Genomic DNA, 54,243 nt, shown 5'->3' on the forward strand with positions numbered 1-54,243 from the left:
CCTCCACACCTACAACCACCACCGCTGCCACACCGCACTGGGCGGACACCCGCCCATCAGCCGCGTGAACAACGCTGCGGGTCAATACACCTAGGTCGACGGCTGCGTCAGGTGCTTGAAGGCGTCCAGGTTGTAGGTCGGTTCGCCGCGCGAGACGCGCCATTCGTACTCGCGGCGGATCGCGCTCGCGAAGCCCAGCTCCAGCAGGGTGTTGAAGGCTCCGTCCGCCGCCTCCAGGACCGTGCCGAGCAGCCGGTCCAGGTCCTGCGGGGTGACCACGGACAGCGGGAGCCGGGCCGTCAGGTAGACGTCGCCGAGGCCGTCGACCGCGTAGGCCATCCCGTACAGCTTGAGGTTGCGCTCCAGCAGCCAGCGGTGGACGCCCGCCTCGTTCTCGTCGGGGTGCCGGATGACGAAGGCGTTCACCGACAGGGAGTGCCGGCCGACCCGGACCGAGCACGTGGTGCTCAGCTTGCGGGTGCCGGGGAGCTGGACCACGTAGGAGCCGGGCTCCGGGCTCTCCCACGCGAGTCCCGCCTCGGCGAGGGTGCTCTCGATGATCGCGGTGGTGTCGGCGGTGTCAGCGTCAGCCATGGTGGGAGCGTACGCGACGGCGGTGATCATGCATGGCTGCGGTGTACACGTCCGCCGTGCCGCTCGCCGCCGTGTCCCAGCCGAAGAACTGCGCGTGCCGCGCGGCCTCGGCGCCCATCCGGCCGGCGAGCCCCGGGTCGTCGACGAAGCGCCGCAGCTCCCGCGCGTAGTCCACCGGGTCGTGCCCGGCTACGAGGATCCCCGTCACCCCGTCGTTGACGGCGACCGGCAGCCCGCCGACCTCGGCGGCCAGCACCGGCGTGCCGGTCGCCTGGGCCTCGATCGCGACGAGTCCGAAGGACTCGCTGTACGAGGGCATGACCAGCACGGACGCCGCCCGGAACCAGTCGGCGAGCGCGTCCTGACGGACCGGCGGGTGGAAGTGGACGAGGTCGGCGATGCCGAGCTTCGCCGCGAGCTTCTGCAGCCCCTCCGGCTTGGAGAGGCCGCTGCCGCTGGGGCCGCCGACGACGGGGACGAAGAGGCGGTTGCGCAGCGAGGGGTCCCGGTCGACGAGCTCGGCGACCGCGCGGAGCAGGATGTCGGGGGCCTTGAGCGGCTGGATCCGGCCGGCGAAGAGCGGGATGACGGCGTCCTGCGGCAGGCCGAGGCGGGCGCGTGCGGCGGCCCGGCCGTCGGCGACGGTGAAGCGGTCGAGGTTCACGCCGGGGTGGACGACGGCGACCTTGCCCGGGTCGGCCTCGTAGTGCCGGACCAGCTCGTCGGCCTCTTCGGTGGTGTTCGCGATGAGCCGGTCCGCGGCGGCGACGATCTGCGTCTCGCCGATGACGCGGGCGGCGGGCTCGGGCGTGTCGCCCTCGGCCAGCGCGGCGTTCTTGACCTTGGCCATGGTGTGCATGGCGTGGACGAGGGGGACGCCCCAGCGCTCGGCGGCGAGCCAGCCCACGTGGCCGGAGAGCCAGTAATGGGAGTGGACGAGGTCGTAGTAGCCGGGCCGGTGGCCGGCCCAGGCCTGCATGACGCCGTGGGTGAAGGCGCACAGCTGGGCCGGGAGCTCCTCCTTGGCGAGGCCTTCGTACGGGCCCGCGTCCACGTGCCGTACGAGTACCCCGGGGGCCAGCTCGACCATGGGCGGGAGCCCGCCCTCGGTGGCGCGGGTGAAGATCTCGACCTCGATGTTGATCGCGGCGAGGCGCTTGGCCAGCTCCACGATGTACACGTTCATACCACCGGCGTCGCCGGTGCCGGGCTGGTGCAGCGGTGAGGTGTGCACGCTGAGCATGGCGACGCGGCGCGGCTTGCGGTGGTGGCCGACGGCCGGCAGGCGCAGGCGGGGCGGGTCGTGGCGGGTGCCGCGGGCGGCGGCGATCCTGCCGCCGAGGCGGGACACGTACTGGCTCAAGAGAGCAGTTCCTCTCGCTCGGACGGCGGCGTGCTGGACGGGACGGGCAGGGGCAGGGCACGGCTGACGGAGCGCGCGGGACGCCCTCCAAGGAGTGCAACCCGGACGGCCGTGTCCCGCATTCCGGGAGCCGCTGTTTTTTCCTCGGTGTTTGCCGCGCGGTCTGCCCTCTTTTCATCCGGCGGGTCCCCTCCGCTTACGCTCGGCGCATGTCCTCCCGCCCCGCCCCGCCCCCGCGCCGCCCTGTGGGCACGGTGACCCGCGGGACGACGAACCCGAACCGGCTGCGCCGGATGGACCGCTGGATCGCGGCCACGCACGGGGCGGTGCTGCGGCGCTCGCAGGCGCCGGTCGCGGTGGACCTCGGCTACGGGGCCGCGCCGTGGACGGCGTTGGAGCTGCTGGCCCGGCTGCGGGAGGCGGCGCCGCGGGTGCGGGTGGTCGGCATCGAGATCGAGCCGGCGCGGGTCGCGGCGGCGAAGCCGTACGAGTGCGAGGGGCTCAGTTTCCGGCACGGCGGGTTCGAGGTGCCGCTGGAGGGCGGGGCCCGGCCGGCGCTGATCCGCGCGGCGAACGTCCTGCGCCAGTACGACGAGGAGCAGGTGGCGGCGGTGTGGGAGCGGCTGTGCGCGCGCCTGGCCCCGGACGGGCTGCTCGTCGAGGGGACCTGTGACGAGATCGGGCGGCGCCATGTGTGGGTCGCACTGGGGCCCGAGGGGGCGCGCACGGTGACGTTCGCGACCCGGCTGGGCTCTCTCGAGCGCCCTTCGGACCTGGCGGAGCGGCTGCCGAAGGCACTCATCCACCGCAACGTGCCGGGCGAGCCGGTGCATGCGTTCCTGCGCGACTTCGACCGGGCGTGGGCGGCGGCGGCCCCGTACGCCTCGTACGGGGCGCGGCAGCGCTGGATCCGGACGGCGCGGGCACTGGCCGTCGACTGGCCGCTGGCGGACGGGCCGGGGCGGTGGCGGCAGGGGGAACTGACGGTGCGCTGGGAGGCGTTGCGCCCGGCGGGGTGAATGTGGCGCTGCGGGGGAACCGGTTGCCGGGGTGGCCCGTTGAGCCGTCGGGATGCGTGTGGGGGACTGGGGAAGATCGGGACGACACCTGTGAGGGTGTTGGAATTCACCGACTCGTGGCACCATCCCGAAGGCAGCGCAAAGTTACTGATGAATAGTCAGATGTGATGTCGGATCCGGTGCCGGTCGGCGTCGGGTCGGACTCGGGGCACCTTGGGGGGATCCATGGGGACCGTGGAGCGTAGGCGGCGCGGCGGTGCGTCCGCTCTCACGCTGCTGTGTGCGACGGCGCTGCTCGCCGTGGCGGGCATGAGCGGTGTGGCGCAGGCGGCGCCGCTGCCGGAGCCGGGCGCCAAGTCCCTCGAGCAGGTGCGCAAGGAGATCGACGAGCTGTACCGCCAGGCGGGCACGGCGACCGACGCCTACAACCTCGCCGACAGCGAGGCCAAGGCGCAGTCCGCCAAGATCGTCGAGATCGCGAAGCAGGTGGTGGCGGGGCAGGACCGGATCACGGCCCTGAAGAACCGCGCGGGAGCCGCCGCGCGCGCCCAGTACCGCTCGGGCGGGATGCCGGCCGGCGCGCAGCTGGCTCTGAGCAGCACCCCGAGCCAGTTCCTCGACGGGGCGGACCGGATCCGCCGGGGCGAGAAGGCCGCCACGGACCTGATGTCCGAAATGAACCGCACGCAGAGCGACTTGCAGCAGTATGCGAAGGACGCGAGCGCGCAGTGGGAGAAGCTCGAAGCCAACCGGATCAAGCAGGAGACCTCGAAGAAGCAGATCGAGGAGAAGATCAAGGCGGCGGAGGCGCTGGAGAGCAAGCTCCAGGCCGAGGAGAAGGCCCGGCTGATCCAGCTCGAGCAGGAGGCGCAGTACAAGGCGCAGTCGGCGTGGCTGTCGACGGGTGTGCTGAAGGAGATCAACAGCTCGGCGTCGGAGTCGGGGAAGAAGGCGATCCAGTACGCCACGGCGCAGATGGGCAAGCCGTACGTGTGGGGCGCCGTGGGCCCGGACTCGTTCGACTGCTCCGGCCTCACCTCGCAGGCCTGGCGGGCGGCGGGCAAGGGCATCCCGCGCACCTCGCAGGAGCAGCTGCGGCTGCTGCCGAAGGTCGCGATCAAGGACATGCGGCCGGGTGACCTGATCATCTACTTCGACGACGCCAGCCATGTGGGGATGTACGTGGGCGACGGCGCGATCGTCCACGCCCCCCGCCCGGGCCGCAACGTCACCCTGACGGGCGCGGGCTCGATGCCGATCAAGGCAGTGGTCCGCCCGGACGCGTAACCGCAGCCGGGCTGCGGCTGCGGCTGCGGCTGCGACCGCCGGCCTGCGGCCGAAGGGGATCCGCGGGGTGGGAAGGGCCGCGGCGGAGGGAACCCGCGGGGGGTTCCGGGCGTCTCGTCAGTCGGGACGGCGACGGCCTCCGTCGTGACGTTGGTCATTCAGTGGTCTTTCAGTGAGGCGGATTCCCCCGCGATAACGGCATATGCCTGCGGCCCTGGCCCGGAACACCATTCCGTTCTGCGGCCGCCGACCGCTAGGGTCGGCCGGACGCACCCTCGGGGGGAGGGAAGGAACCGGAGACGATGGCCGTACCCGTACCGCGGCAGAGGGAGACCCCCGCCACGGAGAGCGCCCAGGCCGCTCAGCTGCCCGCAGCCCCGCACGTGCCCGCAGCCCCGCACGCCACCGCACCCCAGACGTCGCTGACCCTGCTGGTGATCGAGGACGACCCCGCAGGCGGGCTCACCGTGCCCGAGATCCTCGACGCCGACCGGCACCGCATCCGGCTCCGCACCGCCCGCAACCTCACCGAGGCCGCGCGCCTGCTCACCCAGGACGTGCACTGCATCCTGCTGGACCTCTCCCTCTCCGGGCCGGGTTCCACCGCCGCCGGCGGCTCGCGCACCGCGGTCGTCGACCAGCTGGACACCCTGCGCGAGGTGCTCCGGATCGCGCCCCGCCACGCCGTCCTCGTCCTCACCGCCGAGGCCGACGCCGAGCGCGCCGCCGAGGCCGTCCGGGTCGGCGCGCAGGACTTCCTCTTCCGGGACGAGCTGGACGGCCGCCTCCTGAGCCGGGCGATCCGCTACGCCGTGGAGAGAAAGCGGGCGGACATCGCCCAGTACAAGCTCGCAGAATCGAAACTTCGGGCCCAGGAGAACGCCCGCCTCGAGCGCGGCCTGCTCCCCAACCCCCTCCTCGAGGGCTCAGACCTCCGCTTCGCCGCCCGCTACCGCCCCGGCCGCAGCCGCGCCCTCCTCGGCGGGGACTTCTACGACACCGTCCGCACCCCCGACGGCACCGTCCACGCGATGATCGGCGACGTCTGCGGCCACGGCCCCGACGAGGCCGCCCTCGGCGTCGAGCTCCGCATCGCCTGGCGCGCCCTGACCCTGGCCGGCCTGTGCGGCGACGACCTGCTGGCCACCCTCCAGGAGGTCCTGGAGGTGGAGCGCCCCTGCGAGGAGATCTTCGCGACCCTGTGCACGGTGGACATCTCCCCCGACGGCCGCCGCGCGGGCCTGTGCCTGGCCGGCCATCCGGCGCCGCTGATATCCCGGCCGGGCCGCCGCGCGCAGCTGCTCCCGTACGAGAACAGCGGGCCGGCGCTCGGACTGCTGCCCAAGGCCCGCTGGCCCCGCCGCCAGGTCGAGCTGGGCGGCACCTGGAGCCTGATGCTCTACACCGACGGCCTGATCGAGGGCCGCATCGGCGAGGGCAAGGAGCGGCTCGGGCAGGACGGCATGGTCGAGATGATCAACCGCCATCTCGGCGACGGCCTGAGCGGCGAGAGCCTGCTGGAGGCCTCCGTCACCGAGGCCCGGCGCCTCAACGGCGGCGAGCTCACCGACGACGTGGCCGTGGTCCTGCTCTCCCGCTCGGAGGGTTAGGGGTCAGCGCCCGCCGTTGTACGGGCCGTACGGGCCGTCGCTGCTGCTGCCGCCCTTGCGCCGGCCGCCACCGCCGCCGCCCGAGACCTGCTTGAGGGCGGGGCGTACGTCGACGAGGAACACGATGGTGGCCACGAGGCCGGCGATCTGCAGGAACAGCATCCCCAGGAAGAAGTCCACCAGCACGGTGACCCCGAGGATGACCAGCCAGAACGTCTTGGTCTGCTTGTCGGCGGCGCGGTAGGCGTCCTCGCGCGCCAGCACCGCGAAGACGAGGGCCACGACGGCGAGTGCCAGCATGGCGAACCCGAGCAGCGGGAGCACGCCGTTATCGAACCCGTTCATCAACATCGCCTCGACCGCCTTCTCACGCTTCGCACGCCGGATGCCGCCTGCCTCCACGCTACCGGCACAGCGGCCCTCGCAGACGACAACGGGCCGGACACCCCGCTGGTGCCCGGCCCGCCGTCACGGAAACCGCTCGCGGTCCGCGATTCAGCTCTCGTCGCCCGCCAGTACGGCGGCCTTCTTCGTGTTGTTCCTGCGCACCGCGGCCTTGCGGCCTGCGGGCTTCTCCTCGTTGGAGCCCGCGGCCTCGGCCGAGGCGTCGGCGGCGGGTGCGTGCGCCGGCTCCTGCTTCGGCTCGACGGCGACCGCGATGTCGACGATCTCCTCGGAGACCTCGCCCCGCCAGGTCCGCACGGCCTGCTCGCCGTGCTCGGCGACCTTGTCGTACGTCTCCTTGGCGCGCACGGCGTACTCGGCGGCCACTCCGACCCCGCGCAGCGCCAGGTCCTGCGCGGTCTCCCCGAGCTTCTTCGGGTCGATCGCGGTGAGCACCTCGGCGAACTTGGCGGTGACCGCCTCCTGCGCCTCGCGGGCCTTCTCCTGCACGATCTTCGGGTCGGTGTTCTTCACGGCCTCGATGCGCGCGGGTGCCTCGGCACGCAGCTGCTCGATGAGCCCGGGCACCTTCTTCGCCTGCTGCACCGCGAGGTCGGCGGTGCCGGCGGCGAAGTAGAGCGGAGTCGGGTCGGTGAGGGTCTTCTTCAGGTCATCGGCGATGGCCATGTGGCTGGTCCTCCCGGATCAACAGTTCAGTTCGTAGGGTGCATGTCGGTGTCGTCGTCCGCGCCGGCCGGGGCTGCCTCGGTCGCGTTCTCCTTGCGGAACGAGTCGTAGATCTGGAGCAGCACCTGCTTCTGCCGCTCGTTGATGGACGGGTCGCCGAGTATCGCGGCCCGCGTCTCCACCTCATCGCGATCCCGCTCGTCGAGGATCCCGGCCTGCACGTACAGCGTCTCCGCGGAGATCCGCAGCGCCTTGGCGAGCTGCTGCAGGATGTCCGCGCTCGGCTTGCGCAGCCCGCGCTCGATCTGGCTCAGGTACGGATTCGACACCCCCGCCGCGTCGGCCAGCTGCCGCAGCGAGAGCTGGGCCTGCCGCCGCTGCTCGCGGAGGTACTCGCCGAGATTTCCGACGTTGAGCGATGCCATGCCTCGATCCTGCCGGACTCTGCTAACTATTGCAAGCACCTGCTTGCAAAATCACCCACCGGCGCGCGGCTGGTTGAAGCGCAGCATGTTGCCGGCCGGGTCGCGGAAGGCGCAGTCGCGGACCCCGTACGGCTGGTCGATCGGCTCCTGGAGCACCTCGCCGCCCGCGGCCCGGATGCGCTCGAAGGCGGCATCGACGTCGTCCGTTGAGAAGATCACGCCGCGCAGCATGCCCTTGGCGAGCAGCTCGGCCATCGCCTGCCGGTCGGCCGGCGAGGCGTTCGGGTTCGCGGCCGGCGGTTCCAGGACGATCTCCACGTCCGGCTGCGCGGGTGAGCCGATGGTCACCCAGCGCATCCCCTCGAACGCCACGTCGTTGCGGACCTCCATGCCGAGGGCGTCGCGGTAGAAGGCGAGCGCCCTGTCGTGGTCGTCGACGGCGATGAAGCACTGGGACAGCTTGATCTCCATGCCATCGACGCTACGGGCGGGCGCCGGTTTCCGCTTCTCCGCCCGCGAGCGTTCCCTTTCTGACCGGCCGGGTGTGGATCTTGGCGATGCACGCCGGGATGGCCGCGCCGGGGTCGTGGGCGCGGGCCCGGTAGGCGCTCGGGCTCTCGCCCACCAGCTCGCTGAAGCGCGAGCTGAACGACCCCAGCGAGGTACAGCCGACCGCGAAGCAGACCTCCGTCACGCTGAGGTCGCCCCGCCGCAGCAGCGCCTTGGCCCGCTCGACGCGGCGGGTCATCAGGTAGCTGTACGGGGTCTCCCCGAAGGCGGCGCGGAAGCTGCGGGAGAAGTGCCCGGGCGACATGAGGGCCACGCGCGCCAGCGCCGGGACGTCGAGGGGCTGCGCGTAGTCCCGGTCCATCGCGTCCCGGGCCCGGCGCAGCCGTACGAGGTCCTCGAGGTTCACGCTGCCAGCCTAAGGCGGCGTACGAGGGGTGGCCTGCCGCCCTTTCGGCTGGGTCGTCTCTTTCGGATCTTGCCGGACGACGCGGGTCAGGCAAGATCCGGAAGAGACGGCCTAGGCCGCGCGGGTGCCGATCACCACCGTGGCGTACAGCTCCTCCGAGGTCGATGCGCGGACGGCCAGGCCCGCCGCCGACAGGGCCGAGGCCGTCTGCGGGGACTGGCGGGCGCTCGTCTCGATCAGCAGCCGGCCCCCCGGCGCCAGCCAGGGCAGCGCCCCCGCCGCGACCCGGCGGTGGATGTCCAGGCCGTCCGCTCCGCCGTCCAGGGAGGTCAGCGGCTCGTGGTCGCGGGCCTCCGAGGGGAGCAGCCCGATCTCCTCCGTCGGCACGTACGGGGCGTTGACCACCAGCAGGTCCACCCGGCCGCGCAGCGAGTCGGGGAGCGCCGCGTACAGGTCGCCCTCGTGGACCCGCCCGCTGTACGGGGCCACGTTGAGCCGCGCGTACGCCAGCGCCGCCGGGTCGATGTCCGCCGCGTGCAGCTCCACCCGGGATCCCAGCTGCGCCGCCACCGCCGCACCCAGCGCGCCGACCCCGCAGCACAGGTCCAGCACCACCGCGTCCGGCCGGGCCAGGGCCACCGCCTCCTGCACCAGGAACTCGGTGCGCCGGCGCGGTACGAAGGCCCCCTCGCCCACGCGCATGCGCAGTCCGCAGAACTCGGCCCAGCCGACGACGTGTTCCAGCGGTTCGCCGCCGGCCCGGCGGGCCACCAGGTCCGCCAGGTGGCCGTCGTCCTCGGCGGCAGCCGTCAGCAGCTCCGCCTCCTCCTCCGCGAAGACGCATCCCGCCGCGCGCAGGGTTTCCACAATCGAAGCCACGTAGTTCAGCTCACTTCTCGGTCGTGCATCAACCATCCCATGCCGTGTCATGCCGTCTCGGGCCCGCGGGATCAGAACATCGTCGGGCACCACGGGCGGCGGGCCGTGCGGAACACCGCGTCCGCGAGCGCCAGCGCCCCCGGCCGCTCCTCCGCGATCCGCCCCAGCGCCCCGAGCCGCACCGCCGACTCGTCGCCGAGGTACATCGAGCCCAGCTCCGACACGTCGAGGCGCAGGTCCGCCGGCTCCTCGGTGACCGTGCACTCCCCCGTGCCCGCGTCGAGCCGGTAGCGGCCGGCGGCCGGCCCCGCCGCGTCCGTCACCTCGAGCACGAGCACCCCGGGCACGGCGTACGTCCGCGCGCTCAGGGCCCGTACGACGTCGATCACCCGCACCCACAGGAAGTCCGAGGCGGTCACGATCGTGGCCGCGCGCGGGTCGGGCAGCAGGTGCGGGACGAGGTCGTCGGGGGCGCGGTAGCCGGTGCGGACCTTCAGCACCCAGTCGATGGAGCACAGGAAGTGCCACAGGGCGCGCTCCGCGTCCGGCGTGACCGCGATCAGCTCCGTGACCTGCACGGTGTTGAGCGGGACCTTCCCGTCCGTCCAGTGGTCGTCGGACGTGTACACGGCGATGCCGGCCGGCTCGCCGTCCGCGGTCCGGTACACGGCGTGGAACTTGTCCTTGTACGGGCGCAGCGACATCTCCTCCAGCCCGCAGGCCAGCCGCCACCAGCGTTCGTCCCGGCTGACCGTGCCGGGCGAGACCGCCCGCAGCCGCTCGTGCAGCCCGGGGCCGAGCGCGTGCGCCTCGGTCACGTCCACCAGCTCGATGCGCCCGCCGTCCGCGGGCCCGGACCAGCGCGGGTCGAGCCCGGTGCGGCTCACGTCGATCGACCACTCGGCGATCGAGGCCGCGGACCCGTAGCCGTAGCGCCCGTAGATCGGGTACTCGGCGGAGATCAGCGTGGACACCACGTCGCCGCGTGCCTGCGCGGCCGCCAGCTCGGTGGCCATCATCCGGGTCAGCAGGCCTTGGCGGCGGTGCGTGGGCAGCACGGCGACGTTGGTGACGGCGCTCGCGGGCACGGTCCCGCCGCCGGGGACGGTCAGCTCCTGGGCGAAGGAGCGCAAGGTGGCCACGCAGTGGCCCGTGCCCGCGTCGAAGGCACCCAGCGTGCGGTCCAGATCGGTGTACTTGGCCCGCTGGGCGAGGTCGGACTCGGTGACGCGTTCGGGGCGCAGGAAGCCGGTGTTCACGGCCCGGAGCCACTCGGGGAGTTCGGATGCGGCGATCGGCCGGACGTCAGCACTCATAACCGGCCACGCTAACCGCAGCCCCCGGCCGAGTCGCCTGAATTTCCCTGCCCCCGCGTTGGCTAGGCCAGCAGGTCGTCCACCTGTGCCTCGCCCTCCCGGTAGCGCCGGGTGATCTCCGCGCTGCAGTCGTCCGCCGTGCGCTGGAGCTGCTGCCGGCGCCGCGAGACCTGCTGCTCGTAGCGCACCAACCGGCCCATCGCCTCGTGCAGTTCGCCGTCGGTACGGGCGTCCAGGTCCGACAGCTCCACGTCGGACAGCATCTCCGCGGCCAGCAGCCGGAACTCCTCGCTGTGCGGGGTGCCGAGCGTGACGTGCCGGGCGGAGGCGCTGCGGCTGGAGGGCGCGTCGGCGAGGATCTCCGAGAGCCGGTCGACCACCGGCGGTTCCGGGGTCACCGGCGCCTCCGGGTCGGTGCGCCGGGCCAGTTCGGCGCGCAGGATGTCGATCCGGCCCTGGAGGAGCCTGCGTACGTAGCTCAGATCGGCTTCGTCGCGCTGCGCGTCGCGGCGCAGGGCGCGCAGTTCCGGCAGCCCGAGCGCGGTGGCGGGCGTGGTCGGCGCCTGCCCCTCGCCCGTGCGCTGCGCGGGTGGCCGGACCGCGCCCGCCGCAGTGGCCGCGGGTGATGCCGGTACGGGTGTTGCAGGTACGGAGGTACCAGAAGTATTCATGTGAACGTGTCCGTCCCCTCGACCGGTGCATGGGGTCTCCCCGGCCCGTGGGACCGGAGGGAAGCACCGCCTGCGTGCATCGTGCCACTCTCCGTGGTGCCGGTGCAGTCCCACGCCACCCGATCGGCCCCTGATGGGTGCACGCCTGATACACAGGTGGTATGCGAGCAGTGGTGCAGAGGGTGGACGGCGCGAGCGTCGTCGTGGCCGGTGAGACCGTGGGCGAGATCGTCGGCGAGGGGCTGTGCGTGCTGGTGGGGGTGACCCACGACGACACCCCGGAGAAGGCGGCGCAGCTGGCGCGCAAGCTGTGGTCCGTACGGATCCTCGAGGCGGAGAAGTCCTGCAGTGACATCGGGGCGCCGCTGCTGGTGATCTCGCAGTTCACGCTCTACGGGGACGCCCGCAAGGGCCGCCGCCCCACGTGGAACGCGGCGGCGCCCGGCGAGGTCGCGGAGCCGCTGGTCGACGAGGTCGTCGCGCAGCTGCGCGCGCTGGGGGCGACGGTGGAGACGGGCCGGTTCGGCGCGGACATGCGTGTCTCGCTGACCAACCACGGCCCGTTCACCATCGTCATCGACGTCTGATCGACGTCCGGGGGACGGTCACGGCGCTACGACGACCTCCTGCGCGGCGGCCGTGTTCCCGGCGAGCAGCGGGGCGTCGACCGGCACGTTCCGCTTGACCAGGGCAAGGGCGATCGGGCCGAGCTCGTGGTGGCGGACCGCGGTGGTCACGAAGCCCAGCTGGCGGCCCTCCTCCCCGTCGGCGGCGAGCCGGATCGGCGTGCCGTGCGCCGGGAGGAGCACCTCGGAGCCGTCCAGGTGCAGGAAGACCAGGCGGCGCGGGGGCTTGCCGAGGTTGTGGACGCGGGCCACCGTCTCCTGGCCGCGGTAGCAGCCCTTCTGGAGGTGCACGGCGGTGCCGATCCAGCCCAGCTCGTGCGGGATGGTGCGGTGGTCGGTCTCCAGGCCGAGCCGCGGCCGGTGCGCCTCCACGCGCAGGGCCTCGTACGCGAGGAGCCCGGCGGCGGGGCCGTGCGCGGCGGCGAAGGCCTCCAGCTCGGCGCGGGGCACGAAGACGTCGCGGCCGTGCGCGGTCTCCCGTACGGCGTACTCCTTGGCGACCTCGGCGATGGAGCCGGCCGGCAGGTGCACGACCGCGAAGTCGGCGGTGCGGTCGGCGACTTCGACGCGGTAGAAGAACTTCATCGACTCCAGGTAGGCGATCAGCGCCTCCTGCGTGCCGGGCTCCACGTGCGCCCACACGGTCTCGCCGTCGTCGACGAGGTAGAGGGCGTGCTCGATGTGGCCGTTGGCGGAGAGGATCAGCGCCTCGGTGGCCTGTCCGGGCGGGAGTTCGGTGAGGTGCTGGGTGAGCAGCAGGTGCAGCCAGCTCAGCCGCTCCGGTCCGGTGACGGTGACGACTCCGCGGTGCGAGAGGTCGACGAAACCGCGGCCGTCCGCGAGCGCGCGTTGTTCGCCGTACAGCTCTCCGTAGTGGGCGGCGACGCCCTCGTCGCGGCCTTCGGCCGGTACGGCGCCGGGGAGATGGAGCAAGGGGCTGCTGGTCATGCCACCAAGCCTACGACCCGGCCCGGCCCGCTCCTATGCCGGAGCGGCGTGCTGCTTGGCGGCGCACTTCTTGCAGAGTCCGAAGATCGCGAAGTGCTTCATGTCGGTCTCGAAGCCGAAGGTGGCGCGCAGCTTCGCGGTGAACTCGGCGGCGATGTCCACGTCCGCCTCGATCACCTCGGTGCACTCGCGGCAGACCAGGTGGATGTGGTGGTGCCGGTCGGCGAGGTGGTACGTGGGGGCCCCGTGCCCGAGGTGGGCGTGCGAGACGAGCTTCAGCTCCTCCAGGAGCTCCAGCGTCCGGTAGACGGTGGAGATGTTGACTCCGGAGGCAGTCTGGCGCACGTGCGCGAGGATCTCGTCCGGGGTCGCGTGCTCCAGCGTGTCGACCGCTTCCAGCACGAGCTGGCGCTGCGGGGTCAGCCGGTATCCGCGCTGCCGCAGGTCGGTCTTCCAGTCAGCACTGTCGGTGTCTCCGATGGTCCCCACCCGGCCAGTGTAAGCGCGCGAAGGGGACCACGGGCCGGCCCGTGGTCCCCTTCTTCCACAGTCTGTGGAGAACCGTTCGACGCTCGCCGGCTCAGCGGAAGAAGGCGATGCCGTCGTCCGGCATGTCCGGGAGGTTGCGCGCCATCTCGGCGACCTCCTCGGGCGTGACGACCTTCTTGAGCTGGGCCGACATGTACGGGCGCAGCTCGACGTCCGGCGTGGCCTTCTCGCCGACCCACATCAGGTCGCTCTTCACGTAGCCGTAGAGCCGCTTTCCGCCGCTGTACGGACCGGAGGCCGCGGTGCGGGCGACGGCGTCCGTCACCAGGTCGATCTGGGGCTTCTGGTCGGCGAGCTCGCCGTACCAGACCTCGACGACGCCCTGGTCGCGGACCATGACGATCTCGACCTTGCGGTCCTTGTCGATGCGCCAGTAGCCGGACTCGGACTCCAGCGGCCGCACCTTGTTGCCCTCGGCGTCGAGGACCCAGCTGTGGGAGGTGTACTCCAGGAAGTCCCGGCCGTCGTGGCTGAAGACGACTTCCTGGCCGAAGTTGCACTTCTCCTCGCCGGGGAAGTCGAAGACGCCCGCGCCCTCCCAGGTGCCGAGGAGGAAGGCGAGGGGGACGAGGCCCGGGTTCAGGTCGGACGGGATCTGGATCATGTGTGGCTGCTCAGGCGATCTGTGGGGAGGGGTTCCGGGTCCGGGAGGGCGGCCGATCGGAGATCAGCGCTGGCCCTGGTACAGCTTCTTCACTGCGAGGCCGGTGAAGGCGAGCACGCCGACGCAGACCAGAACCAGCAGGGAGGTGAAGAATGCCTCAAGCACGGGGTGCTCCTCGGAGTGATGTGGGCGTGTACGGGGCCGGTCCCCAAGCCTACTGGCCCGGGGACCGGCGCACTCCGTGAGGTAGGCCGCAGCCGCGTCCTGCGGGCGGTCAGCCCAGCAGCTGGCTCTGCAGGACCACCGTCTGGTGGAAGGGAACGGCGGCCACCTCGCCCTTGCGGGTCTGGACGATCACGGCCTGGACGTCACCCGCCTGGAGGCATCCGAGCTTGGTCTGCTCGTCCCCGTCCGCGGGCTTGGGCTCCTGGTACAGGCTGGTGCCGCCGCTCTTGAGCGTGTGGCTGACGGCCTGCCCGTCCATGCTGGGCTGGGTGCTCTTGACCTTGTTCCAGGCCAGGTCCATCTCCAGGACCGGGGCACCGGCCAGCCGTGTGTTGACGTCGCAGCCGCGGAAGGCGTTCACGAAGCCCGAGGAGTGGAAGCGCAGCAGGTAGACGTGGGTGCGCGTGCCGTCGGGGGTGGTCCAGCCGCGGGCGACGATCTGGCGCAGCCCCTCGTACTCCAGCCCCTCCTTCAGCTTCGCCCGGCTGTCGGGGGCGTACTCCTCCAGGAAGGCGTCGGTGGAGACCAGCTGGCCCTTGTCCGTCTTGAGCCCGGCATCCGGCTCGGCACCCTCGGGGGCCGGCAGCAGCAGGCCGGTGAGCGGCGCGTAGTGCGTGTCGTCCCTGTTGTCCTTGCCCGCGGGCAGCGGGGCGCCCGCGGGCAGTGCGGGCTTGGACAGGGCCGGGTAGGCCCAGCGGCCGTCGCCCTTGGTGGACAGGCCGGGGAGGTCGGTGCGTTCGGCCCGGCCGATCCCGTACGCGACCCCGCTGCCGACGGCGGCGAAGACGACGACGGCGGCCGTCCAGCGCAGTGCGGCGAACAGCTTCCGGCGGTCCTTGGGAGCGGCCGGTACGACGGTTTCCGCGTCGGGCGCGGGGGGTGCGTCCGCCACGGGGGCGGTGTTCTGCTCGGTCACACGGACTCCCCGGGGGACTTCAGGTGGTTCAGCTGCTGCTTGAACAGGTCTGCGGCGTCGTTCGCGGAGAGGGGCTTGGGCCCGTACATCCGGAAGCTGACCAGCACATCGCCCTGGAGGGCCTCGCAGTCGATGGTGTCGATCTTGTTCTGGTCCTCCTGCTTCTCCTTGCCGAGGACCGACACCGAGCACTTGGCGTCGGGGAAGCCCTCGATCTTCGGCGCGTCGCGGCCGCGGCCGGTCAGTTCGAGGAGCCTCTTGCTGAACTCGGAGAGCTTCGCGAGGGCCTGGGGGTCGGCCTGGGTCAGCTGGATCTCCATCACCTGCTGGTCGCGGGACCGGTGGTAGCTGCGTCCGGCCACGCCCTTGAGCTTCAGGCCGGCCAGCGCCTTGTCCCGTTCCGCCCGCTCGTCGCCGGAGAGCCCGGTGCGCGCGTCCTTGACGGCCTGGAGCGCCCGCTCGCCCGACACGTAGAAGTCGTTGCCCTCGCCGTCGAGGTCGGGGCCGAGCTCGAAATCGGTCGTGACCGGCAGCAGCTTGCCCGTCAGCTCGTTCGGCGGCACGGTCGCGACCGGTTCCGGCGTCCGTGTGGGCTCCGCGCCCGCCGCGACCCAGTACCGGGTCGGCGCGGTGCGGTCGGCGTCGGCGATCCGCCCGGCGGCCCAGAGGGCGCCGCCCGCGAGGACGGCGATGCCGAGCCCGCCCGCGATCAGCGCCACGGTCCGGCGGCTGCGCGCCCGCGGCGCGGCGGCCTGCGCCGCCTCGGGAGCGGTCGCCTCGGCCGCTGCGGCCGGCACGGCCGGTTCGGTCGCCCGGGCCTGCCCGGTCACCTCAGCGGCCCCGGTCGCCTCGGCCGGCCCGCTCGCCTCGGCCGGCCCGCTCGCCTCGGCCGTCACGTCCTTGCTGTCCTGCGGGTCGCTCACAGCCGCTCCCACTGTCGCTTGGCGATCTCGACGACGTCCTTCTCGTCGAGGACACCGCGGTTGTTCATGTAACTGATCTCCATGACGATGTCGCCGCGCCGGGCGAGCACCCGGGCCGACTTCGTCGGCAGGTAGCCCGCCTTCTCCCGCTGCGCCGAGTCCACCCACAGGTGGCCGAATTCGGCGGGCACGCCGGGCAGGTCCTTGCCCGAGTTGCCCGTGTACCTCGCCTCCGCCAGGTAGTCGTGGGCGTGCTGGTACCAGTCGGCACCGGAGCGGTCCCGGTACTGGAAGAGCCGGACGGTGACGAAGTTCCGGTCGTCCTGCGCCCACTCCAGCTCGGCGATCCGCCGTACGTCGTGCCGGAGCTGGCTGCTGAGGCCGCCGCCCGGCTTCTCGTAGTAGTCCGCCGAGAACTCGTCCGGGGACACCGTCCCCGAGGAACGGACCTCCACCCCGGCCGGGGCCTCGATCAGCAGCTTGACCAGATCGTCGTCCGTCTTGTGCCAGCGGTTGGCGTTGAGGGCGCGGGCGCTCGTCGACTCGTTCGGGGCCTGCGGCTTCGGCTGGTCGATCTTCTGCTGCGCGAGCGGCGGCAGCGGGGTGGGCTCGCGGTCGTACTGGACGGCGTAGCCGGTGACCGTGCCCGCGAGCACGCCGAGCACGGCGGCACCGGCGATCAGGAGGACCGTGCGGCGGCGGCCGCGGGGGCGGCGGGCGGCGGTCTCCTCCCCTTCCGGCTGCTCGGGAAGGGTCTGTTCGTGTTCCAAGGAAGTCCCCCCACAGGACGTGAGGCACTGGGTGGTTACCCGTGCGTACCCATGACCCGTCCGCGAGGGGAGCAGTTGTACGAATGCTTGTTACGTTTTGATCTCTCGGGGTTTCAATCCTCGTGCCGCCGCTTTCCGTCCAGTTCGTCCCACCACTCGTCGGACTTCGGGTCGCCCGAGGGGTCGTCCCACCAGCGGTCGTCCGGCCCGCGCCGGTTCGCGATCATCGCGGCGACCGGCGGGATGACCATGGCGACCACGCACAGGGCCACGGCCGCCTCCACCGAGAACAGCCGCACGAAGGACCAGGCGGAGACGAACAGGAAGATGCATCCGCCCATGAGGAGGAAGTAGACGCGGCGTCGCCGGGCGTACATGCCTCAAGGGTAGGGCCGGAGGCGGACGATGCGCAGGGCCGGGACGGCGCGAAGGGCCGCACCCCGTTCCAGTGGCGTCCAACCCCCTGGGGTGCGGCCCTCCGGCCGGTTCGGCTACCGCTGCGTGTGCAGCGTGGTCGTCAGACCGCGATCGCCACGTCCGTCACGCCGCCGGCCTCGGCCACGACCACGGCGCGGTCCGCCTGGGCGCCGGGGACCAGCGCGCGCAGGGTCCACGAGCCGGTCGCCGCGTAGAAGCGGAACTGGCCGGTCGCCGAGGTCGGGACCTCGGCCGTGAACTCGCCGGTCGAGTCGAGCAGGCGCACGTACCCGCTGATGGGCTCGCCGTCCTTGGTCACCTGACCCTGGATGGCGGTCTCACCGGGCTTGAGCGTCGCGAGGTCGGGCCCGCCGATCTGTGCTCCACACATGTTCTCTGTCCTGTCCTAGAGAGGTCTACGGTCTACGGGGCGTCGCGTGCCCGGGAACTACTTGTTCGCGCCGAGCTCGATCGGCACGCCGACCAGGGAGCCGTACTCGGTCCAGGAGCCGTCGTAGTTCTTGACGTTCTCCTGGCCCAGGAGCTCGTGCAGCACGAACCAGGTCAGCGCGGAGCGCTCACCGATGCGGCAGTACGCGATGGTGTCCTTCGACAGGTCGACCTGCTCGGCCTCGTAGAGGGCGGTGAGCTCCTCGTCGGACTTGAAGGTGCCGTCGTCGTTGGCGTTCTTCGACCACGGGATGTTGCGGGCGCTCGGCACGTGGCCGGGGCGCTGCGACTGCTCCTGCGGGAGGTGCGCCGGGGCGAGCAGCTTGCCGGAGAACTCGTCGGGCGAGCGGACGTCGACCAGGTTCTGGGCGCCGATCGCGGCCACGACGTCGTCGCGGAACGCGCGGATCGAGGCGTCCTGCGGCTGGGCCTTGTACTGGGTGGCCGGGCGGTTGGGGACCTCGGTGCCGTCGACCAGGTCGCGGGAGTCGAGCTCCCACTTCTTGCGGCCGCCGTCGAGGAGGCGGACGTCCTGGTGGCCGTACAGCTTGAAGTACCAGTAGGCGTAGGACGCGAACCAGTTGTTGTTGCCGCCGTAGAGGACGACGGTGTCGTCGTTGGAGATGCCCTTGGCGGAGAGGAGCTTCTCGAAGCCCTCCTGGTCCACGAAGTCGCGGCGGACCGGGTCCTGGAGGTCCTGCTTCCAGTCGATCCGGACGGCGTTGGTGATGTGGTTCTTGTCGTAGGCGGACGTGTCCTCGTCCACCTCGACGATGACGACGTCGGCGTCGTTCAGGTGGGCCTCGACCCAGTCGGCGTCTACGAGGACGTCGCTGCGGCTCATGGTGTTCTCCTCCGGGGCAGTGTGCGGCGGGGCGTGCTGTGCAGGTGCAGGTGCTGCTGAGCGGTCTGCGGGTGCTGCTGGTGCGTGCCGTTGCGGGCGGCGGCCCCTCGGACGCCGCGCGGGGAGGCGTCAGCGGGTAGGAGGGGGCGGCTGCGGTGCGGTCACGCGGGAAGGGACGGTCGTCCGGCTGATGGAGCGGAAGCGCTCACAGGTCACATGGATCGACAGAGCATGGCGGCGACGCGACACAGGTCTACTGCCCGTCGCTTCGTGAGGTCCGCCTGCTGATGCTTCATAGCCATGGATCGTAGGGACGAATCGGCCGCCCTGTCACCGGCGTGTCATATTCCGAGACAGGATCGTCCGAATACTGGGATGCACACGCCCCCGGGCGACTGCCGCACCGCCTCCGGGGGCCTTCGCACGGCCCGTCCTTCTACGGATCGGACCGTACCGTCTCACGATCCGGCCAGCACCAGGTCCGAGCCGCTCAGCGTGAGGTGCACGCCCGCTTCGTCCGAGGTCAGCGTGGTCAGCTTGAGCCCGGACGGCAGTCCGCCGTCGAGCCGGCGGTCGAAGTCGGTCTTCTTGCGGACCGCGCCCTCGATCCCGGGCAGGCCCTCGCCGGGCACGTCGTCGGCCCGGACCCGGACCATCTTGCCGCCGCCCGGGGCGTCCACGAGCGTGACGGTCGACACCACGCTGGGGGAGAGCCTGCGGCCGAGGACCTCCACGGCCGCCGTGACCTTCACCTTGCCCGGCGCCCCGCCGTAGGTGACCGTCACACCGTTCTGGGAGGCCTCGGTCAGGTCCTGGTACGTGACGAGGGCCGTGCCCTCGGCCCGCTCGGCGGTGCCCCCGCTGTAGTCCCCGTTCAGCTTCACGCTGCGGAAACTGGCGTCGAGCTGCGAGAGCCGGGTCTTGCGGCCGTCCGAGACGGCTTCGACGCCCTTCAGCTTCACGTCGACGCGGTCGAGGTCGTGGCTGAGCGCCTGGGTCAGGAACGGGAACCCGTGGATGTCCACCTCCGTGCTCCCCGCCAGCCCCTGGCGGGCCTGGATGCGCTCGGCCAGCCGGTTCTCGGCATAGTTGACCGCCCAGCGGTCGGCGCCCGCGAACAGGGCGCCCAGCACCACTCCGATGATCACAACAACACGCAGGAACCGCACGTGCCCCTCCCCCTGTAGATCGGTACGTGCGTTCTAGTGGACCATGATCGGCCGTACGGAGGCCGTCAGCGGCGGTGTGACGCCCGCCGCGGCCTCCCGTACGGAAGATCCGGCGTCAGCCGACCACCCGTCCGATCAGGTAGACGGCGGGAGCGGCGGCCGCCAGCGGCAGCGCGACACCGGCCGTCATGTGGACGAACTTGGACGGGTAGTCGTACGCGGCCACGCGCAGCCCGATCAGTGCGCACACCCCGGCGGCCAGGCCGACCAGGGCCCCGCCCGCTCCGACGGAGGTCAGTCCGCCGACCGCGATGCCCGCTCCGGTGGCCGCGGCCAGCGAGACGCCGACGGAGGCCGGCGTCGGCAGCGGGAGCGCGCGGGTGAACACGGCGACCGCGACGGCGGCGGCGCCGACGCCGACGGCGGCGGAGTCGGCGGCCAGGTAGCCGGCGCAGACGATGGCGAGCGCGGCGGAGGCCACGGAGGCCATCAGCCCGTACATCCGCTCGTCGGGGTCGGCGTGGCTGCGCAGCTGGAGGACCAGCGTGAGCAGCACCCAGGCCCCGAGGGTGCCGATGATCGCGCCAGGGCCGTACGCGTCGTCCACGGCGAGCACGGCGCCGTCGGCGACGAGCGCCCCGAGGAAGGCGAGGGCGATGCCCTGCCGGGCGGGCCACATGCCGTTGAGCCGGAACCAGCCGGCCGCGGTGAGCCCCTGGAGGGCGACCAGCGGGACGAGCAGCGCGAGCTCCCCGACGGCGGCGGCGCCGGCCAGCAGCAGCCCGAGGGCGGCGGTCAGTATGGCCGGCTGCGGGCCGGGGTCGATGATCGGCGACCGGCCCTCGGCGCGCGCCTGGGCGGGGTCGACGGCGCGCAGGGTGTTGCCGGCGAGGGTGGGCGGGGAGTACGCGGGCTCCTCGCCCGGGACCTCGGAGCCGAGGGGTGCGGCGGCGCCGGCCGGGGCGGCGGGCTGCGCCGCGGGAGCGGCCTCGGCCGCCGCAGTGGGCTCGGCCGCGCCGGCCGGCTCCTCGGGGCCGGGGCCGGGGTACGGCGGCAGGAAGGCGGTCTGCTCGGCCGCGTCGCCCGCGGGGGCGGCGGCCGCCTGGGGCGGCAGGTAGGCCGTCTGCTCGGCGGCGGAACCCTCGCCCCAGGCCGCGCCGGAGCTCCCGCCCGGCGCCCAGTCGGCCGCAGGGGCCGGGGCCTGGGCAGCGGGCGCCTCGTCGCGGAACCAGCCCTCGGGCGCCACGGGCTGCGCCTGCGGCTGCGGGTCGGCGGCATGGGGGCCGGGATAGGGCGGCAGGTACGCGGTCTGCTCGGCCGCCGATGCCTCGGGGCCGGGGTACGGCGGCAGGTAGGCGGTCTGCTCGGCGGCGGCGGCCGCCTGGGGCGGCAGGTAGGCCGTCTGCTCGGCGGCGGAACCCTCGCCCCAGGCCGCACCGGAGCCCCCGCCCGGCGCCCAGTCGGCCGCAGGGGCCGGGGCCTGGGCGGCGGGCGCCTCGTCGCGGAACCAACCGTCGGGGGCGATCGGCTGCGGCTGCGGGTCGGCTGCCGCCGGGCCCGGGTAGGGCGGCAGGTACGCCGCCTGCTCGGCCACGGCCCCGGACCCGTCCGGCCACGGCGCACCGGCGCCGGCCTGGGACCAGGCCTCGGGGGCGTGGGCCGCGGCGGCCGGCGCCTCGTCGCGGAACCAGCCCTCGGGCGCCACGGGCTGGCCGGGCAGCGCGCCCAGCGGCGGCTGGACCTGCTGGACCTCCTGGACCGGCTGGACCGGCTGGTAGCCGGTGTCCCAGGTGTCCGACTGCCAGGTCTGGGTCCCGTACGGGTCCTGCTGGCGCTGCTGGTGCTGCTGGTGCTGTTGTTCCTCGGGGGTGCTCATCGGTTTCCGCTCACCCGCCCGCGAACGGCGGGAGCACCTCGACGGTGCCCCCCTCGGTCAGCGGAACGGCATCGTGCGGGCGCTTGCCCACGGGCTCTTCGTTCACGAGGAAGGAGCAGCGCTGCAGGACCCGGGTCAGCTCCCCGGGGTGGCGTTCCCGCACGGCGTCGAGCGCCTCGGCCAGTGTCTGCGCCGAGTACGGCTCCTCCGCCGTCTTGGCCGCGGCCTTGGCCGCCGCCCAGTAGCGGATGGTTCCGGTTGCCACTGCAGCTCCTATCGTCGGCTCTCTACCGTCGGCCTCCATGATGAACCCTCCGGCCCGCTGATCCGGTGTGCCTCCGCGCGCCCCGTGTGCGCCCGGGCGGACCGCCGTACGTCCATCGATCCGGTGAAAGCGGGGCATAAGCTGAGCGTAAGGGTGGCAGGAACCACAGAAGAGGCAGAGGCCGAAGCCTCGGCCCCGCACCGGCGGGTGGGCTATTCTGCTGGCGAGAGGATCCGGGCAACGTTGCCCCCGGGTCCTTTTGTGCTTTCAGCACGTTGAACGGACCGAGAACAGTGGTGTCCGCCGGGCCTCAGGGCGCGGGGACGGCGAGGCGCCACACGCACCACGTACGAAGCAGTACCGCGAAAGTCCTCGACGGGACCGAGGAGGAACCGACGTGATGGACCAGCGAACCGTGCACAACCGCCCGACCCGGGCAGGTGGTCGGGCATGAGCTCTCTCCTGCTGCTGACCAATGCCCTGCAGCCGTCCACCGAGGTGCTGCCCGCCCTCGGCCTGCTGCTGCACAACGTCCGAGTGGCCCCCGCCGAGGGCCCCGCGCTCGTGGACACCCCCGGCGCGGACGTCATCCTCGTCGACGGCCGCCGCGATCTGCCGCAGGTGCGCTCGCTGTGCCAGCTGCTCCGCTCCACCGGCCCCGGCTGCCCGCTCATCCTCGTCGTCACGGAGGGCGGCCTCGCCGCCGTCACCGCCGACTGGGGCATCGACGACGTCCTCCTCGACACCGCGGGCCCGGCCGAGGTCGAGGCGCGGCTGCGCCTCGCCACCGGCCGCCAGCAGCTGGGCTCCGACGACTCCCCGATGGAGATCCGCAACGGCGACCTGTCGGTCGACGAGGCGACGTACTCGGCGAAGCTGAAGGGCCGGGTCCTCGACCTCACCTTCAAGGAGTTCGAGCTCCTCAAGTACCTCGCGCAGCACCCGGGCCGGGTCTTCACCCGGGCCCAGCTGCTCCAGGAGGTCTGGGGGTACGACTACTTCGGCGGCACCCGGACGGTGGACGTCCACGTACGGCGGCTGCGCGCGAAGCTCGGCCCCGAGCACGAGTCGCTGATCGGTACGGTCCGCAACGTCGGCTACCGCTTCGTCACGCCGGAGAAGGTGGAGCGGGCGGCGGCGGAGGCGGCGGCCAAGGCCGCTGCGCAGGCTTCGGCCCAGGCGCCGGCCGCCGTCCCCCGTATGGAGGAACCTCCTGTGATCGTCCAGTCGGCAGGACGGCCTGCCCAGAGGTAGGTCACCCCGCGTAGACTCCCGAGCGTGGCCAAGGTGACGCGGGATGACGTTGCACGACTTGCGGGTACGTCTACCGCCGTCGTGAGCTACGTCATCAACAACGGACCCCGGCCGGTCGCCCCGGCCACGCGCGAGCGTGTACTCGCCGCGATCAAGGAGCTGGGCTACCGCCCGGACCGGGTCGCCCAGGCGATGGCGTCGCGGCGCACCGACCTCATAGGCATGATCGTCCCGGATGCGCGCCAGCCGTTCTTCGCGGAGATGGCGCACGCGGTCGAGCAGGCCGCCGCCGAGCGCGGAAAGATGGTCCTGGTCGGGAACTCCGACTACCGGGACGAGCGCGAGGTGCACTACCTGCGGGCCTTCCTCGGGATGCGGGTCTCCGGGCTCATCCTGGTCAGCCAGGGCATGAGCGAGCGGGCCGCCACGGAGATCGAGGCGTGGGACGCGCGTGTGGTGCTGCTGCACGAGCGGCCGGAGGCGATCGACGACGTCGCCGTCGTCACGGACGACATCGGCGGCGCCCAGCTCGCCACCCGCCACCTGCTCGAACACGGGCACGAGTACGTCGCCTGCATCGGCGGGGTGGAGAACACCCCGTCGGTCGGCGACCCGGTCGCCGACCACGTGGAGGGCTGGCGCCGGGCGATGCAGGAGTCGGGCCGCTCGACGGAAGGCCGGCTGTTCGAGGCCCCGTACAACCGGTACGACGCGTACCGCGTCGCGCTGGAGGTCCTCTCCGGCCCGGACCGGCCGCCGGCCATCTTCTGCGCGACGGACGACCAGGCGATCGGCGTGCTGCGTGCTGCCCGGGAGCTGCGCATCGACGTGCCGGGGGAGCTGGCGGTGGCCGGCTTCGACGACGTCAAGGAAGCGGCCCTGACGGACCCGCCGCTGACGACGATCGCCTCGGACCGTCCGGCGATGGCCCGGGCCGCGGTGGACCTCGTCCTGGACGACGGCCTCCGGGTGGCCGGCTCCCGCCGGGAGCGTCTGAAGCAGTTCCCGTCGGCCCTGGTGGTCCGCCGCTCCTGCGGCTGCCACTGACCCCTTTTCGACGCGACCCTCGCAACCGCTCGGCGCCAGGGCGCCTCCCGGGCTTCGGCTCGCTGCGCCGGACTCCGTCCGTCGGCTCCTGGCCGGGGTACTCCACCCCGCTGTGCCGGCTCCACCGGTGGCCCGGGGTAGGCGGGCTTATGTCGGGCTTACGCAGTTCTGTCGCGGATCTCAGCGGGGACTCAGGAAGCTCTCATGATCCGCGGACAGAGTTGTGGTCATGACCGAGAGCTTCCGCCGCGAAGGCGAGTACCCGCAGGAGAACGGCCCGACCCAGAGCGCGCCCCTCGGCGGGGCCTACCCGCCGCCGCCCGCCTACCCGCCCCCGGCGGCACCCGGCTGGCACGAGGCGCACCAGCCCCCGGCAGCCCCCGCAGCTCCCGCAGCCCCGGAGGGCACCCTGCACCAGCCCCCGGAGGGCCCCGCGCACGCCGCGCGGGCCCGGCGGCCCGTCGCGCTGCTCGTCGCCGTGGCGCTGGCCGCCGCCGTCGTCGGGGGCGGCACCGCCGCCGCCGTGCAGCAAGTGCTCGGCAGCCGGGGCGGCAGCGGTGGCGGCGTCACCGGCACCAACGTCTCCCAGTCCAGCAGCGGCACCGTCTCCGGAGTGGCCGAGCAGGTCAGCCCCTCCGTCGTCCGGATCGACACCCGCACCGGCTCCGGCCAGGGCACCGGCTCCGGCATCGTGGTCACCGCCGACGGCGAGATCGTCACCAACAACCACGTGATCGACGGCGCCACCGAGATCCAGGTGACGATGAGCGACGGCAAGAAGTACACCGCCAAGACCGTCGGCACCGACCCCGGCAAGGACCTCGCCCTCATCAAGCTCCAGGGCGCGAGCGGGCTCAAGCCGGCCAGGCTCGGCGACTCCGACAACCTCAAGGTCGGCGACCAGGTCGTCGCCATCGGCTCCCCCGACCGCCTGACCGGCACGGTCACGAGCGGCATCGTCTCCGCCCTGAACCGCGAGGTGAACGTGCCCAAGTCCGAGCAGCAGGCTCCCCAGCGCCAGCGCGGCGGCGGCAGCTGGCCGTTCTCGTACGACGGTCAGCAGTTCAACGGGAACACCGGAGCGGACACCACCTCGTACAAGGCCATCCAGACGGACGCCTCCCTCAACCCGGGCAACTCCGGCGGCGCCCTCGTCAACATGAACGGCGAGATCGTGGGCATGCCCTCCGCGATCTACTCCCCCTCGAGCGACAGCTCCACCGCCGGCAGCGTCGGCCTCGGCTTCGCCATCCCGGTGAACACGATCAAGGCCGATCTCGCCTCCCTCCGCAAGGGCGGCACCGGCAACAGCGGCGGCAGCGGCGGCGTCGCCGACGGCTTCGGGACCTCGTACTAGGCCTCCCGTGCGAGCCTGGTACGACCGACCACGACCACCCCTGGGGGACCGCAGATGAATCCGGCCGAAGGCGACCCGCACCGCATCCTCGTCGTCGACGACGAGCCCGCCGTGCGGGAGGCGCTGCGCCGCAGCCTCGCCTTCGAGGGGTACGCCGTGCAGACCGCCGTCGACGGGCTCGACGCCCTCGACAAGGCGGCCTCGTACGACCCCGGACTGATCGTCCTCGACATCCAGATGCCCCGCATGGACGGCCTGACGGCGGCCCGCCGGCTGCGTGCCTCCGGCAGCACCACCCCGATCCTGATGCTGACCGCCCGCGACACCGTCGGCGACCGCGTCACCGGCCTCGACGCGGGCGCCGACGACTACCTCGTGAAGCCGTTCGAGCTCGACGAGCTCTTCGCCCGCGTCCGCGCCCTGCTGCGCCGCAGCGCGTACGCCGCCCCGCGGCCCGGCGGCCTCGAAGCCGAGGAGACGGACACCCTGGCCTTCGGCGACCTGCGCATGGACCTCGCCACCCGCGAGGTCACCCGGTCCGGGCGCCGGGTGGAGCTGACCCGCACCGAGTTCACGCTGCTGGAGATGTTCCTGGCGCACCCGCGCCAGGTGCTGACCCGCGAGCAGATCCTCAAGACCGTCTGGGGCTTCGACTTCGAGCCCAGTTCCAACTCCCTGGACGTGTACGTCATGTACCTGCGCCGCAAGACCGAGGCCGGCGGCGAGCCCCGCCTGGTCCACACCGTGCGCGGGGTGGGCTACGTCCTGCGCACCGCCGCGGCCGGCGACTCCGGAGGGCCCGAGTGAGCCCGGTCGCCCGATTCCGTGCGCTGCCCCTGCGCTCGCGGCTCGCGCTGCTGGTGACGGTCGCGGTGGCGGTCGCCGTCGCGGCCGTCGCCGTCGTCAGCTGGTTCATGGTCCGTACGCAGCTGAAGGGTCAGCTGGACAGCTCGCTGCGCTCCACCAACGCGAGCGCGCAGGCCAACCAGACGCTGCCCCAGCTCGGCTGCCGGGAGCAGGTGCCCGGCGCCATCGTGAACAACCTGAGCGCGCAGGTGCAGATCGTGCTGCCCACGGGCGGGCGCTGCTGGGTGGACGGCAAGAACACCCTCCCGGTGACGGGCTACGACCTCGAGGTCGCCCGGGGCGAGCGCGGCCCGGTGCTGTACGACGGCCGCACCACGGACGGCACGCCCGTACGGGTCTACACCCAGCCGGTGAACGTCACCGGCCCGGTGGGCGGCAGTGTCGCCATCTCCGTCGCCAAGCCGCTCGCCGACATCGAGAAGCCGCTGTCCACCCTGGCCTGGGTGCTGCTCTTCGTCTGCGGGGTCGGTGTCGTCGGCGCGGGCGCGGCCGGCCTGTGGGTGGCGCGTACGGGTCTGCGGCCGGTCGACGAACTCACGGGCGCCGTCGAGCACATCGCCCGGACCGAGGACCTCACCGTGCAGATCCCGCACGACGGCGACGACGAGATCGCCCGCCTGTCGCGGTCCTTCAACTCCATGACGGCGGCGCTCGCCTCCTCCCAGGAGCGGCAGGCCCAGCTGATCGCGGACGCCGGACACGAGCTGCGCACGCCGCTGACCTCGCTGCGGACCAACATCGAGCTGCTGGCGCGCAGTGAGGAGACCGGCCGGGCCATCCCGCCCGAGGACCGCAAGGAGCTGCTGGCCTCGGTCAAGGCGCAGATGACGGAGCTGGCCGCGCTGATCGGGGACCTCCAGGAGCTGTCCCGCCCGGACGCGGCCCCGCCGGCCAGGCTGGAGGTGGTGGCGCTGCAGGAGATCGTGCAGAGCGCGCTGTCCCGGGCCCGGCTGCGCGGCCCGGAGCTGGACTTCGCCTCCGATCTGGAGCCCTGGTACGTGCGGGGCGAGGCGGCGGCGCTGGAGCGAGCGGTGGTCAACGTCCTCGACAACGCGGTGAAGTTCAGCCCGCCGGGCGGCTCGGTGGAGGTCTCGCTGCGGGCGGGCGAGCTGGCCGTGCGCGACCACGGTCCCGGTGTCCCGGCCGAGGACCTCCCGTACGTGTTCGAGCGGTTCTGGCGGTCCCCGTCGGCCCGGGCCCTGCCGGGCAGCGGGCTCGGGCTGTCGATCGTGGCCCGTACGGCACAGCGCGCGGGCGGCAGCGCCGAGCTGCGGGCCCCGGCGGACGGCGGCCCGGGGACGGAGGCCCTCCTGCGCATCCCGGGCGCCCCCACCCCGCCGCCGGCCGACCGGCCGGACCCTGCCGCCTAGGGAGTTTCGTCAGTTGTGCCGGATCAGGGAGGCGACCAGGCCGGAGCGGGTGTTCGGGAAGTCCATCGGGACGATGCCCAGCCCGGTCCGGCCGGCCAGCTCCCCGCCGTCGACGAAGGCGTGCACCTGCGGGTTCAGCCGGTCGGAGTTCCAGCGCGGCGGCATGTACGCCGAGGTGCTGGTGTAGTTCACGAAGAGCTTGCCGGGCTGCTGGACGGCCCGGCGGAACTGGTTCTCGATCTTGCCGCGCTTGGCGAAGGGCTCGGCGTTCCAGTCGTCCTGGATGTCGAAGACGTTGCCGTCGCCGTAGCGCAGGCCGGGCAGGCCGCCGTTGTCGGCGAGCAGGACCACCTTGCCGCGGGCCTGGCCGAGGGCGGGCAGGGTGTCGGCGATCCGGAACAGCGGGCGCCAGCCCCGATGGTCGAGGTAGTCGTCGAAGACGGCGCGGAACGTGGCGTCGCTGTCCTCGGAGTACTCCTGCTTGAGCCGCATCAGCACGGTCTCGGAGGGGTACGCGGCGAGGAAGTTCGCGCAGGCGACGAGGACGTCCCCGAACATGAGGTCCTGGAAGAAGGCCGCGTGGTGGATGGCGAACGAGCCGCCCGTGACGCGGCAGCGGACGTCGAGGAAGCGGATCCCGGAGTCGAGCTGCTGGGCGATCGAGGTGTTCTGGCAGGCGACGTAGAGCCCGCCCTTGGTGGCGCCCGAGTCGTGCGTGCCGGGGATGGTCATGCGCTGCAGGGCCGTGGAGTCGCCGAGTCCGGCCATCCAGTCCTGCGTGCCGAGGGCGCCGCGGGTGCCGAAAGTGCGCGCGGAGGCCGGGGCCGCCGCTGCGAGGTTCACGGCAGCGCCCGCGCCCGCCGCCACCGTCCCGACCAGAAATGCCCGACGATCCAGTGCCATGTCCGCCCCTTTGCCGACCCGGTGATGGATTCCCAGCCACGGCTGGGTGGTGCCCCCGGATTCTGGCGTGCGGGACCGGCCTTTACTACCCTCCGGTAGCACTCATCTTTCGAGCAACTCGGCCATGGCGCGCAGCCCTTGGGCGAGCTCGCGCCCCTTTGGCGCCTGCTCCGGATCCGTCAGGGTCTGCACCATCACCCCGGTCAGCAGTGCGATGTGCACCGACCCGAGGGCCCGTACGTCCTCTTCGGTGACCGCGTCCTCGGGGACCCCGCGCAGCTGGGCGGCCACCATGCGGCGGGAGCGGCGCTGGCCCTCGGCGAGGGCCGCGAGCAGCTCGGGCGAGGACTGTGCGTGGACGAAGGCCTCGACGTTGGCGATCCACAGCCAGCGCATGTCGGCGAAGTCCTGGATCTTGCGGTCCCAGGTGTCGGCGTAACGCTCCTCGGTGGTGTCGCCCTGGCCGGTCAGCCGGCCGGAGCCGGCGGCCCACTCGTCCATGGCGGCGAACAGGGCGAGGTTGAGCAGGGCCTCGCGCGAGCCGAAGTGGTAGCCGATCGCGGCCATGCTCACCTTCGACGCCGAGGCGATGTCGCGCACGGTCGTGCGCAGGTACCCCTTCTCCTCCAGGCAGCGGCGCGCTCCGGCCAGCAGGTCCTCGCGATTTCCCATGCCGGGATCGTAGCCGCGCACCCACTCGGGGCTGCACACCCTCTTGGGCAAGTGCCCAATACAAACGTATTGCGCGCTTGCCCAAATCCTGGCAGGCTCGGGTACGCCACCGTCACCGCAGGACACACAGGGGAGAGCGGAACCATGCGCCACACGCTGACGATCGACGGCCGCACGTTGTCGTACCGGGACTTCGGCGGCCCGGGCCGCCCGCTGCTGGCCCTGCACGGGGGTCTGTCCGAAGGCCTCGCCTTCGCCGGCCTCGCCGACGCCCTGGACGACGAGTGGCGGGTCATCGCCCCCGACCAGCGCGGCCACGGCGACTCCGACCGGGCCGCCGACTACGGCCGCGCCGGATACGTCTCCGACGCCGTCGCGCTGCTCGACCACCTCGGCCTCGACGCCCCCGTCGCCCTCCTCGGCTACTCCCTCGGCGGGCTGAACGCCGTCCACCTGGCCGCCGCCCACCCCGACCGGATCTCGGCGCTCGTCAATGTGGACGCCACCGTCGAGGTCCGCCCCGTCCCGCAGGGAGCGGTCTTCGACTTCCTGCGGGACATGCGGTACACCGCTCCCACCCGCGAGGAGCTCCTCGCCGCGGCCGGGCCGGTGGGCTCCCGGTTCGTCGAACGGGTGCTGCGCCCGCTCCCCGCCGGCCAGGGCTGGCGGCTGCCGTTCCACCCGCAGGACATGCTCGACTCCATCGAGGCCTGCCGTGGCGAGCACTGGGACGCCTGGCTCGCGAGCACCTGCCCGGCCGTGCTGATCCACGGCACCGACAGCCGGCCGCTCAGCCGGGCCACGGCCGACGCGATGGTCGCCCGGCGGCCCGGGACCTCGTACACGCCCCTGGAGGGGGACCACTTCGTGCCGTTCACGGACCCGGCCGGCTTCCACGAGGCCGTGGGGAAGTTCCTCGCGACGCTCTGACGGCCACGACCGCCCCGTCACGGGGGTGCGGGGCGAACACCGAAGGGGCGGCGGGCCGCAGGGCCCGCCGCCCCTTCGGGCGTGCCAGGTGTCAGTTCGAAACCGTGCAGGTGCTACTTGATGACCGTGATGCGGTCCGCCGCCGGCGGGGCGATCGGAGCAGCCTGGGTCGACTTCCCCAGGTAGGCGTTGAACGCCTCCAGGTCGGGCACGCCGACCAGCTTGTTCTTGTGGTCCTTCAGGACGGTGAAGCCGTCACCGCCGCCCGCGAGGAACTCGTTCATCGCGACCCGGTAGGTCTTGGCGGGGTCGATCGCCGCGCCGTTCAGCTTCACCGAGTCCACGACGATGCGGTCCGCGCCCGTCTTCGTCATGTCCAGGGTGTAGGTGAAGCCCTTCGAGACCTGGAGGATCTTCGGGTTCGGGCCGTTGACCGTGCCGCTGACCTGCTGCTGGAGCGCGGTGATCAGCTGCGCGCCCGTCAGGTCGACGATGTTCATCAGGTTGTTGAACGGCTGGACCGTGTACGACTCGCCGTACGTCACGACGCCGTCGCCCTCGGTGCCCGCGGCCTTGTAGGCCAGGTCGGCACGGATGCCGCCCGGGTTCATGATGGCCAGCTGCGCGCCGCCCTTGGCCGCCGGGGCCGTGGCCTCCAGCTGCGCGTCGGCGATCAGGTCGCCGAGCGGCTTCTCGGGGGCCTCGGAGCCGCGGCCCGCGATGTCCGCCGAGATGTAGCCCATCGGACGGCTGGCGACCGGGGCGGCCAGCGCGTTCCAGCGGGTGATCAGCTCGGTCATGTCCGGGGCCTTGGGCACGTCCCGCGTGACGGCCTTGGTGACCGGCTTGGGCGCGAAGGCCGCGGTGCGGACGATGTCCTTGGTCTGGCGGTCGTACGTCAGCGTGGTGTCCGTGAACGCGCGGCCGTAGGAGGCGGCCGAGGTCACCATGCGCGGGTTGCCCGCCGGGTCCGGGATGTTGCAGGCGTACGCCTGGTGCGTGTGGCCGGTCACCAGCGCGTCGACCTTCGGGTCGATGTTCTTCGCGATGTCCACGATGGCGCCCGAGACGCCGGCGCCGGCACCCGGGACGTTGCAGTCGTAGTTGTACGCGCCGCTGGCGGGCAGGCCGCCCTCGTGGATCAGCGCGACGATCGACTTCACGCCCTGCTTGTCCAGCTCGGCGGCGTACTTGTTGATCGTCTCGACCTCGTCGCCGAACTTCAGGCCCTTGACCCCGTCGGCGGTCACGACGTCCGGCGTGCCCTCCAGGGTGACGCCGATGAAGCCGATCTTCACGTCCCCCTTCTTCCAGATGAAGGTCGGGTTCAGCAGCGGACGCTTGGTCTTCTCGTCCGTGACGTTCGCCGCGAGGTACTTGTACTCGGTGCCCGTGTACTCCTTGCCGAACTCGAAGCAGCCGTCGACCGGGTGGCAGCCGCCGTACGCCATGCGGCGCAGCTCGGTCTTGCCCTCGTCGAACTCGTGGTTGCCGACGCTGCTGACGTCCAGCTTCAGCTTGTTCAGCGCCTCGACGGTGGGCTCGTCGTGGAAGAGACCGGACAGCATCGGGCTGCCGCCGATCATGTCACCGGCCGCGGCCGTGACGGAGTACTCGTGGCCCTTGCGGGCCTCGCGCAGGCTGGTCGCCAGGTACTCGACACCACCGGCGGGTATCGCCTTGGTGGTGCCGTCCGCCTGACGCTCGCTCACGGTGCCGGAAGAGCCCTGCGGGGGCTCCAGGGTGCCGTGGAAGTCGTTGAACGACAGCATCTGCACGTCGACGGTGCGGCTCTTGCCGGCACCGCCACCACTCGCGGCACCGGCCGGCAGTGCGGCCGCGACCATCGCTCCGGCCCCGGCCGTGACGGCGAGAGCGGCGAAGGTCAACCGGCGGGCTCGGCGGTGCCGTTGTGGCGTCGCTGACATTTAGTCCCCTTTTGGACAGCGGTAAAACTCGGGAGGTCGGCGGCAGCCTATGGTCAACGCGCGTAGCACGACAGGGGGTACGGGTGTCGGCCTGGTTACACGTAGGAGACGGCTCACCGTCGGCCCGCTGCACGCACACCACCGCGGGCGCCTCCCACGGCCGTACGCTCGACGTATGACTGACGACGCAGCAGCGGCCCTGGAGCCGGGACGCCAGATTGAGACCCTCGACGAGCTGACGGAGGAACAGGCCGAGGCCGTGCTCGCCCTCATCGAGGACGCGGCGCGCACGGACGGCACGACCGCCGTGTCCGAGCAGGGCCGCCTCCAGCTGCGCGGCGGGCGCCGCGAGGGCATCCGGCACTTCCTGCTCACCGAGAAGGGGCGGCTCGCCGGATACGGACAACTGGAGGACACCGACCCGGTGGAGGCCCCCGCCGCCGAGCTCGTCGTCCACCCCGCGCTGCGCGGGCGCGGGCACGGACGGGCGCTGGGCTCGGCCCTGCTGGCCGCCTCCGGCAAGCGGATCCGGGTGTGGGCGCACGGCGGCAAGTCGGCCGCCCGCCACCTCGCCCAGGTCCTCGGCCTGACCCTGTTCCGCGAGCTGCGCCAGCTGCGCCGCCCCCTCGGCCCGGACGGGCCCCCGCTGCCCGAGGTGGTACTGCCGGCCGGGGTGACCGTACGCACCTTCGTGCCCGGCGAGGACGACGCGGCCTGGCTCGCGGTCAACGCGGCCGCCTTCGCCCACCACCCCGAACAGGGCGCGCTGACCCAGCGGGACCTGAACGACCGCATCGCACAGCCCTGGTTCGACCCCAAGGGCTTCTTCCTCGCCGAGCGGGACGGGGAGCTCGTCGGCTTCCACTGGACCAAGGTCCACGCCGGGGAGCGGCTCGGGGAGGTCTACGTGCTCGGCGTCCGCCCCGGCGCCCAGGGCGGCGGCCTCGGCAAGGCCCTCACCGCGATCGGCCTGCACCACCTCGCCGGGGCCGGCCTGCCCACCGCGATGCTGTACGTGGACGCCGACAATCCGGCGGCCCTCGCCGTCTACGAGGGCCTCGGCTTCAGCACCCACGAGGTCGACCTGATGTACCGCACCGAGAGCTGATCCGCAGCCCCGGGGGAAGCCCGTACGGGTGCGCCGGGAGCGCGCGGGGCCCGTACGGGTGTATTCCGGGCGCGGAAAAGACGTACTCGTGCACCACCCGGAGCCTGGAAGCCATGCGCCATTCACCGGACCTTAAGACGCGCTTGCGACTCTCCCGGCATGCAGCCCCGACTCCGACCGACGGCGACCCCTTCCGACGCGCCTGTCCTGCCGCTTGCGCGGAACAATGGAGTCATGAGCCACCAGCCCAGCGCAGGCCCCACCGAGGTCCCCGCCCAGCACCCGTCTCACACGTCCCCCGCCGCCTCCCCCGGCCCGGCGGCGAAGCCTGCGCGGATCGGCTCCATAGCCGCGCACCGCCCGCATTCCGGCCTCGAACCCGGGCTCGCCCCCGATCTCGACGCCGACCTGGACGCCTACGACGACAAAGAGGGCGGCGAGCTCCCCCCGGGGCGGTTCCTCGACCGCGAGCGCAGCTGGCTGGCCTTCAACGAGCGGGTCCTGGAGCTGGCCGAGGACCCGGCAACCCCGCTCCTGGAGCGCGCCAACTTCCTGGCGATCTTCGCGAGCAACCTCGACGAGTTCTTCATGGTCCGCGTCGCCGGCCTCAAGCGCCGCATCGCGACCGGCGTCGCCACCCGTTCGGCCTCCGGTCTGCAGCCCCGCGAGGTGCTCGACCTGATCTGGACGCGCTCGCGCGAGCTCATGGCCCGGCACGCCGCCTGCTTCCAGCAGGACATCTCCCCGCAGCTCGCCGAAGAGGGCATCCACCTCATCCGCTGGCCGGACCTCACCGAGAAGGAGCAGGCCCGCCTCTTCACGCTGTTCCGGAACCAGATCTTCCCGGTGCTCACCCCGCTGGCCGTGGACCCCGCGCACCCGTTCCCGTACATCTCCGGGCTCTCCCTGAACCTGGCCGTCGTCGTCCGCAACCCCGTCAGCGGCCACCGCCACTTCGCCCGCGTCAAGGTCCCGCCGCTGCTCTCCCGCTTCCTGGAGGCCTCCCCGCAGCGCTACGTCCCCCTCGAGGACGTCATCGCCGCGCACCTGGAGGAGCTCTTCCCCGGCATGGAGGTGCTCGCGCACCACATGTTCCGGGTGACCCGCAACGAGGACCTCGAGGTCGAGGAGGACGACGCCGAGAACCTGCTCCAGGCCCTGGAGAAGGAGCTCATGCGGCGCCGCTTCGGCCCGCCGGTGCGCCTGGAGGTCGAGGAGTCCATCGACCCCGGCATCCTGGACCTCCTCGTGCAGGAGCTGAACGTCTCCGCCGCCGAGGTCTACCCGCTGCCCGGCCCGCTGGACCTGACCGGCCTCTTCGGCATCGCCTCGCTGGACCGGCCCGAGCTGAAGTACCCCAAGTTCGTCGCCGGCACCCACCGCGACCTCGCCGAGGTCGAGTCCGCGTCCGCGCCCGACATCTTCGCCGCGCTGCGCGAGCGGGACGTGCTGCTGCACCACCCGTACGACTCCTTCTCCACCTCGGTGCAGGCCTTCCTGGAGCAGGCCGCCGCCGACCCGGACGTCCTCGCGATCAAGCAGACGCTGTACCGGACCTCCGGCGACTCGCCGATCGTGGACGCCCTGATCGACGCCGCCGAATCCGGCAAGCAGGTCCTCGTACTCGTCGAGATCAAGGCCCGCTTCGACGAGCAGGCCAACATCAAGTGGGCCCGCAAGCTGGAGGAGTCCGGCTGCCACGTCGTCTACGGCCTGGTGGGCCTCAAGACCCACTGCAAGCTGTCGCTCGTCGTCCGCCAGGAGGGCGACACGCTGCGCCGCTACTCCCACGTCGGCACCGGCAACTACCACCCCAAGACCGCCCGCCTGTACGAGGACCTCGGCCTGCTCACCGCCGACCCGCAGGTCGGCGCGGACCTCTCCGACCTCTTCAACCGGCTGTCCGGGTACTCGCGCCGCGAGACCTACCGCCGGCTGATCGTCGCGCCGCGCTCGCTGCGCGACGGACTGATCGCGCGGATCGACAAGGAGGCCGCCCACCACCGGGCCGGCCGCCCCGCGTACGTGCGCCTCAAGATGAACTCGATCGTCGACGAGGCCCTGATCGACTCGCTCTACCGGGCCTCCCAGGCGGGAGTGCCCGTCGACATCTGGGTCCGCGGCATCTGCGCCGTGCGTCCCGGGGTGCCCGGGCTCTCGGAGAACATCCGGGTCCGCTCGATCCTCGGCCGCTTCCTGGAACACTCCCGGGTCTTCGCCTTCGGCAACGGCGGCGAGCCCGAGGTGTGGATCGGCAGCGCCGACATGATGCACCGCAACCTCGACCGCCGCATCGAGGCACTGGTCAGGGTCGCCGACCCGGCCCACCGCGCGGCACTGGACCGGATGCTGGAGACCGGGATGTCCGACGCCACCTCCTCCTGGCACCTGGGCCCGGACGGCGAATGGACCCGGCACAGCACGGACCACGAAGGCCAGCCGCTGCGGCACGTTCAGGAGATGCTCATAGACGCCCGGAGGCGCCGGCGTGGCTCTGCCAAACCATGACCTGACAGCGCGTGGAGAGGGCTCCGCGGGTGACGTGCTCGGCACGTACCTGCGGGCCCAGGCCACCGCCTTCCTGCGCGGGCTCCGCCTCCACGAGGAGAGCGGGGCCGACGCCGCGGAGGGCAGCGATGCGGCGCGCAGCCTGCGGGGGGCTGCGCGCCGCATCAGCGGGTCCCTGACCACCTTCCGAGTGGTGACCGAGTCCTCCTGGGCCGACGGGCTGCGCACCGAGCTGGTGTGGCTGTCCTCGACCCTGGCGGACGAGCACGCGTACGCCGCCCGGCTGACCCGGCTGCTGGACGCCCTGCACCGGCTGTCCGGCTCGCCGGAGGTGCCCGCGCCCCGCGGTGCCTCGGGTGCGCTGACGGTGGGCTCGGCGCGGGCGGCCGCCCTGCTGGAGCGGCAGCTGACGCTGGCCCGGACCCGGGCCCACTCGGCGACCCTGCAGGCGCTGGGCTCGTCCCGGTTCCACGCGGTCGCGGACGCGGTGGCGGTCCTGGCCTCCGAGGTGCCGCTGGACGCGGTCGCGGCCCGGGGACGGGTCGACGAGGTCCTGGTCCCGCTGGCGGAGGTGGCCCGGACCCGGCTGGCGACGGCCGTCTCGGCGCTGCCGCACGCCGCCGAGGCCCACCCGTACAACCCCGACCACGACGGCTCCTGGCACGAGGTGCGCCGGCTGCTGCGGGTCCACCGCTACGCCCGGGAGGCCCTGGGCGAGGACGTGGCCCGGCTCGTGGCCGCCGGGGACGCCCTGGACCGCCACCGCGACGCCGCGGAAGCCGCGGCGGCCTCGGCGACGGCGGCCCGCACACCGCGGATCGCCCCGGCGACGGCGTACGCGCTGGGGGTGCTGCACGCGGACCAGCGGCACGAGGTGGAGGCGGCCCGGTTCACCTTCCAGGACCTGTGGCAGCCCGCGGCGGCGCCCGCTCTCTGACCGAAAGGAATCGGCCATTCCAAAGCCGGTCACATAACGGTAACGACGGGACAACGGCGGATGACACTCCGGAGCAAACCCGGCCATCCGCACCAGGCCGTCCGCCATGGTTCACCGTCCGTTCACTTGCCCCGGTCGGCCGCTTCACCTGATCTGCCTAATTTCAGTGGTGCACGGAGCGCGTCGCCCACCAGATCGAATGACACGCCGTGCAACCGACGTAGTCCTCTTCGCACGCCGCCCCGATACAGAAAGCGGCCGGCGGCTTCTGGAAGGAACACCCGAAAAGTGAAGCTTCAGCGCAAGAACATGCTTCGTGCCTCTGCCCTCGGGGCGCTCGTCGTGTCCGGCGCCCTGGTCCTCACGGCGTGCGGCTCGGACGACAACACGAAGGATGGCGGCGCCGCCAGCGGCAAGCCGTCGGCCGCCGCCGCGGGCGACATCAAGTGCGACGACGCCAAGGGCAAGCTCCTCGCCTCCGGCTCCTCCGCCCAGAAGAACGCCGTGGACCTGTGGGTCAAGAACTACATGGCCGCCTGCTCCGGCGTCGAGGTCAACTACAAGTCCTCCTCCTCCGGTGAGGGCATCGTCGCCTTCAACCAGGGCACCGTCGGTTTCGCCGGCTCGGACTCCGCGCTGAAGCCCGAGGCAGTCGAGGAGTCGAAGAAGGTCTGCACCGGCGGCCAGGGCATCAACCTGCCCATGGTCGGCGGCCCCATCGCCATCGGCTTCAACGTCGCCGGCGTGGACAAGCTGACGCTGGACGCCCCCACCCTCGCCAACATCTTCAACGACAAGATCAAGAAGTGGGACGACGAGGCGATCAAGAAGCTGAACCCCGGCGTCACGCTTCCCTCCACCGCCATCCAGGCGTTCCACCGCTCCGAGGACTCGGGCACCACCGAGAACCTGGGCAAGTACCTCAAGGCCGCCGCTCCCGAGGCCTGGACGTACGAGGCCGCCAAGAAGTGGCCGGCCCCCGGTGGCCAGGCCGCCTCCGGCTCCGCCGGTGTCGCCTCGCAGGTCAAGACCGTTGACGGCGCGATCGGCTACTTCGAGCTCTCCTACGCCTCGGCGCAGAGCATCAAGACGGTCGACGTGAACACGGGCGCCGCCGCCCCGGTCAAGGCCTCCGCCGACAGCGCCTCCAAGGCCATCGCCGCAGCCAAGATCGCCGGGACCGGCTCCGACCTGGCGCTTAAGCTCGACTACACGACCAAGGCCGAGGGTGCGTACCCGATCGTCCTGGTGACGTACGAGGTCGTCTGCGACAAGGGCAACAAGCCCGAGACGCTCGCCACCGTCAAGTCCTTCCTGAACTACACCGCCTCGGACGCGGGTCAGAAGATCCTCTCCGAGAACGGCTACGCGCCGATCCCGGCCGAGATCAACACCAAGGTCCGCGAAGTCATCAAGTCGCTGTCCTAATCACTGAGCCGAAGGTGCCGGGCAGTTCCCGTCCGAACTGCCCGGCGCCCGAGGACCCTCCCCTCCACCCAGGGGATCCGGTGCACCGCCGCCAGGGGGCCTTCCCCCCACCCAGACCGGAAAGATCATGGCTTCCACCACACCCACCCAGATAGACCAGGCTCCGCCTGTCTCCAAGAGCGCAAGGTCCACCGGCCGCGCCGGTGACAAGATCTTCGCCGGGCTCTCCAAGGGCTCCGGCATCCTGCTCCTGGTGATCATGGCGTCGATCGCCATCTTCCTCACCTACCGCGCCTCGATCGCACTGTCGAAGAACGAGGGGAACTTCCTCACCACCTTCGACTGGAACGCGTCGGCCAACCCGCCCGTCTTCGGCATCGCCGTCCTGCTCTTCGGCACCGTCGTCAGCTCGATCATCGCGATGGCCATCGCGGTTCCGATCGCTGTCGGCATCGCCCTCTTCATCTCGCACTACGCGCCGCGCAAGCTGGCCGCCCCGCTCGCGTACGTGGTCGACCTGCTGGCCGCCGTGCCCTCGATCATCTACGGCATCTGGGGCGCGCTGTTCCTCGTCCCGCAGCTCGGAGGCCTGAACCTCTGGCTGGACGAGTACATGGGCTGGACCTACGTCTTCGACAAGACCCAGGTCGGCGTCGCGCGCTCGCTCTTCACCGTCGGCATCCTGCTCGCGATCATGATCCTCCCGATCGTGACCAGCGTCAGCCGCGAGGTCTTCCTGCAGGTCCCGCGCATGAACGAGGAGGCCGCCCTGGCCCTCGGCGCGACCCGCTGGGAGGTCATCCGCATGTCGGTGCTGCCCTTCGGCCGCTCCGGCGTCATCTCCGCCTCGATGCTCGGCCTCGGCCGCGCCCTCGGCGAGACCATGGCCGTCGCCACGGTCCTGTCCCCGAGCTTCCTGATCAACGGGCACATCCTGGACCCGGGCGGCGGCACGTTCGCGCAGAACATCGCCGCGAAGTTCGACGAGGCCAACGAGTTCGGCCGCGACGCCCTGATCGCCTCCGGTCTCGTGCTCTTCCTGCTCACCCTGCTGGTCAACGGCGCAGCCCGGCTGATCATCGCCCGTCGCAAGGACTTCTCGGGGGCGAACGCCTGATGAGCCACGCACTCCAGGACCAGCGGCCCGCCCGGGCCCCGAAGTCCGCCGCTCCCGCCAGCCTCACCCGAGGCGGCCTCCCCCGCTGGGCCCCGGCCGGCATCGCGGTCCTCTCGATCGCCCTCGGCTGCGGCATCGGCGCCGTCGCCGACCTCCACAGCAAGATCCAGTGGGGCCTGATCGCCTCGGTCCTGTTCGTCGCGATCACGTACACCGCCAGCGCGGTCGTCGAGAACCGCCGCCAGGCCAAGGACCGCATCGCGACCTCCGTCGTGTGGGTCAGCTTCGTCCTCGCGGTCATCCCGCTGCTCTCGCTGATCTGGACCACCATCAGCCGCGGCATGGAGGCCCTCTCCGGGGACTTCCTCAGCCACTCGATGAACGGCGTCACCAGCTTCGAGCAGGGCGGCGGCGTCTACCACGCGCTGCTCGGCACCATCGAGCAGGTCGCCCTGGCCACCGTGATCGCCGCGCCGATCGGCCTGCTGACCGCCGTCTACCTGGTCGAGTACGGCCGGGGTTCGCTCGCCAAGGCCGTGACCTTCTTCGTCGACGTCATGACCGGCATCCCCTCCATCGTCGCGGGCCTGTTCATCCTGACGACCTGGAACCTGGCGCTCGGCTTCGGCCCGTCCGGCTTCGCCGGCTCGATGGCCCTGTCGATCCTGATGATGCCCGTCGTGGTCCGCTCCACCGAGGAGATGCTCAAGCTCGTCCCGAACGAGCTGCGCGAGGCCGCCCTCGCCCTCGGCGTGCCGAAGTGGCGCGTGATCCTCAAGGTCGTGCTCCCCACCGCCATCGGCGGCATCGCGACCGGCGTCATGCTGGCCGTCGCCCGCATCGCCGGTGAGACCGCGCCGATCATGCTGCTGGTCTTCGGTACCCAGCTGATCAACGGCAACCCCTTCGAAGGTGCTCAGTCCTCGCTTCCGCTGTACATCTGGGAGCAGTACAAGGTCGGCAGTGACGCCTCCTACGACCGGGCATGGGCCGCAGCGCTCGTCCTGATCGCCTTCGTCATGATCCTCAATCTGGTGGCCCGCGGCATCGCCCGCTGGAAGGCCCCGAAGACCGGTCGCTGACGCGACCACATGAAAGCGAAGTGACCCCTCATGGCGAAGCGAATCGACGTCAGCGGACTGTCCGCCTTCTACGGCGCCCACAAGGCCATCGATGACATCTCGATGACCGTGGAGCCCCGCTCCGTGACCGCCTTCATCGGCCCGTCCGGCTGCGGCAAGTCCACCTTCCTGCGCACCCTGAACCGCATGCACGAGGTCACCCCCGGCGGCCGCGTCGAGGGCAAGGTGCTGCTGGACGACGAGAACCTGTACGGCGCCGGCGTCGACCCGGTCGCGGTCCGCCGCACCGTCGGCATGGTCTTCCAGCGTCCGAACCCCTTCCCCACCATGTCGATCTTCGACAACGTGGCGGCGGGCCTGCGCCTGAACGGCAGCTTCAAGAAGTCCGAGCTCGCGGAGATAGTGGAGCGGTCCCTGAAGGGCGCCAACCTCTGGAACGAGGTCAAGGACCGCCTGAACAAGCCGGGCTCCGGCCTCTCCGGCGGCCAGCAGCAGCGTCTGTGCATCGCCCGCGCCATCGCGGTCGAGCCGGCGGTCCTGCTGATGGACGAGCCCTGCTCGGCCCTGGACCCGATCTCCACCCTCGCGATCGAGGACCTGATCGGCGAGCTGAAGGAGCGCTTCACGATCGTCATCGTGACGCACAACATGCAGCAGGCCGCCCGCGTCTCCGACCGCACCGCCTTCTTCAACCTGGCGGCGGTCGGCCAGCCCGGCAAGCTCGTCGAGATCGACGACACGGACCGGATCTTCTCGAACCCGTCCGTGCAGGCGACCGAGGACTACATCTCGGGCCGCTTCGGCTAGGCCGAAGCCCTCAGATGTGTTGAACGTCCTGCGGTGCTGCATGGCGGTGCCACCGCAAGGCGAAAGAAAAGGGCCGGCTCCCCCTGGGTGGGGGGAGCCGGCCCGCTTTCGTTCCCGCGTGCGTCGTCCCGCTAGCCGACGAAGGCCAGGTCGACGATCCAGAAGCTGAGCGCGGCGACCAGCGCCGCGGCCGGCATGGTGATGAACCAGCCCAGGACGATGTTCTTGGCGACGCCCCAGCGGACCGCGTTGACGCGCTTGGTCGCACCCACACCCATGATCGCCGAGGTGATCACGTGGGTGGTGGAGATCGGCGCGTGGAACAGGAACGCCGAGCCGAACATGATCGAGGCGCCGGTGGTCTCGGCGGCGAAGCCCTGCGGCGGGTCCAGCTCGATGATCTTGCGGCCCAGCGTGCGCATGATGCGCCAGCCGCCCGCGTACGTACCGAGCGACAGCATCACGGCGCACACGAGCTTGACCCAGACCGGGATCGCGTCGCCGTTCTGCTGCACATCGGCGATGACCAGGGCCATCATCACGATGCCCATCGTCTTCTGCGCGTCCTGGAGGCCGTGGCCGAGGGCCATGCCGGCCGCCGAGACCGTCTGCGCGATACGGAAGCCGCGCTTGGCCTTGTGCGGGTTGGCCCGGCGGAACATCCACAGGATGACGACCATCACCAGATAGCCGACGACCAGGCCGACGACCGGCGAGACGAACATCGGGATGACGACCTTGTCGAGGACTCCCGACCAGATGACCTGCGTGCCGCCGGCCAGCGCCGCGCCCACCATGCCGCCGAACAGCGCGTGCGAGGAGGACGAGGGAAGCCCGAAGTACCAGGTGACCAGGTTCCAGACGATCGCGCCGACCAGGGCCGCGAAGAGGATCCACATGCCCGTCTTGCCGGTGGGCGTCTCGATCAGGCCCTCACTGACCGTCTTGGCGACCCCGCTGCCCAGGAAGGCACCGGCGAGGTTCATCACCGCGGCCATCGCGAGGGCGGCGCGCGGGGTCAGCGCGCGGGTCGAGACGGAGGTCGCGATCGCGTTCGCAGAGTCGTGGAAACCGTTGGTGTACGTGAAACCGAGCGCGACACCGATGGTCACGATCAGAGCGAAGGTGTCCACGAGGTTCAGGACTCCTTGACCGCGATGGTCTCCACCGTGTTCGCGACGTGCTCGAACGCGTCGGCCGCCTCTTCGAGCACGTCGACGATCTGCTTGAGCTTCAGCACCTCGATGGCGTCGTACTTGCCGTTGAAGAGCTGGGCGAGCAGCTTGCGGTGGATCTGGTCGGCCTGGTTCTCGAGGCGGTTGACCTCGATCCAGTACTCGGTCAGGTTGTCCATCGTCCGCAGGTGCGGCATGGCCTCGGCGGTCAGCTCGGCCGCCCGCGCCAGCACCTCGATCTGCTGCTCGACACCCTTGGGGAGCTCCTCCACCTGGTAGAGGACGACCAGGTCGACGGCCTCCTCCATGAAGTCCATGATGTCGTCGAGGGACGAGGCCAGGTTGTAGATGTCCTCGCGGTCGAACGGCGTGATGAAGGAGGAGTTCAGCTGGTGGAAGATCGCGTGAGTGGCGTCGTCCCCCGCGTGCTCGGCTGCCCGCATCCGCTCCGCGATCTCGGCCCGGGCGGAGGAGTCCGCTCCGAGCAGTTCCATAAGGAGCTTGGAGCCCGTGACGATGTTGTCCGCGGATGCGGCGAACATGTCGTAGAAGCTCGTCTCCCTGGGGGTCAGACGAAATCGCACGTGAGGTCCTCGGGGTGCATTGGATTCGGTCAGGCTGATGCTAGGCGCATCCCCCGGCCACGGCTAACCGGCGGTTCCGGGCGGTTCCCCAGTGTCCTCCATCAGGCAGAGTGAGGACCACGGGCCCCTGTCCCTTCGACCAGGGCCCAGTACCCTATACCCATGAGGGGTATGCACCCCTCAGGTCCGGACCACGGGAGGACGCATGACTGCCATCGAGGCGGAAGGCTCCGGAGCCGACCTCGCCACCACCGCCGGCGCGGTGCACGGCTACCACCACCAGAAGGACGAGCACCTCAAGCGGCTGCGCCGGATCGAGGGCCAGATCAGGGGTCTGCAGCGGCTCGTCGACGAGGACGTCTACTGCATCGACATACTCACCCAGGTCTCGGCCAGCACGAAGGCCCTCCAGTCGTTCGCGCTCCAGCTGCTCGAGGAGCACCTGCGGCACTGCGTCGCCGACGCGGCCGTCAAGGGCGGGGACGAGATCGACGCCAAGGTCGAGGAAGCGACGAAGGCCATCGCGCGCCTGCTGCGCACCTGAGCCCTTCGGCCCGTGCTGCGGATGCGGCTACAGCCCGAGACCCATCAGGACCTCGTCGATCCGGTCCTGGCTGAGCCGCTCCTCGTCCGCCGCGGAGGCCGCGATGATCAGCTCGCCGCACAGCTCGATCTCGGCGAGCGCCACGTGGTCCTGCACCGTCGTACCGCCAGCGGGAGTCACGCGTGTCACCTCAATCTGCCGTCATCGGTCATCGGGTCATCGGTCGTCGGCGCTCGATGTCTCAGCGTAGGGAGGGCGGGGCGCTGTGCGCATGACACGGATGGACCATTTCCGGATACCGGGCCATGGCCCGATCGCGCCGCTCCGGAACCGTCCGGCCGGCTATTCGGCGATCTTCCCGGCGTAAATGTCCCCGCTTGCGGGCAATACGACGGTCACCGGGGTCCCGAACCCGTAGAGCAGCGTGGTGGAGGAGACATCGATCACGCCATTGTTGACGTAGGTGAAACGGTGCCGGACCTTCCGCAGCCGGCCTTCCTCGTCGAGATAGACGTCGAAGGGGACCGCGTCCTTGCTGAACCCTTTCGCCGCTGCCTCCAGTGCCCCGCGGACCGCCGGTGAGGCGTTCTTCGCGGCCTGCCCGATGTCGGTGGTCCCGCGGTAGTGCCGCACCTTGGTGCCCGCCACCTCGGTCTCGCCCACGTACGTCGCCTCCTGTACGCCGCGCAGCAGCTCGGCGGCGACCAGCGGGTCGGTGGCCCCGCCCGTGACCAGGTTCCCGTCCGCGAGGGTCGTCGTGTCGACCCGGACCCACTTGTCGGCGGGGACGCCCGCGCCCCGGTTCTTCATGTAGAGGGCGCCGGGTACGAGCAGCTCGGTGATGGGCCGGTGCTCGTCCTTGCCGGCCGCGTCGGCCGGGAGCATCACCAGGAGCTGGCCCATCCGGTTCTTGAAGTCGACCCCGCCCTCGCCGCGGATGGTGACCCGGGTCCCGCCGGTGGCCATCTCCATCGCCGTACGGGCCTGCGCGCTGCCCGTCTTCGCCAGCAGGTCGGCGACCCCCCGGACGGTCGCGGCCGGGTCGGCGGCGGGCCGGCCGTCGTCCTTGTCCGCGCCTCCGCACCCGCTCATCGCGGCCACGGTCACGGCCATGGAGAAGGCGAGCACCGCCTCACCCGCACGCCCGCGCCGCCGCCTGTGCTGGTGCACCACCATCGCCTGCCAACCCCCAACGCATGACCGCTGTTTGCCCGAGGCCCCCACCCGCTCCGGTTAACGAGGTCCGGGGTTTCCCGTCACGGGCCGCCGCCGTCCCGGACCCGTGCCGGACCCAGTACCTTGGTGGTGTGGATCCGCACACCAAGGCGTCGCTCGTCCCTCCGCTTGAAGCCGTGCCGCTCCCCCGCACCACCGAGCGGCCACCCACCGGGCACACCACGAGCACCGCCGAGCGCGGCTCGTTCTGCCTGGCCCTGTGCACCTGCGGCTGGAAGGGCCCGGCCCGCCGCTCCCGCGACCTGGCCCGCAAGGACGCGGGCCGGCACACCTCGGGCTAGGTGTGTTGTCCCGGGACCGGTCCGGGGCAGGGGGTCTTCTTGATCGCCCGTTCGGACGGCCCGGCTGGCCGACGCCCCCGGGAGCGGATGCCCTGGATGCATGCCAGGACCCGCACCCCGCGTCGCCGCCCTCCTCTGGGCCCTGCTCATCGCGCTCACACCCGCCGCCGTGGCCTCGGCGCGCCCGACGGGCTCGGCGGACGGCCCGGCCGATGTGGCCCTGGCCATCGGGGCGACCACCACCGCGGCCGTGGCCACCGGTCTGTGGCTGCGCTCCCGCTACCGCCGCGAGGACGAGTCGGAGCGCCACGGCGCGGAGAGCGGCGACCCGTGACCCCTCGGCCCCGGCCCCGCCCCCGACCGAGGGCGGTCCGCCTGTGCTTCGGCGGAGCGGGCCTGTGCCTGCTGGCGGCCGTCCTGATCTCCGTATGGGACGCCTACGGCCGACCCTGAACGGCTACGCCGCGAGGTCGCTCTCGTGCGTGCGGCAGCCCGGCGGCGGGGTCTGCGGCGCGGCGAGGTCCACCGGGAGCGGCAGCGCGCGGCGCTTGGCCCGGACGAGCCGCCCCGCGCGCGGGGAACGGGCCACCGCCCGCACGAGCGGGTTCAGCAGGGCCATCGCGAGCGGCGCGAGCACCAGCACCACGGCGGTGCCGAGCGCGAAGCCGCCGATGACGTCCGTCGGGTAGTGCACCCCGAGGTACACGCGGCAGACGCCCTCGGCGAGGGCCAGGCCGATCCCGATGAGCCCGAACTTCCGGTTCGCGATGAACAGGCCGACGCCCAGGGCCATCGCGAGGGTGGCGTGGTCGCTGACGAAGGAGAAGTCGCCGGGGCCGGCGTCCGGTGCCAGCACGTCCAGTCCGCTGTGCGCGGTGAACGGCCGCGGCCGCCCGACGAAGGCGCGCAGCGGGACGTTGACGAGGAGGGCGAGCGCGGCGGCGAACGGGGCCCACACCAGCGCGGCGAACGACTCGACGGCCGTGGACTCGTCCTGCCGGCGCGCACTGTGCCAGCACCACAGGACGAGGAGCACCAGGGCCAGCGGGATCCCGTACGCGCTCACGAGGCCGACGGCCCGGTCGACACCGGCCGGGGCGTGCCGGGCCAGTCCGTTGATGTCGTACAGCAGGCTGACGTCCACGTTCGGCCCACTACTTGTGAGTCCAGCCATGGCGATGCGGCCCCTTGCCCTTGCTCGGTTCCCCTCGGGCGCACACCTGCGTGCGCCCCTGAACCCCCCCGTTGATCAAGCCTGCGTCCATGGAACGCCCGTTCTGAACGCCACGTTCCACTCTCCACCGAATGATCACGGCAACGTTATCGAAGAGTGACTCGTCGTCGCAGCTCAGGGCCTTGGGTTGACGCAGCGTGGCGAACCGTGCAGCTAGGGCGACTTGGCGTCGGCGGTGCGGTCGGGGAGGGCCTCGGCGCCGTCCTTGGTGACACGCGTCGCGCCGAAGTAGTCCGGGGTGTCGATCTTGTCGAAGCGGATCACCGCGCCGGTGTACGGGGCGTTGATCATGTATCCGCCGCCCACGTAGAGGCCGACGTGCCGGATCTCCCGAGAGTTCGTCAGATCATCGGAGAAGAACACCAGGTCGCCGGGGAGCAGTTCGCCGCGCGCGGGATGCGGCCCGGCGTTGTACTGGTCGTTGGCGACGCGCGGCAGCTCGATCCCCACCGACTCGTACGCCGCCTTCGTCAGCCCCGAGCAGTCGAACCGCCCGTCCTGGTCCGGCGTACCGTTGCCGCCCCACAGGTACGGGGTCCCCAGCTGCTTCTGCGCGAAGTAGATGGCCCCGGCGGCCTGCTGCGAGGGCGCGACCCGCCCGACCGGCCGCTCGAAGCTCTTCGCGAGGGTCGTGATGGTCTTCACGTACCCCTGGGTCTCCTTGTACGGGGGCACCCCGCCGTACTTGATGACCGCGTACGCCCCCGCGTTGTAGGCCGCGAGCATGTTGCTCGTCGAGTCCCCGGGCACCCCCGCCACGTCCTTGGCCAGCTCGCAGTCGTACGAAGCGGCCGAAGGGATCGCATCATTGGGGTCCCAGATGTCGCGGTCGCCGTCACCGTCCCCGTCGATACCGTGCCCGGCCCACGTGCCCGGGATGAACTGCGCGATACCGCGGGCATCGGCCGGGCTGACGGCGCTCGGATTCCACCCGCTCTCCGAGTACAGCTGGGCGGCCAGCAGCGCGGGGGTCATGGCCGGGCACAGGGTCCCCCACTTCTGCACCAGGTTCTGGTACTTCGCGGGTACGGCCCCCTTGGCCAGCCCGACCACACGCCCCCCGGCCGCCCCGGCACCCACGAGGCCGGCCGCGGCGGAGTACGTACCCACCACGATCAGCACGAGGAAGCTCAGACAGAGCCCGATCCCGATCCCGCTCGCCATCCAGAATCTGCGCACCCGTCAACACTCCCCCATCCCCGTCGCTTTAACGTGTGAATCGCTCGTGTCGCCGGATCCACTACCCCACTCGGAAGCCCGTGCAGTGGATGCTCGAGTACTTCGCAGGGTCATCCTCGACGTGGTAGAAGACCACCGTCCAGTCCCCCGGGTCGTTGGCCAGGGGCACGCCGGGGTACGTCTTGCCGTTCACGTGCTCCGCGAAGTCGTCCGGGTATTTGAGCGTCAGGAACTCGCCCGTCTTCCACTTGCTGTAGATGTCGACGGGCTTGCTGGTGAAGCCCACCGCCTTGTTGTCCATGGGGAAGGGCATACCGGTGGACGGGCTGAGGTCGTGCGGGGACCTGACCGCCACCGACACGTAGTACGGATCGGGTTTGGTCGCGCTGCTCTCCGCGTACTTGATGCGCATGCTGATGCTCACGGACTTCCCCGCGACCTCGGCGCCGGCCTGCATGTCCGCGCCCGGCGGCTTCTGCTCCGGACCCAGGTTGCACGCGCCGGTACCGTGCGCGGCGCGCTCCGGGTCGGTGGAGGGCAGCCAGAAGTAGTGCGAGATCTGGTTGCCCTCGATGTACTCGGCCGGCGGCTTGGCTGCGGCGCCCGCGGACGCCGAGGGCGCACCGCCCCCCGCGTCCGGCGCCTGTCCGGGCGTGCCCGTGGCACCCGCCGCGCCGTCCTTGCCCCGGCCCCCCTGACCGTCCCCGTCGAACGGCACCAGCTTCCAGGCGGCCAGCGACAGGGCCGCGGCCACCGCCACGGCCGCCACCCACACGCCTGTCCGCCCGCGCCCCGGCGCAGTCACGGCCGAGTGCTGCGTCGGCGTGTAGCCGTACGGCAGGCCCGGCCCCTGCGTCCGCATCTCGTGCACCGGTACGGCCTCGCCCAGCGCGCCCAGCCCCAGGTACACGGGATCGTCGATCAGCGCGTCCCGTACGCCGCACCGGCCGATGACCTCGGGCAGGGCGGGCCGGGCCGCCGGGTCCTTCGCCACGCACGCCTCGATCAGGGCCGCCAGCCCCGGCTCCACCCCGGCCACGTCGATCGGCTCGTGCACCGCCCGGTAACTCACGCTCGTCGCGGCGCCCGTACCGAACGGCGCCCGCCCGGTCGCCGCGTACGCCAGCGTCGCGCCCAGCGCGAAGACGTCCGCCGCGGGCCCCGCCCCGGCCCCGAGCAGCACCTCGGGCGCGGTGTACCCCGGGGTCCCCGGGGCCTGGCCGTCCTGGGTGAGGGCCGTCTCGCCCACGCCGCGCGCGATGCCGAAGTCGATGAGCTGCGGGCCCTGCGCGCCCAGGATGACGTTGTGCGGCTTGAGGTCCCGGTGCGTCACCCCGTACGCGTGGACGCTCGCGAGCCCCTCCGCCAGCGCCGCGAACAGCCGGCGGCAGGTGTCCGCGGGCAAACCCCCGCGCTCCGCGACGGCGTGCCCGAGCGTCGGGCCCGCCACGTACTCCGTGGCCAGCCAGAACGGCGGCGCCGCGAGCGAGGCGTCGATCAGGTTCGCCGTGTACGCCGACCGCACCGCGCGCACGGTCTCGGCCTCGCGCCGGAACCGGGCCAGCGCCTCGGGGTGGCCGGTGATCTCGTCCCGGATCACCTTCACGGCGACCAGGCGTCCGCCGGGCGAGCGCCCGAGGTACACCTGCCCCATCCCTCCGGCACCGAGCCGGGCCAACAGCGCGTGCGCCCCGATCCGGGCGGGGTCGACGTCTCTCAGGGGCTCCATTGGCACGAGCCTGCCACACCGACTCCCGTACCACGGAACCGGGTTGACGCGAGAGGACGACTAGGAACGCGGCGCCACGAACAGGCTCTGCGCGCTCCGCCCGATCGGCCCCTTCTCGTCGTGCAGCCGGGCGTCCGCGAGCCCGATCCCGCCCGCGTCCACGCTCGTACGGGCCTCCACGCAGGCCCACTCGCCCACCGGGTGGCGGTGCAGGTGCACGGTCAGGTCGCTGTTGATGAACACGTACCGCCCGAAGTCCAGGACCGAGCTGATCCCGTTGCCCGAGTCGGCGGCGATCAGGACCCGGTCCAGCGGCCTGGTCTCCTCCCCGACGACGAGCGGCACCTTCATCCGCATCCAGCAGGTGCCGGGCCCGAGCGATACGAACGCACCCTGCGTGAACCGGGTCTCCATCGCCGAGTGGTAGCCGGTCTCCCACGGCACCGGGAAGAACGGCGTCACCTCCACCTCCCCGGGCGGCGGCAGCTGCGGCCCCGGGGCCACGCCCGGCACGGCCTCCTCGGCCACCCGGATCCGCAGCGCCCGCGCGAGCATCACCGGCGCGGTCCCGGCCGGGGCGAGGGCGGCCTCGACCACCTCCGTGCTGCGGCCGGCCCGGAGCACCGACGTGGTGATCTCCAGCGGGCCGATCGGCACCGGCCGCAGGATCTCGTACGTGATCCGCGCGATCCGCATGTCGGTGCGGGCGCCCGCCCGCTCCTCCACGGCCCGGCCCAGCAGCGCGGCCGGCGGCCCGGCATGCTGCGAGCCGGGGTCCCACGGCCCGCGCGTGTACTCGGTGGCCAGGAACCGCCCGGCATCGACCCGCTCGAAGAACGCCTCGGAGATCGCCATGCCCGGCACGCTACCGACAGGTAACCCGCCTCGCCAGGCCTTCGCGGAACAACGGAACGACGGAACGAAGGCGACGGCGGCGACGACGACGGCCTCAGCGGGCGAAGCCCAGCCCGACCCCGAGCCCCACCAGCACCGAGCCGATCGCCCGGTTCAGCGCCTTCTGCGCCTTCAGCATCCGCTCGCGCAGCCGGGAGTTCGAGAAGAACAGCGCGACCGCGCCGAACCAGCCCAAGTGCGCCGCCGACATGAACAGCCCGTACCCGGCCTGCTGCCACACCGGGGTGTCCGGGTTGACCACCTGCGTGAACGTCGACACGACGAACAGCGTCGTCTTCGGATTGAGCACGTTGGTCAGGAACCCGGACCGCAGCGCGCCCAGCCGGGTCAGCTCCGGCTTGGACTCCAGGTCCACGCTCAGCTCGGCCCGCGCCCGGAAGGTCCGGATCCCGATCCACACCAGGTACGCGGCGCCCGCCAGCTTGATCGCCGTGAACAGGGCCGTGGAGGAGGCGATCAGGAGTCCGACCCCGAGCATCGTGTACGAGACGTGCACCAGCACGCCGGCCGCGACCCCGGCCGCCGCGAACAGCCCGGTGGGCCGCCCGTACAGATAGCTGTTCCGGACGACCATCGCGAAATCGGCGCCGGGGCTGATCACGGCGAGGAGGGTGATGACGGCAACTGCGATCACTTCTGTCATGTACGGATGCTCACCGCACCGGGCCCCACGATCAACCGGGTTCCGCACACGAATACTTGAGACATGAACACGACACCTTCTTCGCCCTCTCCCGAGCCCGAGCCCGAGCCCTCGCCGTCGCCGTCGACGTCGCCGTCGCCCTCCGCGACGCCCGCGCCCCTCTCCCTGCGCCCGTTCCGCCCCGCGGACGACGCCCCGGCCCTGCGCCGCTGGATCACCACCCGGGCCGAGCTCGTCACCTGGGCGGGCCCCTCCTTCACCTGGCCGCTGGACGACGCCCAGCTCACCGCCTACGCCGCCGAGCCGGACCGCCACACCTGGACCGCGGTCGCCCCCGACGGACGCCCCCTCGGCCACATCTCCGTACGCGGCACCCGCCTGGGCCGCGTACTGATCGCCCCCGAGGCCCGCGGCCGGGGCCTCGGCGAGACCCTCCTCACACTCGCCGTGGCCCGGGCCTTCGACGAGCTCGGCCTGCCCTCGCTCGACCTCGGCGTCTACACCCACAACACCGCGGCCGTACGCCTCTACGAGAAGCTCGGCTTCCGCACCGAGCAGGTACTGCAGGACGTGGAGGAGGTCGGCGGCGTCCGCTGGTCGGCCCTCCAGATGCGGCTGACCGCCCCCGACCGGTGACAATGGACGGGTGTCCGCCACTCCCGCCACTCCCGCCGTCCCCGCCCTCCCCGCCCTCCCCGCCCTCCCCGCCCTCCCCGTCCTGCAGGCAGACTGCTCGAACTGCTTCGCGCTGTGCTGCGTCGCCCTGCCCTTCGCCAAGTCCAACGACTTCGCGGTGAACAAGGCCGCCGGAACACCCTGCAAGAACCTCCAGCAGGACTTCCGCTGCGGCATCCACACCCGGCTGCGCGACAAGGGCTTCCAGGGCTGCACCGTCTTCGACTGCTTCGGCGCGGGCCAGCAGGTCTCCCAGGTCACCTTCGGCGGCCGGGACTGGCGTACGCACCCCGGCACGGCCGCCCGGATGTACGAGGTCTTCCCGGTGCTGCGGCAACTGCACGAGCTGCTCTTCTACGTCACCGGGGCGCTTGCCCTCCCGGCGGCCGCCCCGGTCCACGCGGACCTGCGCCGAGCGCTGACCGAGACCGCGCAGTGGACCGCCGCCGACGCGGACGCCCTCACCGCCCTGGACGTGGGCGCCCTCCGCCAGCGCATCAACACGCTCCTCCTGCGCGCCAGCGAGCTGGCCCGCGCCAAGGCCCCGGCCCGCAAGAAGAACCACCGCGGCGCCGACCTGATGGGCGCCCGCCTCGCGGGCGCGGACCTCCGCGGCGCCAACCTCCGCGGGGCCTACCTCATCGCCGCGAACCTCAGCGGCGCAGACCTCCGCCTCGCGGACCTGATCGGCGCGGACTTCCGCGACGCCGACCTGCGGGGGGCGGACCTCCGCGACGCCCTGTTCCTGACCCAGCCCCAGCTGGGCGCAGCCCGGGGCGACGCCGGAACCAAGATCCCCCCGACGCTGACCCGCCCCGCGCACTGGTCCGCGTAAACCCGCTCCGACAGCCCGGACCCACACCCCGGGCTCCCACACCCCGGGCTCCGACGGCGCGGGCTCCGACGGCCCGCCGGCCGACAGGCCCGCGCTCCGGCGGCCCGGGGCTCACCCGCCGATGACCCCCAGCCTGACCTCGACCCGCCCGCGCAGCAGCTGGTACTCCTCCCAGCGCCGCGGCAGCCGGCCCTGCGGCCGCGGCCCCATCAGCCGCCCCTCCGTCACCACCTGGCCCCGGCGGAACTGCTCCCGCGTCAGGTCCACCTGTATCCCGCCGGGGAGCACGTTCCACGTGTGGAACCCGTGCTGCTCCCCCTCCAGCCAGACCTCCCCGACCATCAGCCCGCCGCCCATCAGGTCCTGGACCACCAGCGACGTGATGTCGCAATGCCCCCAGGCGGGGTTGTCGGCCGTCCAGGGCGCCCGCTCCACGTCGTCGGGCGAGCAGGTCTCGGCCGACCAACCCGCCCGTATGGCCGCTTCGATGTCCGTCAGGGTCCAGGGAGTTCCAGTCGTCATCCCCCCACTCTGACGCGCGGCACCGACAACGCCGCCGGGGGCCTGATGATGGCCGTCCACCCCGACGGACAGGTGAGCGCGCCGGTCCCCGTGTACACGCACTGGTTCTCGAACACATCGCCCTGGACCGTCAGCACCTTGACGTACACCGTGTAGCCCACGGTGTTGACCGACACCCCGCACGCGTTGCGCGGATGCCCCGGGTTCAGCGCCGTGGTGAGGTCCCTCCAGGTGTACGACCCGACCGGCGCCGTCTCCCGCACGCCCAGGAACGTCCTGCCCCGGTGCAGGACGGCGCTGAACTCCAGGTCGCTCTCCCCCCGGGTCGTGTCGATGTCCTGGCAAGGCCCCGGCTGCCCGTGCGGCCCCGCCGGCCCGCGCTCGCCCTTCGGACCGCGGTCGCCCTTCGGCCCCTGGGGTCCCCGGTCACCCTTCGGCCCCTGCGGCCCCCGGTCGCCCTTGGGCCCGGCACACGGATTGGCGGGCACCGCCTTGCCGGCCTTCCTCGTCTTGGCGGCCTTGGCGGCTTTGGCAGCCTTCGGCGCAGGCGCCGGCAGCGTTCTCGCATCCGGCTCCGGACACCTGCTGCTGCCCCAGCCGGGCGCCACCGCCACAGCCGTCCCCCCAGCGGCAGCCGCCGCCGGAACCGAGGCACCCATGAGCGCGATCGCCAGCGGAACTGCGAACCCGCCGGCCAGCCACGCCCGCCGTCCGGCCTTCACCACGGAACCCATCCATCACTCCTTGCGTCGTCCTACCGAACGGCCCGGAGCATCTCCCGCAACCCGCCGAAAGGATGGAACGACTGACGGAATGTCGGACGAACGTCAGCGACTCGGCCCAACGACACGCCCGCACACTGCGCCGAACGGCGGCCACCCGAGCGGCCCCCCGCAAGCCGAGAGGGCAATCATTGCCCGGGGTCACCCCCCGTGATACACAGAGTGACCATACGTTCTTTCGCACACCCACCGCCCGTGCCCAGGTCAGAGCGCGCGAGCGGCCCAAGGGCCGGGAGATCGGGTAAAGAGAGCCGTCAAGTCGACGTACGACCGCGGTTTCATCAGCGAAGATAGTACGTGACCCCTGCCGTCGGGCACGGGCTACCGGAACTACCCATACAGGGGCGGTGAGTTACATGATCCTGGCAGCCGAAAAGGGCGACATCACCACCATCATCGGCGGAATCGCCCCGAACTGGGGGCCGTTCGGCAGTCTCGGCAACGAAGCGAAGGTCATGATCGAGGTGGTCATGGCCGTTGCGATCCTCCTCTGCCTCGGCATCGCCATCTGGGGCGCGGCCAAGCAGCGCATCGGCGCGACCGCCCTGCGCGACACGTTCAGCGCGGAACAGGGCAAGGGCCTGATCGTCGCCGGCCTCACCGGCGTCTTCATCATCGGCTCCCTCGGCACCCTCTTCACCATCGTCTACGGAATGGCCGTCTAGCCGGGCCGCCCACCGGCTGCCGGACCTGATGAGGACTCACCACACCACCGTCGTACGACGCAGAGGGGGCGGACACGGAATGAGCAACGAAGACCAGTACGGCGGTGGCGTCGGCAGCGGCTACGGCGAAGTCGGCGGCACGGGCCAGACCCGCACCCGCCTCCCCGACGCCCCCGCGGACCCGTACGGCACCCCC

At 71.9% G+C, this 54,243-nt stretch carries 61 protein-coding genes and 2 pseudogenes (1 of these 63 only partly in view); 25 read left to right on the plus strand and 38 right to left on the minus strand.

The window, feature by feature from the left end; all coding sequences use genetic code 11:
* Positions 1-90: 90 nt before the first annotated feature.
* Complete coding sequence (locus tag ACFYXK_RS32110; protein WP_389414353.1) at positions 91-594, minus strand: YbjN domain-containing protein; 504 nt, start codon at positions 592-594, stop codon at positions 91-93.
* Entirely contained in the window at positions 587-1,957 is a 1,371-nt protein-coding gene (mshA, locus tag ACFYXK_RS32115; RefSeq protein WP_389414354.1) for a D-inositol-3-phosphate glycosyltransferase, read from the minus strand. The genes ACFYXK_RS32110 and mshA overlap by 8 nt, the downstream gene beginning before the upstream one ends.
* Before the next feature lie 209 nt (positions 1,958-2,166).
* On the opposite strand from mshA, the gene ACFYXK_RS32120 reads away from it, so the two are divergent.
* The 3 genes from ACFYXK_RS32120 (at position 2,167) to ACFYXK_RS32130 (ending at position 5,873) form a co-directional block, all read left to right on the plus strand.
* On the plus strand, positions 2,167-2,976 hold the full coding sequence (locus ACFYXK_RS32120; RefSeq protein ID WP_389414355.1) for a class I SAM-dependent methyltransferase: 810 nt from the start codon (positions 2,167-2,169) through the stop codon (positions 2,974-2,976).
* 225 nt (positions 2,977-3,201) lie between these two features.
* Positions 3,202-4,263 carry an NlpC/P60 family protein gene (locus tag ACFYXK_RS32125; RefSeq protein ID WP_383517111.1) on the plus strand — a complete coding sequence of 354 codons (1,062 nt, stop codon included), beginning with the start codon at positions 3,202-3,204 and terminating at the stop codon, positions 4,261-4,263.
* 302 nt (positions 4,264-4,565) lie between these two features.
* Complete coding sequence (locus tag ACFYXK_RS32130; RefSeq protein ID WP_389414356.1) at positions 4,566-5,873, plus strand: PP2C family protein-serine/threonine phosphatase; 1,308 nt, start codon at positions 4,566-4,568, stop codon at positions 5,871-5,873.
* Positions 5,874-5,876: 3 nt separating this feature from the next.
* Here the strand turns inward: ACFYXK_RS32130 and ACFYXK_RS32135 are convergent, their stop codons facing one another.
* The 8 genes from ACFYXK_RS32135 to ACFYXK_RS32170 form a co-directional block, all read right to left on the minus strand.
* Positions 5,877-6,224 carry a DUF2516 family protein gene (locus tag ACFYXK_RS32135; RefSeq protein WP_383517117.1) on the minus strand — a complete coding sequence of 116 codons (348 nt, stop codon included), beginning with the start codon at positions 6,222-6,224 and terminating at the stop codon, positions 5,877-5,879.
* A gap of 144 nt (positions 6,225-6,368) precedes the next feature.
* Complete coding sequence (locus tag ACFYXK_RS32140) at positions 6,369-6,944, minus strand: hypothetical protein (RefSeq protein WP_389414357.1); 576 nt, start codon at positions 6,942-6,944, stop codon at positions 6,369-6,371.
* Positions 6,945-6,970: 26 nt separating this feature from the next.
* The gene (locus ACFYXK_RS32145; protein WP_389414358.1) at positions 6,971-7,369 is read right to left on the minus strand and encodes a helix-turn-helix domain-containing protein; all 399 of its coding nucleotides are present in this window, start codon (positions 7,367-7,369) and stop codon (positions 6,971-6,973) included.
* 51 nt (positions 7,370-7,420) lie between these two features.
* Positions 7,421-7,840: a VOC family protein gene (locus ACFYXK_RS32150; RefSeq protein ID WP_389414359.1), complete on the minus strand. Its 420-nt coding sequence runs from the start codon at positions 7,838-7,840 to the stop codon at positions 7,421-7,423.
* 10 nt (positions 7,841-7,850) lie between these two features.
* The gene (locus ACFYXK_RS32155) at positions 7,851-8,285 is read right to left on the minus strand and encodes a helix-turn-helix domain-containing protein (protein ID WP_389414360.1); all 435 of its coding nucleotides are present in this window, start codon (positions 8,283-8,285) and stop codon (positions 7,851-7,853) included.
* A 111-nt stretch (positions 8,286-8,396) separates the two neighbouring features.
* Positions 8,397-9,200: a putative protein N(5)-glutamine methyltransferase gene (locus ACFYXK_RS32160; protein WP_389414361.1), complete on the minus strand. Its 804-nt coding sequence runs from the start codon at positions 9,198-9,200 to the stop codon at positions 8,397-8,399.
* Between the two features lie 35 nt (positions 9,201-9,235).
* Complete coding sequence (locus ACFYXK_RS32165; RefSeq protein ID WP_389414362.1) at positions 9,236-10,480, minus strand: GNAT family N-acetyltransferase; 1,245 nt, start codon at positions 10,478-10,480, stop codon at positions 9,236-9,238.
* Between the two features lie 62 nt (positions 10,481-10,542).
* Complete coding sequence (locus tag ACFYXK_RS32170) at positions 10,543-11,151, minus strand: AmfC protein (protein ID WP_389414363.1); 609 nt, start codon at positions 11,149-11,151, stop codon at positions 10,543-10,545.
* 161 nt (positions 11,152-11,312) lie between these two features.
* On the opposite strand from ACFYXK_RS32170, the gene dtd reads away from it, so the two are divergent.
* Complete coding sequence (gene dtd / locus ACFYXK_RS32175) at positions 11,313-11,738, plus strand: D-aminoacyl-tRNA deacylase (RefSeq protein WP_383517137.1); 426 nt, start codon at positions 11,313-11,315, stop codon at positions 11,736-11,738.
* Between the two features lie 18 nt (positions 11,739-11,756).
* On the opposite strand, the gene ACFYXK_RS32180 is transcribed toward dtd, so the two are convergent.
* The 13 genes from ACFYXK_RS32180 to ACFYXK_RS32240 all read right to left on the minus strand — a co-directional run bounded on the left by ACFYXK_RS32180 (position 11,757) and on the right by ACFYXK_RS32240 (position 21,733).
* A complete protein-coding gene (locus tag ACFYXK_RS32180) occupies positions 11,757-12,725 on the minus strand; it encodes a YgfZ/GcvT domain-containing protein (protein ID WP_389414364.1) in 969 nt (322 codons plus the stop codon).
* A gap of 33 nt (positions 12,726-12,758) precedes the next feature.
* Entirely contained in the window at positions 12,759-13,214 is a 456-nt protein-coding gene (locus ACFYXK_RS32185; protein WP_389414365.1) for a Fur family transcriptional regulator, read from the minus strand.
* A 91-nt stretch (positions 13,215-13,305) separates the two neighbouring features.
* Positions 13,306-13,878 carry an FABP family protein gene (locus ACFYXK_RS32190; protein ID WP_030157076.1) on the minus strand — a complete coding sequence of 191 codons (573 nt, stop codon included), beginning with the start codon at positions 13,876-13,878 and terminating at the stop codon, positions 13,306-13,308.
* 274 nt (positions 13,879-14,152) lie between these two features.
* Complete coding sequence (locus tag ACFYXK_RS32195; RefSeq protein ID WP_389414366.1) at positions 14,153-15,019, minus strand: hypothetical protein; 867 nt, start codon at positions 15,017-15,019, stop codon at positions 14,153-14,155.
* The gene (locus tag ACFYXK_RS32200) at positions 15,016-15,942 is read right to left on the minus strand and encodes a hypothetical protein (protein ID WP_389414367.1); all 927 of its coding nucleotides are present in this window, start codon (positions 15,940-15,942) and stop codon (positions 15,016-15,018) included. Before ACFYXK_RS32200 ends, ACFYXK_RS32195 begins: the two co-directional genes overlap by 4 nt.
* Positions 15,939-16,712, minus strand: a complete 774-nt coding sequence (locus ACFYXK_RS32205; protein ID WP_389414368.1) for a hypothetical protein — start codon at positions 16,710-16,712, stop codon at positions 15,939-15,941. The genes ACFYXK_RS32200 and ACFYXK_RS32205 overlap by 4 nt, the downstream gene beginning before the upstream one ends.
* A 113-nt stretch (positions 16,713-16,825) precedes the next feature.
* Positions 16,826-17,089: a DUF3099 domain-containing protein gene (locus ACFYXK_RS32210; RefSeq protein WP_030300849.1), complete on the minus strand. Its 264-nt coding sequence runs from the start codon at positions 17,087-17,089 to the stop codon at positions 16,826-16,828.
* A gap of 140 nt (positions 17,090-17,229) precedes the next feature.
* A complete protein-coding gene (locus ACFYXK_RS32215) occupies positions 17,230-17,520 on the minus strand; it encodes a DUF1416 domain-containing protein (RefSeq protein WP_007265476.1) in 291 nt (96 codons plus the stop codon).
* A gap of 57 nt (positions 17,521-17,577) precedes the next feature.
* Entirely contained in the window at positions 17,578-18,423 is an 846-nt protein-coding gene (locus ACFYXK_RS32220) for a sulfurtransferase (RefSeq protein ID WP_383517147.1), read from the minus strand.
* Between the two features lie 212 nt (positions 18,424-18,635).
* A complete protein-coding gene (locus ACFYXK_RS32225; RefSeq protein ID WP_350875872.1) occupies positions 18,636-18,725 on the minus strand; it encodes an Ms5788A family Cys-rich leader peptide in 90 nt (29 codons plus the stop codon).
* 156 nt (positions 18,726-18,881) lie between these two features.
* Positions 18,882-19,592, minus strand: coding sequence for a DUF2993 domain-containing protein (locus ACFYXK_RS32230; RefSeq protein ID WP_389414369.1), 711 nt, complete (start codon positions 19,590-19,592; stop codon positions 18,882-18,884).
* Between the two features lie 115 nt (positions 19,593-19,707).
* Entirely contained in the window at positions 19,708-20,943 is a 1,236-nt protein-coding gene (locus ACFYXK_RS32235; RefSeq protein ID WP_389414399.1) for a hypothetical protein, read from the minus strand.
* 535 nt (positions 20,944-21,478) lie between these two features.
* The gene (locus tag ACFYXK_RS32240) at positions 21,479-21,733 is read right to left on the minus strand and encodes a MoaD/ThiS family protein (RefSeq protein WP_030300859.1); all 255 of its coding nucleotides are present in this window, start codon (positions 21,731-21,733) and stop codon (positions 21,479-21,481) included.
* Positions 21,734-22,183: 450 nt separating this feature from the next.
* Between ACFYXK_RS32240 and ACFYXK_RS32245 the strand changes: the two genes are divergently transcribed.
* From ACFYXK_RS32245 to ACFYXK_RS32265, 5 genes are all read left to right on the plus strand, one after another.
* A complete protein-coding gene (locus ACFYXK_RS32245; protein ID WP_383517153.1) occupies positions 22,184-22,987 on the plus strand; it encodes a response regulator transcription factor in 804 nt (267 codons plus the stop codon).
* A gap of 24 nt (positions 22,988-23,011) precedes the next feature.
* The gene (locus tag ACFYXK_RS32250) at positions 23,012-24,034 is read left to right on the plus strand and encodes a LacI family DNA-binding transcriptional regulator (protein ID WP_383517155.1); all 1,023 of its coding nucleotides are present in this window, start codon (positions 23,012-23,014) and stop codon (positions 24,032-24,034) included.
* A 229-nt stretch (positions 24,035-24,263) separates the two neighbouring features.
* Positions 24,264-25,391, plus strand: coding sequence for a S1C family serine protease (locus ACFYXK_RS32255; RefSeq protein ID WP_389414370.1), 1,128 nt, complete (start codon positions 24,264-24,266; stop codon positions 25,389-25,391).
* 54 nt (positions 25,392-25,445) lie between these two features.
* Positions 25,446-26,198, plus strand: coding sequence for a response regulator transcription factor (locus tag ACFYXK_RS32260; RefSeq protein WP_389414371.1), 753 nt, complete (start codon positions 25,446-25,448; stop codon positions 26,196-26,198).
* Positions 26,195-27,628 (plus strand): sensor histidine kinase, encoded by a 1,434-nt coding sequence (locus tag ACFYXK_RS32265; RefSeq protein WP_389414372.1) that lies wholly within the window; start codon positions 26,195-26,197, stop codon positions 27,626-27,628. Before ACFYXK_RS32260 ends, ACFYXK_RS32265 begins: the two co-directional genes overlap by 4 nt.
* A gap of 9 nt (positions 27,629-27,637) precedes the next feature.
* On the opposite strand, the gene ACFYXK_RS32270 is transcribed toward ACFYXK_RS32265, so the two are convergent.
* On the minus strand, positions 27,638-28,531 hold the full coding sequence (locus tag ACFYXK_RS32270; RefSeq protein WP_389414373.1) for a phosphatidylinositol-specific phospholipase C: 894 nt from the start codon (positions 28,529-28,531) through the stop codon (positions 27,638-27,640).
* Between the two features lie 102 nt (positions 28,532-28,633).
* On the minus strand, positions 28,634-29,203 hold the full coding sequence (locus ACFYXK_RS32275; protein WP_389414374.1) for a TetR/AcrR family transcriptional regulator: 570 nt from the start codon (positions 29,201-29,203) through the stop codon (positions 28,634-28,636).
* A gap of 144 nt (positions 29,204-29,347) precedes the next feature.
* Here ACFYXK_RS32275 and ACFYXK_RS32280 point away from each other — a divergent pair, with 144 nt between their 5' ends.
* Complete coding sequence (locus ACFYXK_RS32280; RefSeq protein ID WP_389414375.1) at positions 29,348-30,133, plus strand: alpha/beta fold hydrolase; 786 nt, start codon at positions 29,348-29,350, stop codon at positions 30,131-30,133.
* A 113-nt stretch (positions 30,134-30,246) separates the two neighbouring features.
* On the opposite strand, the gene ACFYXK_RS32285 is transcribed toward ACFYXK_RS32280, so the two are convergent.
* Positions 30,247-30,933, minus strand: coding sequence for a 5'-nucleotidase C-terminal domain-containing protein (locus tag ACFYXK_RS32285; protein WP_389414400.1), 687 nt, complete (start codon positions 30,931-30,933; stop codon positions 30,247-30,249).
* 65 nt (positions 30,934-30,998) lie between these two features.
* Between ACFYXK_RS32285 and ACFYXK_RS32290 the strand changes: the two are divergent.
* Positions 30,999-31,049 (plus strand): annotated as a pseudogene (locus ACFYXK_RS32290) (hypothetical protein); the annotation flags it as partial.
* Positions 31,050-31,137: 88 nt separating this feature from the next.
* Here ACFYXK_RS32290 and ACFYXK_RS32295 read toward each other — a convergent pair.
* Positions 31,138-32,061, minus strand: a pseudogene (locus ACFYXK_RS32295) (bifunctional metallophosphatase/5'-nucleotidase); the annotation flags it as partial.
* Positions 32,062-32,236: 175 nt separating this feature from the next.
* Between ACFYXK_RS32295 and mshD the strand changes: the two are divergent.
* The 7 genes from mshD (at position 32,237) to pstB (ending at position 41,048) form a co-directional block, all read left to right on the plus strand.
* The gene (mshD, locus tag ACFYXK_RS32300; protein WP_389414376.1) at positions 32,237-33,169 is read left to right on the plus strand and encodes a mycothiol synthase; all 933 of its coding nucleotides are present in this window, start codon (positions 32,237-32,239) and stop codon (positions 33,167-33,169) included.
* Positions 33,170-33,403: 234 nt separating this feature from the next.
* Complete coding sequence (locus ACFYXK_RS32305; protein WP_389414377.1) at positions 33,404-35,677, plus strand: RNA degradosome polyphosphate kinase; 2,274 nt, start codon at positions 33,404-33,406, stop codon at positions 35,675-35,677.
* Entirely contained in the window at positions 35,658-36,614 is a 957-nt protein-coding gene (locus tag ACFYXK_RS32310) for a CHAD domain-containing protein (protein ID WP_389414378.1), read from the plus strand. The genes ACFYXK_RS32305 and ACFYXK_RS32310 overlap by 20 nt, the downstream gene beginning before the upstream one ends.
* 288 nt (positions 36,615-36,902) lie before the next feature.
* On the plus strand, positions 36,903-38,042 hold the full coding sequence (gene pstS, locus ACFYXK_RS32315; protein WP_389414379.1) for a phosphate ABC transporter substrate-binding protein PstS: 1,140 nt from the start codon (positions 36,903-36,905) through the stop codon (positions 38,040-38,042).
* Between the two features lie 127 nt (positions 38,043-38,169).
* Entirely contained in the window at positions 38,170-39,159 is a 990-nt protein-coding gene (gene pstC / locus ACFYXK_RS32320) for a phosphate ABC transporter permease subunit PstC (RefSeq protein ID WP_136225790.1), read from the plus strand.
* Positions 39,159-40,241: a phosphate ABC transporter permease PstA gene (gene pstA, locus ACFYXK_RS32325; protein ID WP_389414380.1), complete on the plus strand. Its 1,083-nt coding sequence runs from the start codon at positions 39,159-39,161 to the stop codon at positions 40,239-40,241. The genes pstC and pstA overlap by 1 nt, the downstream gene beginning before the upstream one ends.
* Positions 40,242-40,271: 30 nt before the next feature.
* Positions 40,272-41,048, plus strand: coding sequence for a phosphate ABC transporter ATP-binding protein PstB (pstB, locus tag ACFYXK_RS32330; RefSeq protein ID WP_389414381.1), 777 nt, complete (start codon positions 40,272-40,274; stop codon positions 41,046-41,048).
* A gap of 131 nt (positions 41,049-41,179) precedes the next feature.
* Here the strand turns inward: pstB and ACFYXK_RS32335 are convergent, their stop codons facing one another.
* Both ACFYXK_RS32335 and ACFYXK_RS32340 read right to left on the minus strand, forming a co-directional pair.
* Positions 41,180-42,181 carry an anion permease gene (locus tag ACFYXK_RS32335; RefSeq protein ID WP_389414382.1) on the minus strand — a complete coding sequence of 334 codons (1,002 nt, stop codon included), beginning with the start codon at positions 42,179-42,181 and terminating at the stop codon, positions 41,180-41,182.
* A gap of 5 nt (positions 42,182-42,186) precedes the next feature.
* Positions 42,187-42,807 carry a DUF47 domain-containing protein gene (locus ACFYXK_RS32340; protein ID WP_030157116.1) on the minus strand — a complete coding sequence of 207 codons (621 nt, stop codon included), beginning with the start codon at positions 42,805-42,807 and terminating at the stop codon, positions 42,187-42,189.
* A gap of 205 nt (positions 42,808-43,012) precedes the next feature.
* Between ACFYXK_RS32340 and ACFYXK_RS32345 the strand changes: the two genes are divergently transcribed.
* Positions 43,013-43,351, plus strand: a complete 339-nt coding sequence (locus ACFYXK_RS32345) for a metal-sensitive transcriptional regulator (RefSeq protein ID WP_383517190.1) — start codon at positions 43,013-43,015, stop codon at positions 43,349-43,351.
* Between the two features lie 27 nt (positions 43,352-43,378).
* Here ACFYXK_RS32345 and ACFYXK_RS32350 read toward each other — a convergent pair whose 3' ends face one another.
* Both ACFYXK_RS32350 and ACFYXK_RS32355 read right to left on the minus strand, forming a co-directional pair.
* Positions 43,379-43,531 carry a hypothetical protein gene (locus ACFYXK_RS32350; protein WP_165937309.1) on the minus strand — a complete coding sequence of 51 codons (153 nt, stop codon included), beginning with the start codon at positions 43,529-43,531 and terminating at the stop codon, positions 43,379-43,381.
* A gap of 162 nt (positions 43,532-43,693) precedes the next feature.
* Positions 43,694-44,527 carry a hypothetical protein gene (locus ACFYXK_RS32355; protein ID WP_389414383.1) on the minus strand — a complete coding sequence of 278 codons (834 nt, stop codon included), beginning with the start codon at positions 44,525-44,527 and terminating at the stop codon, positions 43,694-43,696.
* A 131-nt stretch (positions 44,528-44,658) separates the two neighbouring features.
* On the opposite strand from ACFYXK_RS32355, the gene ACFYXK_RS32360 reads away from it, so the two are divergent.
* Complete coding sequence (locus ACFYXK_RS32360; protein WP_389414384.1) at positions 44,659-44,868, plus strand: hypothetical protein; 210 nt, start codon at positions 44,659-44,661, stop codon at positions 44,866-44,868.
* Between the two features lie 100 nt (positions 44,869-44,968).
* Positions 44,969-45,202, plus strand: coding sequence for a hypothetical protein (locus tag ACFYXK_RS32365; protein ID WP_389414385.1), 234 nt, complete (start codon positions 44,969-44,971; stop codon positions 45,200-45,202).
* Positions 45,203-45,325: 123 nt separating this feature from the next.
* On the opposite strand, the gene ACFYXK_RS32370 is transcribed toward ACFYXK_RS32365, so the two are convergent.
* The 5 genes from ACFYXK_RS32370 to ACFYXK_RS32390 form a co-directional block, all read right to left on the minus strand.
* On the minus strand, positions 45,326-46,042 hold the full coding sequence (locus ACFYXK_RS32370) for a phosphatase PAP2 family protein (RefSeq protein WP_389414386.1): 717 nt from the start codon (positions 46,040-46,042) through the stop codon (positions 45,326-45,328).
* A 213-nt stretch (positions 46,043-46,255) separates the two neighbouring features.
* Complete coding sequence (locus ACFYXK_RS32375; RefSeq protein WP_389414401.1) at positions 46,256-47,266, minus strand: NlpC/P60 family protein; 1,011 nt, start codon at positions 47,264-47,266, stop codon at positions 46,256-46,258.
* A gap of 76 nt (positions 47,267-47,342) precedes the next feature.
* Complete coding sequence (locus tag ACFYXK_RS32380) at positions 47,343-49,010, minus strand: serine/threonine-protein kinase (RefSeq protein WP_389414387.1); 1,668 nt, start codon at positions 49,008-49,010, stop codon at positions 47,343-47,345.
* Between the two features lie 60 nt (positions 49,011-49,070).
* On the minus strand, positions 49,071-49,865 hold the full coding sequence (locus ACFYXK_RS32385) for a thioesterase family protein (RefSeq protein WP_389414388.1): 795 nt from the start codon (positions 49,863-49,865) through the stop codon (positions 49,071-49,073).
* 94 nt (positions 49,866-49,959) lie between these two features.
* Positions 49,960-50,568 (minus strand): LysE family translocator, encoded by a 609-nt coding sequence (locus ACFYXK_RS32390; RefSeq protein WP_383517208.1) that lies wholly within the window; start codon positions 50,566-50,568, stop codon positions 49,960-49,962.
* Positions 50,569-50,631: 63 nt separating this feature from the next.
* Between ACFYXK_RS32390 and ACFYXK_RS32395 the strand changes: the two genes are divergently transcribed.
* Both ACFYXK_RS32395 and ACFYXK_RS32400 read left to right on the plus strand, forming a co-directional pair.
* Positions 50,632-51,204: a GNAT family N-acetyltransferase gene (locus ACFYXK_RS32395; protein ID WP_389414389.1), complete on the plus strand. Its 573-nt coding sequence runs from the start codon at positions 50,632-50,634 to the stop codon at positions 51,202-51,204.
* Positions 51,205-51,214: 10 nt separating this feature from the next.
* Entirely contained in the window at positions 51,215-52,078 is an 864-nt protein-coding gene (locus ACFYXK_RS32400) for a pentapeptide repeat-containing protein (RefSeq protein ID WP_389414390.1), read from the plus strand.
* Positions 52,079-52,189: 111 nt separating this feature from the next.
* On the opposite strand, the gene ACFYXK_RS32405 is transcribed toward ACFYXK_RS32400, so the two are convergent.
* Both ACFYXK_RS32405 and ACFYXK_RS32410 read right to left on the minus strand, forming a co-directional pair.
* On the minus strand, positions 52,190-52,600 hold the full coding sequence (locus tag ACFYXK_RS32405; RefSeq protein ID WP_389414391.1) for a hypothetical protein: 411 nt from the start codon (positions 52,598-52,600) through the stop codon (positions 52,190-52,192).
* Complete coding sequence (locus tag ACFYXK_RS32410) at positions 52,597-53,334, minus strand: hypothetical protein (RefSeq protein ID WP_389414392.1); 738 nt, start codon at positions 53,332-53,334, stop codon at positions 52,597-52,599. Before ACFYXK_RS32410 ends, ACFYXK_RS32405 begins: the two co-directional genes overlap by 4 nt.
* A gap of 404 nt (positions 53,335-53,738) precedes the next feature.
* Here ACFYXK_RS32410 and ACFYXK_RS32415 point away from each other — a divergent pair, with 404 nt between their 5' ends.
* Complete coding sequence (locus ACFYXK_RS32415; RefSeq protein WP_008742356.1) at positions 53,739-54,047, plus strand: hypothetical protein; 309 nt, start codon at positions 53,739-53,741, stop codon at positions 54,045-54,047.
* 79 nt (positions 54,048-54,126) lie between these two features.
* On the plus strand, positions 54,127-54,243 hold the 5' end (the start) of the coding sequence (locus ACFYXK_RS32420; protein ID WP_389414393.1) for a hypothetical protein. It continues 723 nt past the right edge of the window; only the first 117 of its 840 coding nucleotides appear in the window; its start codon is at positions 54,127-54,129; its stop codon lies beyond the right edge, outside the window.

This window comes from Streptomyces sp. NPDC002209 (assembly GCF_042890265.1).
Taxonomy (GTDB): Bacteria; Actinomycetota; Actinomycetes; order Streptomycetales; family Streptomycetaceae; genus Streptomyces.

Bases quoted from the DNA above. Each gene is read 5' to 3' on its own strand.
- ACFYXK_RS32160 (WP_389414361.1), bottom strand. From the start codon at position 9,200: ATGGTTGATGCACGACCGAGAAGTGAGCTGAACTACGTGGCTTCGATT.
- ACFYXK_RS32305 (WP_389414377.1), top strand. From the start codon at position 33,404: ATGAGCCACCAGCCCAGCGCAGGCCCCACCGAGGTCCCCGCCCAGCAC.
- ACFYXK_RS32345 (WP_383517190.1), top strand. From the start codon at position 43,013: ATGACTGCCATCGAGGCGGAAGGCTCCGGAGCCGACCTCGCCACCACC.
- ACFYXK_RS32375 (WP_389414401.1), bottom strand. From the start codon at position 47,266: ATGGCGAGCGGGATCGGGATCGGGCTCTGTCTGAGCTTCCTCGTGCTG.
- ACFYXK_RS32150 (WP_389414359.1), bottom strand. From the start codon at position 7,840: ATGGAGATCAAGCTGTCCCAGTGCTTCATCGCCGTCGACGACCACGAC.
- ACFYXK_RS32165 (WP_389414362.1), bottom strand. From the start codon at position 10,480: ATGAGTGCTGACGTCCGGCCGATCGCCGCATCCGAACTCCCCGAGTGG.
- ACFYXK_RS32370 (WP_389414386.1), bottom strand. From the start codon at position 46,042: ATGGCTGGACTCACAAGTAGTGGGCCGAACGTGGACGTCAGCCTGCTG.
- ACFYXK_RS32380 (WP_389414387.1), bottom strand. From the start codon at position 49,010: ATGGAGCCCCTGAGAGACGTCGACCCCGCCCGGATCGGGGCGCACGCG.
- pstB (WP_389414381.1), top strand. From the start codon at position 40,272: ATGGCGAAGCGAATCGACGTCAGCGGACTGTCCGCCTTCTACGGCGCC.
- ACFYXK_RS32245 (WP_383517153.1), top strand. From the start codon at position 22,184: ATGAGCTCTCTCCTGCTGCTGACCAATGCCCTGCAGCCGTCCACCGAG.
- ACFYXK_RS32225 (WP_350875872.1), bottom strand. From the start codon at position 18,725: ATGGCTATGAAGCATCAGCAGGCGGACCTCACGAAGCGACGGGCAGTA.
- ACFYXK_RS32210 (WP_030300849.1), bottom strand. From the start codon at position 17,089: ATGTACGCCCGGCGACGCCGCGTCTACTTCCTCCTCATGGGCGGATGC.
- ACFYXK_RS32255 (WP_389414370.1), top strand. From the start codon at position 24,264: ATGACCGAGAGCTTCCGCCGCGAAGGCGAGTACCCGCAGGAGAACGGC.
- ACFYXK_RS32395 (WP_389414389.1), top strand. From the start codon at position 50,632: ATGAACACGACACCTTCTTCGCCCTCTCCCGAGCCCGAGCCCGAGCCC.
- ACFYXK_RS32135 (WP_383517117.1), bottom strand. From the start codon at position 6,224: ATGTTGATGAACGGGTTCGATAACGGCGTGCTCCCGCTGCTCGGGTTC.
- ACFYXK_RS32390 (WP_383517208.1), bottom strand. From the start codon at position 50,568: ATGACAGAAGTGATCGCAGTTGCCGTCATCACCCTCCTCGCCGTGATC.
- ACFYXK_RS32120 (WP_389414355.1), top strand. From the start codon at position 2,167: ATGTCCTCCCGCCCCGCCCCGCCCCCGCGCCGCCCTGTGGGCACGGTG.
- pstA (WP_389414380.1), top strand. From the start codon at position 39,159: ATGAGCCACGCACTCCAGGACCAGCGGCCCGCCCGGGCCCCGAAGTCC.
- ACFYXK_RS32260 (WP_389414371.1), top strand. From the start codon at position 25,446: ATGAATCCGGCCGAAGGCGACCCGCACCGCATCCTCGTCGTCGACGAC.
- ACFYXK_RS32285 (WP_389414400.1), bottom strand. From the start codon at position 30,933: ATGACCGAGCTGATCACCCGCTGGAACGCGCTGGCCGCCCCGGTCGCC.
- ACFYXK_RS32415 (WP_008742356.1), top strand. From the start codon at position 53,739: ATGATCCTGGCAGCCGAAAAGGGCGACATCACCACCATCATCGGCGGA.
- ACFYXK_RS32190 (WP_030157076.1), bottom strand. From the start codon at position 13,878: ATGATCCAGATCCCGTCCGACCTGAACCCGGGCCTCGTCCCCCTCGCC.
- ACFYXK_RS32220 (WP_383517147.1), bottom strand. From the start codon at position 18,423: ATGAGCCGCAGCGACGTCCTCGTAGACGCCGACTGGGTCGAGGCCCAC.
- dtd (WP_383517137.1), top strand. From the start codon at position 11,313: ATGCGAGCAGTGGTGCAGAGGGTGGACGGCGCGAGCGTCGTCGTGGCC.
- ACFYXK_RS32275 (WP_389414374.1), bottom strand. From the start codon at position 29,203: ATGGGAAATCGCGAGGACCTGCTGGCCGGAGCGCGCCGCTGCCTGGAG.
- ACFYXK_RS32280 (WP_389414375.1), top strand. From the start codon at position 29,348: ATGCGCCACACGCTGACGATCGACGGCCGCACGTTGTCGTACCGGGAC.
- ACFYXK_RS32270 (WP_389414373.1), bottom strand. From the start codon at position 28,531: ATGGCACTGGATCGTCGGGCATTTCTGGTCGGGACGGTGGCGGCGGGC.
- ACFYXK_RS32130 (WP_389414356.1), top strand. From the start codon at position 4,566: ATGGCCGTACCCGTACCGCGGCAGAGGGAGACCCCCGCCACGGAGAGC.
- mshD (WP_389414376.1), top strand. From the start codon at position 32,237: ATGACTGACGACGCAGCAGCGGCCCTGGAGCCGGGACGCCAGATTGAG.
- ACFYXK_RS32110 (WP_389414353.1), bottom strand. From the start codon at position 594: ATGGCTGACGCTGACACCGCCGACACCACCGCGATCATCGAGAGCACC.
- ACFYXK_RS32145 (WP_389414358.1), bottom strand. From the start codon at position 7,369: ATGGCATCGCTCAACGTCGGAAATCTCGGCGAGTACCTCCGCGAGCAG.
- ACFYXK_RS32405 (WP_389414391.1), bottom strand. From the start codon at position 52,600: ATGACGACTGGAACTCCCTGGACCCTGACGGACATCGAAGCGGCCATA.
- ACFYXK_RS32170 (WP_389414363.1), bottom strand. From the start codon at position 11,151: ATGAATACTTCTGGTACCTCCGTACCTGCAACACCCGTACCGGCATCA.
- ACFYXK_RS32140 (WP_389414357.1), bottom strand. From the start codon at position 6,944: ATGGCCATCGCCGATGACCTGAAGAAGACCCTCACCGACCCGACTCCG.
- ACFYXK_RS32385 (WP_389414388.1), bottom strand. From the start codon at position 49,865: ATGGCGATCTCCGAGGCGTTCTTCGAGCGGGTCGATGCCGGGCGGTTC.
- ACFYXK_RS32180 (WP_389414364.1), bottom strand. From the start codon at position 12,725: ATGACCAGCAGCCCCTTGCTCCATCTCCCCGGCGCCGTACCGGCCGAA.
- ACFYXK_RS32355 (WP_389414383.1), bottom strand. From the start codon at position 44,527: ATGGTGGTGCACCAGCACAGGCGGCGGCGCGGGCGTGCGGGTGAGGCG.
- ACFYXK_RS32410 (WP_389414392.1), bottom strand. From the start codon at position 53,334: ATGGGTTCCGTGGTGAAGGCCGGACGGCGGGCGTGGCTGGCCGGCGGG.
- ACFYXK_RS32365 (WP_389414385.1), top strand. From the start codon at position 44,969: ATGCCAGGACCCGCACCCCGCGTCGCCGCCCTCCTCTGGGCCCTGCTC.
- ACFYXK_RS32215 (WP_007265476.1), bottom strand. From the start codon at position 17,520: ATGTGTGGAGCACAGATCGGCGGGCCCGACCTCGCGACGCTCAAGCCC.
- ACFYXK_RS32125 (WP_383517111.1), top strand. From the start codon at position 3,202: ATGGGGACCGTGGAGCGTAGGCGGCGCGGCGGTGCGTCCGCTCTCACG.
- pstC (WP_136225790.1), top strand. From the start codon at position 38,170: ATGGCTTCCACCACACCCACCCAGATAGACCAGGCTCCGCCTGTCTCC.